Here is a 56,547-nt window from a genome sequence, read left to right as displayed (position 1 = left end):
TGGCACCGCGCGCCGTGAGGATGACGCCGGGCAGCATCTGGGCGCTGAGCAGCACCTTTCCGCGGGTCACCCGGTGGACGGCGCGGTCCAGGGCCGGGATGAGATGCGGGGCGACCTTGGCGAAGGTGCGCGTGGAGGACACCTTCTGCACGAACCGGACCCCCAGCGGCGCACGTGCGGCCATCACACCACCACCTCCCCGTCGAAGAGCCGCGTCGCGTCCGCCGCGTACGCCCGCAGCCGGTGCACGGGCCCGAAGAGCAACTCGTCGCCGGCGGCCCGCTTGAAGTACAGATGGGCCTCGTGCTCCCAGGTGAAGCCGATGCCGCCGTGCAGCTGGATCGCTTCGGAGGCGGCGGTGCGCAGCGCCTCCAGCGCCTGCGCGAGGGCGAGCGCACCCACGCGCTGTTCCCCGGCCCCAGCATCGGACCCGGCATCGGATCCGGACCCGGCCCTGGCCTCGGCCCCGGCATCGGATCCCGCTCCGGTCCGGGTCCCGGCGGCCCACGCCGCGTAGTACGCCGCCGACCGTGCCGCCTGCACCTGCACGTACACGTCCGCGAGCCGGTGCTTCACCGCCTGGAAGGACCCGATCGGCCGCCCGAACTGCTCCCGCTGCTTGACGTACTCGACGGTCCGCTCCAGCGCGCGGTCCGCCGCGCCGACGGCCTCGGTGGCGAGTACGGCGGCGGCGGTGTTCCCGACCGCGGCGAGCGCGCCGGACACGTCCGAGCCCTCCCTCTCCCCCAGCAACTCGGCCTCCACGTCCCGCATTTCGATGCGCGCCTGCGGTCGTGTCTCGTCGAGGGCGGTCTGCCGCACCCGGACAAGACCGCCGTCCGACCGCTCACGACGGTTTCGATGCTCACGGCCCTCCCGGCCCTCCCGGCTGTCCCGTACGAGGAACAGCAGCGTCCGCGAGCGAGCGAACCCTCCTGTGTGGGCGGCCACCACAAGTACGTCCGCGCTATGTCCGTCGAGCACCTGTGCCGCCTGCCCATAGAGGCGCCAGACACCTTCGACCTGCCGGGCCTGTACGCCGCCGGCCCGCCCGCCGCCCGCCCAGTCCCCGTGGTTGTCGCCGACCAGGCCGAGGGCGGTGGCGAGGCCCGCGCCCGGCACGGCGAGGGCGGCGGTCAGTTCGCCGGAGGCGAGGAGGGGGAGCAGTTCGGAGCGCTGGGACTCGGTGCCGAGGGCCAGGATCAGCGGGGCGGCGAGGACCGCGGTGGAGAGGAGCGGGGAGGGGGCGAGGGCGCGGCCCGACTCCTCGCAGGCGAGCGCGAGTTCGGTGACCGAGCAGCCGACTCCGCCGTACGCCGTCGGGAGAGCGAGGCCGGGCAGGCCGAGTTGACCGGCGAGCGACTCCCACAGCACCGGGTCGTATCCGGCGGGCGTGCGGACGGCGGCACGCACCTCCTCCGGGCCGGAGCGTTTGAGCAGCAACTCCCGTACGGTCCGGCGGATCTCGTCCTGTTCGGCGGTGAAGCGGGCGTCCATGGCGCACTCCTTCGGAACTGACGGCGCGTCATATTAGGACGGGGGTCGGCAGATGCACAGAGCCGCGACGCCACGACGCCCTCCCGGAGGCAACCGCATCTGATGTACCGTCAGATTTATGACTGCTGCTCCGGGGAACCGCAAGGTGGCTGTGGTGGGCGCCTCCCTCTCCGACTGCGGCCGCGTGGACGAGGCGACCCCGTACGCCCTGCACGCGCAGGCCGCCCGCCGGGCCCTGGCGGACTCGGGCCTCGACCGCTCGGTGGTCGACGGCTTCGCGTCGGCGGGCCTGGGCACGCTGGCCCCCATAGAAGTGGCCGAATACCTGGGTCTGAAGCCCATGTGGGTCGACTCCACCTCTGTCGGCGGCTCCACCTGGGAGGTCATGGCCGCCCACGCGGCGGACGCGATCGCCGCGGGCCACGCGAACGCCGTCCTGCTCGTCTACGGCTCCACCGCCCGCGCCGACATCAGAGCGGGCCGCCGCACCGGCAACCTGTCCTTCGGCGCCCGCGGCCCGCTCCAGTTCGAAGTGCCGTACGGCCACAGCCTGATCGCGAAGTACGCGATGGCCGCGCGCCGCCATATGCACGAGTACGGCACGACGCTTGAGCAGCTCGCCTCGGTGGCCGTCCAAGCGCGCGCGAACGCGGCGACGAACCCGGAGGCGATGTTCCGGGACCCGCTCACCGTCGACGACGTCCTGTCCGGCCCGATGATCGCGGACCCCTTCACCAAGCTGCACTGCTGCATCCGCTCCGACGGCGGCGCGGCGGTGCTGCTGGCGGCCGAGGAGTACGTACGGGACTGCCGCACGGCACCGGTGTGGGTCCTCGGCACCGGCGAGCACGTCTCGCACGCGAGCATGTCGGAGTGGGACGACTTCACCGTGTCCCCGGCGGCGGTCAGCGGGCGGCTGGCGTTCGCGCGGGCCGGGCTGCGGCCGCAGGAGATGGACTTCGCCGAGATCTACGACGCGTTCACGTACATGACGCTGGTGACGCTGGAGGACCTCGGCTTCTGCGCGAAGGGCGAGGGCGGCGCCTTCGTGGAGAAGGGCCGCCTCCTGGTCGACGGCGGTGAACTCCCGGTCAACACCGACGGAGGCGGCCTGTCGGCCCAACACCCCGGCATGCGGGGCCTGTTCCTGCTGGTGGAGGCCGTACGGCAACTGCGGGGCGAGGCGGGCGAGGGGCGGCAGGTGCGCAGGCCGGACGGGGAGGTGCCACGGCTCGCGGTCGCGTCCGGCACGGGGGGATGGTTCTGCTCGTCGGGGACGGTGGTGCTGGGGCGGGACGGTTGACCCCGGGGCCCCGGGAGTCCGGGAGTCCGGGACCCCGGGAGTCCGCGGCGCGGCTGCGCCGGACCCGGGAGCGATACTCATGGCATGGGAACCGATCTTCACGAGTTGCTCAGGTCGCTGCGGGTGTGGGACTCCGAGGTCACCGACCTGCCCGCGTTCGACCCGGAGACCGCGCCCGGGGAACCCCTGGCCCTCTTCGGGCGATGGTTGGCCGAGGCCGTGGCGGCGGGCCAGCCCGAGCCGCACACGATGTCGCTGGCGACGGCGGACGCGGACGGGTCGCCGGACGTCCGCACGGTGATGCTGCACGGCGCCGACGACGAGCACGGCTGGTCGTTCGCGAGCCACTCGACCAGCCGCAAGGGACGACAGCTGGCCACCCGCCCCCACGCGGCGCTCGGTTTCTACTGGCCCGCGCAGGGCCGCCAGATCCGCGTCCGGGGCCCGGTCACGACCGCGCCGCCCGAGCAGAGCCAGGCCGATCTGCACGCCCGCTCGACGGGAGCGCTGGCGGCGGCCCTGGTCGGCCACCAGAGCGAAGTCCTTGGCTCGGTCGAGGAGTTGGGCAGGGCCTCGCAGGCGGCCTGGGACCGCGCCCGGCACGAGCCGGACGCCCCGGTCCCGACATGGACCCTGTACCACCTGCGCCCGGTCGAGGTCGAGTTCTTCCAGGGAGACGCCGAACGACGCCACGTCCGCCTCACATACCGCCGCACGAAGACCGGCTGGGCCGGCGAACTGCTGTGGCCGTGACCGAGTACATGGCAGGGGTGTGACCGGGGCACTCAGCAGTCACCAGCAACCACAAGCACGGCGCCTTCGACCCCCTTGAAGTCCTCGGCCTTTCGCGTGACGAGCCGCGGACCCCTCACCGAGGCAATCACGGAGACGAAGGTCGGCCCCCGCCCCCGCGCTCCACCGCCGGCTCCGCATCCCCCGCGATCCGCGCATGGAGATGCGCGTCCCGGAACGCGTCACTCCGTCCTGCCTCGAACATCGCGCCCCGCCTCGTCCCTTCGTAGCGGAACCCGCAGCCCTCGGCGACGCGGCAGGACACGTGGTGGCCGACGGCGTGGTTCAGTTCCAGGCGGTTCAGGCCGAGGTCGGTGAGGGCGAAGCGGGCGGCCAGGGTCAGGGCGCGGGTGGCGACGCGGCGGCCTCGGGACTCGGGGAGCACCCAGTAGCCGATGTGGGCGAGGCGTACGGCGGGGTTGATGTCGTTGATGCCGACGTGCCCCAGGATCTCTCCGGTCGCCGCGTCCGTGATCCGGAAGGAGGCGCCGCTTCCGGTCATGTCTTCACGGAACCTTGCTCGCAACGCTTCCCGGACGCCGTCGAAGTCCCCCATCGGCTTCAGCGGTGTGTTCCAGCGCTGGAACTCCGGATCGAGACAACCACGCAGCCATGCCTCCACGTCGGCGTCGGACTCCGGGTCCCAGCGGCGCAGGCGCAGGCCGTGACCGTGCAGCTCGTGGGTGGGCAGGGTCAGGGGCTTGTCGTCCGTGTCCTCACCATCGGTCATCAGCCCATTGAACCGCGCGGCCGGAACACCGGCACCGTGATCTCCTGCGTCCCCTCCCCCGCCCCCCGGAACCTCACCTCCAGGCCCATCCCGATCCGCAGCGACCCCTCCTCGCACTCGACGACCTCGGTCATCATGCGGGGGCCTTCGTCGAGGTCGACGACGGCGGCGACGTACGGGACACGCTTGTCGAAGGGTGGGAGGTCGTTGCGGTGGACGACGGACCAGGTGTAGAGCGTGGCGCGGCCGCTCGCCCGCTCCCAGGTGACGTTCTCGCTCCAGCAGTGGGGGCAGAACTCGCGGGGGTAGTGGTGGGCGCGGCCGCAGGCGGCGCAGCGGCGCAGCAGGAGGTGACCCTCCGCCGCCGCCTGCCAGTAGGGGCGGGTGAAGGCGTCCGCCTCCGGTACGTCGAAGCGCGCGCTCATGTGAACAACCCCAGCGCGCTGTCCAGCGACCAGGTCTGCCAGGACATCCCGAACAGGGCGACGGCCGAGATCAGCGCCATCATCGAGTTCTGCCCCTGCTCGGCCCAGTCGTGGATCATGAGGACTAGGTAGAGGAGGTTGAGGAGGAGGCCGCCGATCAGGGCGACGGGGGTGAGGAGGCCGGCGATCAGGCCGAGGCCCAGGGCGAGTTCGGCGTAGAGGACGACGTACGCCATCGTCCGCGGGCGCGGCTTGACGACCACGTCGAAGCCGCTGCGCACCGCGTTCCACCGGTGCTTGGCGGCGACGTCCGCCGCCCACCCGATCCCGCTGCCCTCGAACCAGCTCTTCTTGTCCTTGTGCCGCCAGCTCTCCAGCCACCACAGCCCGAGCCCGATGCGGAGCACGGCCAGCCATTGCGCACCGGTGAGCCAGATCGTGTCCATGCGCGGAGCCTCCCGTGCCTCGGCCTTCGGTCGCCGCAGAGATCTGACGGTACGTCAGTTCAGCGTACGGAGGGACGCCCGCGCAAGAGGCGTACAGGAGCCGTATCCCCCGCGTCCCCCACACTCCCCGCACAACCAGGCCGCCTACGCCACCGGCCCCACCCACTCCTCCTACAGCCGTGATCAGTTCGCAACCGATTCCGGTCTTGACCGAGACCTATCAAGTCAGGACGTGATTACGCTCGCGCTCATGGCCGACTCGACTGCTTCCCCGACACACCGCGCGGTGCCGTCCCACGAAGACCGCCCCGTGTACGTCATCGGCGGCGGCCCCGGCGGACTCTCCGCGGCCCACGCCCTGCGCGCGCAGGGCATACGCGCGGTCGTCCTGGAGAAGTCGGACCGGGTCGGGGCGTCCTGGCGGCGTCACTACGACCGGCTCCATCTGCACACCACGCGCCGGCTGTCCGCACTGCCCGGCCTGCCGATGCCGCGCTCCTTCGGGCGGTGGGTGTCGCGCGACAACGTGGTGCGTTACCTGGAGAAGTACGCCGAGCACCATGAGCTGGACGTCGTCACCGGCGTCGAGGTCTCACGGATCGAGCCCGCCTCGGACGGCAGCGGCTGGCTGCTGCACGCCACCGGCGGCCGCGAGCTGACCGGCAGCGCGGTGGTCGTCGCCACCGGCTACAACCACACGCCGCACGTACCCGACTGGCCCGGCCGCGACGCCTACACCGGCGAGCTGCTGCACGCCGGCGAGTACCGCAACGCGAAGCCCTACGCCGGCCGCGACGTCCTTGTCGTCGGCATCGGCAACACCGGCGCCGAGATCGCCGTCGACCTCGTCGAGGGCGGCGCCTCGCGCGTGCGGCTCGCGGTGCGCACGGCGCCGCACATCGTGCGCCGCTCGACGGCCGGCTGGGCCGCCCAGTTCACCGGCATCCTCGTACGGCGCCTGCCCGTCCGGCTCGTCGACCGCCTCGCCGGGCCGATGGCGAAGCTCAGTGTCCCGGACCTGGCGGCCCAGGGGCTGCCCCGCCCCGAGACCGGCCTCTACTCGCGTGTCAACGAGGGCTCGATCCCGGTGCAGGACGTCGGCCTCATCGATGCCGTGCGCAAGGGCAGCGTCGAGATCGTGGCCGCCGTCGACGGCTTCGAGGACGGCAAGGTGGTCCTCGCCGACGGCAGCCGCATCGGCCCCGAAGCCGTCATCGCCGCCACCGGCTACGAGCGCGCACTGGAGGGCGTCGTCGGGCACCTCGGCGTGCTCGACGGGCGGGGCCGCCCCGTCGTGCACGGCGCCCGCTCCCCGAGGAACGCGCCCGGTCTCTACTTCACCGGCTTCACCAACCCCATCAGCGGAATGTTCCGCGAACTCGCCCTCGACGCCGAGAAGATCGCCAAGGCGGTGGCCCGGCACGCCAGGGCGGCCCGGAAGTCCTCGGCCTCGCACTGACGGCCACTGGCTGAATCCCGGGGTCTGGTTCGCGGACAGCCGTCCCCCGAGTTCCTCACGCGCCCACGGCGGGTACCAACCAGGTGCCCGCCGCACGTCTTTGCGTGCACAGCTGTTCCTGACACGGTGTCAGTTCCCTTAATCTGACACTGCGTCAGTTAATTGGCTGTCACACAGGAGCGGGCGGACCGATGCTTGGATCAACCCACGGCACCCTCACCACCGACTCCCGCCGGGCCCGGGTCATCGCCTGCGGCGAGCAGCCCTCACCGGTCGTGCACGGCCGACCGGCCGAGGTGGACGACCTCGACGTCAGCGGACGACCGCTGTACGCCACCGTCCCCGATCTGGACCGGTTCTTCCGTCCCGAGTCCGTGGCCGTCATCGGCGCCTCGGACGCCGAGGGGCGGCCGAACACCGGCATCACCAGGCAGTTGATCGCCTGGGCCGAGCGGGTCGGCGCCCGGCTGCACCCGGTGCACCCCACGCGACCGTCCGTCTTCGGCATACCGTGCCTCCCTTCCGTGGCCGACCTGCCTGAGCAGGTGGACTTGGCCGTACTCCTTGTCGCCGACCCGCTCCCCGTCATCGAGGAACTGGCCGAGGCCAAGGTGAAGTTCGCGGTCGCCTTCGCCTCCGGGTTCGCCGAGACCGGGACGGAGGGCGCCGCCGCGCAGGAGCGGCTCGCCGCCGCCGTCCGCCGCTCGGGCCTCAGACTGCTCGGGCCCAACACCAACCTCAACGCCTTCGAGAACTTCCGGGACGACCTCGACGGCCCGGCCATCGCGCTGATCACCCAGTCCGGGCATCAGGGGCGCCCGGTCTTCGCGATGCAGGAGCTGGGCGTGCGCCTCTCGCACTGGGCGCCCACGGGCAACGAAGCCGACCTGGAGACCTCCGACTTCATCTCCTACTTCGCCGAGCAGCCCGAGGTCGGCGCGATCGCCTGCTACGTCGAGGGTCTCAAGGACGGCCGCTCCTTTCTGCTCGCCGCCGACCGGGCCGCCCGCCGCGGCGTCCCCGTCGTCGCGGTCAAGGTCGGCCGCACCGACACCGGCGCCCGGACCGCCGCCTCACACACCGGCAAGCTGACCGGCGCCGACACGGTCGTCGACGCGGCGATGCGGCAGTACGGCGTGATCCGCGTCGACGGACTCGACGAACTCCAGGACACCGCGGCCCTGTTGGCGCGGGCCCGGCCGCCCCGCACCGACGGGGTCGTCGTCTATTCGATCTCGGGCGGCACCGGCGCGCACTTCTCGGACCTGGCGACGGAAGCGGGCCTGTCGCTGCCCGCCCTGTCCGCGGCCAAGCAGACGGAACTCCACCAGTGGATACCCGAATACCTGAACGTCGCCAACCCCGTCGACAACGGCGGGCACCCCGTGGGCGACTGGCGCGGCCGGAAGATCATCGACGCACTCCTCGACGATCCGGCCGTCGAGGTCCTGATCTGCCCGATCACCGGCCCCTTCCCGCCGATGAGCGACAAGCTCGCCCAGGATCTGGTGGACGCGGCGGAGCAGACGGACAAGCTGGTGTGCGTGGTGTGGGGGTCGCCGGTCGGCACCGAGGCCGCGTACCGCGAGACGCTGCTCGGCTCGTCCCGCGTCGCCACCTTCCGTACGTTCGCCAACTGCATCACGGCCGTACGCGCCCACCTGAACCACGCCCGGTTCACCGCCTCCTACCGCTCCCCCTTCGACGAGGCGCCCCGCACCACCTCGCCCTCCTTCCGCAAGGCGCAGGCGCTGATGCGTCCGGGGCAGCAGCTGAGCGAGCACGCGGCGAAGCAGCTGCTGCGCACCTATGGCATCCGGGTGCCGCGCGAGCAGCTCGTCACCAGCGCGGCCGCGGCGGTCCGCGCGGCGAGCCTCGTCGGCTACCCCGTCGTGATGAAGGCCTCCGGCGCGCAGATCGCCCACAAGACCGAACTCGGCCTGGTCAAGGTCCAGTTGACCTCCGCGAGCCAGGTCAGGGACGCCTATCGCGAACTGACCGACATCGCGCGCTACGAGGGGATCTCGCTCGACGGGGTGCTGGTGTGCCAGATGGTCGAGCGGGGCGTCGAGATGGTCGTGGGCGTCACGCACGACGCGCTGTTCGGGCCGACCGTGACCGTCGGGCTCGGTGGCGTCCTCGTCGAGGTGCTGCGGGATGCCGCCGTCCGCGTGCCGCCCTTCGGCGAGGACCAGGCCCGCTCCATGCTGGGCGAACTGCGCGGGCGTGCCCTGCTGGACGGGGTCCGCGGTGGCCCGCCCGTCGACATCGACGCGCTGGTCGAGGTCGTGCTGCGGGTCCAGCGCATGGCCCTCGAACTCGGTGACGACATCGCGGAGCTGGACATCAACCCGCTGATGGTGCTGCCCCGGGGGCAGGGCGCGGTGGCGCTGGACGCGATGGCGGTGTGCCGCTGAGGATCCCCGCGCGCGCCGCGGGACGCCCACCCGTCCCCGTAGATCCGTCCATCGCCCTGGAACCACCCGCCCTCGGAGGACCACCAGCCCCCGTAGACCCACCAGCCCCAACACACTCAGTACGCCCAGTGCACCCAGTACGCCCAGCACTCCCCGTAGGAAACGGAGCACCCCCATGCCCGACTCCCCTCGTGAATCCCCTGAATCCCCCGAATCACCGGAATCACCGGAATCACCGGAATCACCTGAACCAGCTGAATCCCCCGCTCCTCCCGAAAAGTCCCTCGACTCATTGATACGGCACGGCACTGACAACGCCGTCTCGTGGATCACGCTCAACCGCCCCGAGGCGATGAACGCCCTGACCTGGGACCAGCGGGAACGCGTGATCGCGCTGCTCGCGGCCGCGTCCGCCGACCCGGATGTGCGGGCCGTCGTGATCACGGCGACGGGCCGGGGTTTCTGCGCGGGCGCGGACCTGCGGGGGGCCCAGTCGAGCGGCGACCGTGTCGCCGGTGACGTCGCCCGGACCATCCGTCTCGGCGCCCAGCGCCTGATCGCCGCCGTCCTCGACTGCGAGAAGCCGGTGATCGCCGCCGTGAACGGCACGGCGGCCGGGATCGGCGCGCATCTCGCGTTCGCCTGCGACCTCGTCCTGGCGGCCGAACCGGCCAGGTTCATCGAGGTGTTCGCGCGCCGCGGCCTGGTCCCGGACGGCGGTGGCGCGTATCTCCTGCCCCGCCTCGTCGGACCGCAGCGCGCCAAGGAGCTGATGTTCTTCGGTGACGCGCTCACCGCCGTGGACGCCGAACGCCTCGGCCTCGTCAACCGCGTCGTCCCCGCCGAGGACCTGGAGAAGACGGCCCGCGAGTGGGCCGAGCGCCTCGCCACCGGCCCGACCCGCGCCCTCGCCCTCACCAAACAGCTGGTCAACGCCTCCCTCGACGCCGACCGCGGCACGGCCTTCGCCGCGGAGGCAGCCGCCCAGGAGATCAACATGACGACGGCGGACGCCAACGAGGGCGTCGCGAGCTTCGTGGAGAGGCGGAGCCCACGCTACGAGGGGCGCTGAACCAGCCGTCGACGCCGGCCTCGGCGAGGACCTGCGCGACGCAGAAGCCGGAGCCCGCGCGTCAGCCCCGCTTCAGAATGCGCACGTCACCCGAATCGGGATCGCCGATCAGGACGAACAGTTCGGGGTCGTTCTCCGTGCCGCCGATCGCCCAGGCCTCGTCTCCGCAGCGGTCGACGCTGAGCAGGACGCCGGCGCGCCCGTAGAACTCGTCGTGATCGCGCGTCCAACTGCCGCTCCCGCCGCAGCTCCTGGCGTCGGGCCCGTCCTCCCCGCCGGCGGTGTACGGCACGCCCGTGAGGTCGGCCCGCCCGTCGCGGTGCAGGTGCAGTACGGCTCCGTCCTCGCCCAGCCAGACCCCGCTGAGCTGCGCAGCCGACAGCTTCGGCGGCTCGTACTCCACGATGAGCCCGCTGACCGTGGCGACCACCCCGCCGCCGAGGACCAGCATCGCGAGGGCGAAGGAGGCGAGCACCGGCCACAGGAGCCAGGCCCACCCGCCGCGCGGCGCCCGCCCCATCGTCCGCTGCCATCGGCGGACGTGCCGGACGCCGAGCGCGGGCAGCACCCCGAAGGCCACGAACAGCCCGGCCGTGACAGGGAACGACCAGCCGCCGAGTACGGCCGTGATCGCGCCCCAGACCGCCCCGAGCACTCCCACCCCCGCCGGCTGCCAGAGCCACTCGGGCCCCCGCAGGCGTCGCGCCGCGAGACCCGCGAGCGTGGTCGCGGGCATGGTGCAGGCGACCGCGTGCAGCAGGCCCAGGACGGCGGCGACCGGCGGCCCGAGGACGAGCGTGCACAGCAGCCCGGCGGCGGCGAGGGCGCCAGTGGCCCCCACGGCGTAGTCGTCACCGCCCAGCGTGGTGAGCCACCAGAGCGCGACGGCCGCCGGAAGCTGCGCCGCACAGACGGCCACGGCCGTGTTCAGCTCGGCCTTCGGCCAGTTCAGCCAGGCCGGACGGATGCTCGCAGGCTCCCGTGCGACTTCTCCCCACCCCATGGCGCGGAGCGTACGCCGAGGCTGTGCGGGGCCTGTACAGGGGTTCCAATCTGACGACGCGTCAGCTTCAATGGGCGATGTGATGGGACACGCAGGGATGGCGGCCGCCGCCGTCCGCTACCTCAGGTCGGCCGGAACCCCCACCGCGGCGGGGCCCGTGGAGCCGTTGCCACGCCCCGACCTGCGGGCGGTCGGCGACGACGAGCGGGCACCGGTGGACCCGACCGAATTCCGGCGCGTCCTCGGGAACTTCGCGACCGGCGTGACGGTGATCACCGCGCCCGGCGCGGACGGTCCGGCGGGCTTCGCCTGCCAGTCCTTCGCCTCCCTCTCCCTCGAACCACCGCTGGTCTGCTTCATGGTCGGCCGTACGTCGACGACCTGGCCGCGGATAGCACGGGCGGGCGTCTTCTGCGTGAACGTGCTCGGCGCCCACCAGGGCGAGCTGTGCCGCGGCTTCGCGGTGAGCGGCTCGGACAAGTTCGCCGGGGTCGCGCACGACCCGGCTCCCGCCTCCGGTTCGCCGCGTCTCGCGGGCGCCGCCGCGTGGATCGACTGCACCATCCACGCGGTGCACACCGGCGGGGACCACCTGATCGTGGTGGGCCGGGTGGACGCGCTCGGCACGGGCGACGACGACGTGGCGCCCCTGCTGTTCCACAAGGGGAGCTTCGCCTGAGCCACCTCCGCGAGGCCGCCACGGCCGGACCGAGGATCGTCCGAGCCCCTGCCGAACCGAGGATCGCCCGAGCCCCTGCCGAACCGAGGATCGCCCGAGCCCTTGCCGGGCCGAGGATCGTGCCGGACCGACGGCCCTCTAAGCCGCCGCCGGGCTGAGAGCCGTCGGCCTCCGCCGGATCACCAGCGCCATCAGTGCCGCCGCCGCGCACAGCGCGCCCGCGCCGTACCAGACCACGTTGTACGAGCCGAAGGTGTCCCGCGCGACGCCGCCGAGGAAGGCGACGAGGGCGGCGCCGACCTGGTGCGAGGCGAGGACCCAGCCGAAGACGATGGCGCTGTCGTCGCCGTACTGCTCGCGGCACAGGGCCAGGGTGGGCGGGACCGTGGCGACCCAGTCGAGGCCGTAGAAGACGATGAAGAAGATCATCGGGGGGTGCACGCTCGCCCCGCTCGACTGCAGGAGAAGCGGCAGGAAGAGCAGCGAGATGCCGCGCAGCGAGTAGTACACGGCAAGCAGGCGGCGCGGTTCGAAGCGGTCGGTGAACCAGCCGGAGGCGACGGTTCCGACGACGTCGAAGACGCCGATGACCGCAAGGAGCGAGGCGGCCGCCGTGATGGGCATGCCGTGGTCGTGGGCGGCGGGCACGAAGTGCGTCTGGACCAGGCCGTTCGTGGAGGCGCCGCAGATCGCGAAGGTGCCGGTCAGCAGCCAGAAGGGCCCGGTGCGGACGGCCGAGAAGAGGACGGTCACCGCGCGGCGGGCGGCGCCCTGGACGGGTGCGGGCTTCGGTACGAACTCCGTCGCCCCGTACGGCTTGAGGCCCACGTCCGCCGGGTGGTCGCGCAGCAGCAGCCAGACGAAGGGGACGACCGCGAGGGCGGCGAGGGCGACCGTCACGGCGGCGGGCCGCCAGCCGTGGTCCGTGACCATCCAGGACAGCAGCGGCAGGAAGATCAGCTGACCGGAGGCCGAGCCCGCCGTGAGGATGCCCGTGACCAGGCCCTTTCGCTCGGTGAACCAGCGGTTGGTGACCGTCGCCGCGAAGGCGAGCGCCATCGAGCCCGAGCCCAGGCCGACCAGCAGCCCCCAGCAGAACAGCAGTTGCCAGGCCGCTGTCATCCACACCGTGAGGCCGGAGCCGAGCGCGATCACCATCAAGGCGATCGCCACCACGCGCCGGATGCCGAACCGGTCCATCAGCGCGGCCGCGAAGGGCGCCGTGAGCCCGTAGAGCGCGAGGTTGATGGAGACCGCCGCGCCGATCGTGCCGCGCGACCAGTGGAACTCCTCGTGCAGCGGGTCGATGAACAGCCCGGGCAGCGAACGGAAGGCGGCCGCGCCGATGATCGTCACAAAGGTGACGGCGGCCACGAACCACGCTCGATGGATACGGCGTCGGCCGCGTCCCGGGGCAGCGGCGCCGGCCTCCTGACCGGCCGCGGCGGCCACATCGGCACCGTTCCCTGCCGGGTCGGTGGCTTCTCCCGCGGCGTCGGCGGCTTCGGTTGTCTGGGTCACGACACAAAGCTTCCGGGCTGCGTCCGGCCCGATCGAGTGGCCCGAAGGTCATCATTCGTTAGAATCGGGCCATGACGCCTCCGCCTTCCGCGCCGTCCGCGACCTCCACGCGCGCGTACCGCCCGCACCGGGTCGTCGTCCTCGCCCTGGACGGACTGCTTCCGTTCGAGCTGGGCATCCCGCACCGCATCTTCGGGCGGGCCAAGGACACCGAGGGGCGGCTGTTGTACGAGGTGGTCACCTGCTCGATCCGGCCGCCGGGCCCCGTCGAGACGGACGGCGACTTCGCGATCCTGGTCGAGAACGGCCCGGAGGCGCTGGCCGGCGCCGACACGGTCGTCGTCCCGGCGTCGTACGAGCTCGGCCCGGTCTTCGAGGAGGGCGTCCTCACCGGCGAACTGGCCGCCGCCCTCGCCCACATCCGCCCCGGCAGCCGGCTGGTCGCCATCTGCACCGGCGGTTACGTCCTCGCGGCCGCCGGCTACCTCGACGGGCGTCCGGCCGCCACGCACTGGGCCGACGCCGAACACTTCCAGCAGACCTTCCCGAAGATCAAGGTCGACGCCGACGTGCTGTTCGTCGACGACGGGGACGTCCTCACCTCAGCCGGTGTCGCGGCCGGTCTCGACCTGTGCCTGCATCTCGTACGCCGGGACCACGGGGCCGCCGTCGCCAACGAGGTCGCGCGCCGCACGGTCGTACCCCCGCATCGCGACGGCGGGCAGGCGCAGTACATCCAACGTCCGGTGCCCGAGCCGCAGTTGGCGACCACGACCGTCGCCCGCGCATGGGCACTGGGCCGTCTGCACGAACCGATCCAGCTGCGAGACATGGCGGACCAGGAGTCCATGTCGGTACGCACCTTCACGCGCCGCTTCCGCGAGGAGGTGGGCGTCAGCCCCGGCCAGTGGCTCACCGGGCAGCGCGTCGAAAGGGCCCGGCACCTGCTGGAGTCCAGCGACCTGTCGATCGACCAGGTGGCCCGGGACTCCGGCTTCGGCACGGCCCAGTCGATGCGGCAGCACCTGCAGGCGGCGCTCGGGGTGACGCCGACGGCTTACCGCCGCACGTTCCGGGCCCTGACCCACCGCTCGTGAGTCCCCTCTTGATGACTCAGAAGGTCAGGACGGCCCGAGCCACCCGCCCTTCGTGGGCGTCCTGGGCCGCCTTGTCGAAGTCCTCGACCGGGTACGTCGCCGTGACCAGTTCGTCGAGCATGAGGCGCCCGGCGCGGTACAGGTCGGCGTAGAGGGCGATGTCGCGCTGCGGGCGGGAGGCGCCGTAGCGGCAGCCGAGGATCGACTTGTCCAGGAAGAGCGACGAGACGAGGAAGGACGCCTCGGCGGTCGACGGCGGCACACCCAGCAGCACGGCCTGACCGTGCCGGTCGAGGAGATCGATCGCCTCACGAATCAGCTCGACGCGCCCCACGCACTCGAAGGCGTGATCGGCGCCGTGCGGCAGGACCTCCCGCACGCCCTCCACCGAGGTGAGGAAGTCCGTCGCGCCGAACTGCCGCGCCACGGCCTCCTTGGCGGGGTTGGAGTCCACTGCGACGATCTTCAGGGCGCCTGCGATCCGTGCCCCCTGGAGGACGTTGAGCCCGATGCCGCCGGTCCCGATGACGAGCACGCTGTCTCCGCGGTCGACGCGCGCACGGTTCAGCACGGCCCCGACGCCCGTCAGCACACCGCAGCCGATCAGCGCGGCGGAGGGCAGCGGAATGTCCTTCGGAATGCGGACCGCCTGCACGGCCTTCACCAACGTCCGTTCGGCGAAAGCCGAGTTGGCGGCGAACTGGTACAGCGGCTGCCCGCCCCGGGAGAACGGCTGCTGCGGCCTGCCGATCGCCTGGCGGCACATCGTCGGCCGCCCCCGGTCGCACTCGGCGCACGCGCCGCAGTTGGCGAGCGTGGACAGCGCGACATGATCCCCCGGCCGGACATGGGTGACACCCACACCCACCGCTTCCACGACCCCCGCACCCTCATGGCCCAGCACCACAGGAACGGGGAAAGGTATGGTCCCGTCCACCACGGACAGATCGCTGTGGCAGAGCCCGGCCGCGGAGATGGCGACCTGCACCTCGCCGGGACCGGGGTCCCGTATCTCCAGATCGTCCACGACCTGGGTCTGCTTCCCGTCGAAGATCACGCCTCGCATCGCGCCAGCTCCCTTTCCTTCCCCGGACTATGCCCGGGGTTCCTTAGGCAGGCCGAGCACGCGCTCGGCGATGATCGTGCGCTGGATCTCGTCCGAGCCGCCGTAGATCGTGTCGGCCCGGCTGAAGAGGAACAGGTGCTGGAACGCGTCGAGTTCGTACGGCGCCGCAGCCGACCAGTCGGCGGGCCCCACCGCCGCGTCGGCGCCCCGCACCTGCACGGCCAGCTCGCCCAGCCGCCGGTGCCAGCCGCCCCACAGCAGCTTCGCGACGCTCGGGGCGCCAGGCCTGTCGGCGCCCGAACTCCCCAGCGTGCGCAGGGAGTTCCACCGCATGGTGCGCAGCTCGGCCCACAGCCGCACCAGCCGCTCCCGTACGACGGGGTCATCGGCAGCCCCCGTTGCAACCGCTGCCTCAACGACTTCCCTCAACTCCTCGGCGAACCCGACCTGTTGGGCAAGGGTCGAGACCCCCCGCTCGAAGCCCAGCAGGCTCATGGCCACGCGCCACCCGTCGCCCTCACTCCCGACGACATGCTCGGCCCTCGCCTGCGCCCCGTCGAAGAACACCTCGTTGAAGTCGCTCGTGCCGGTCAGCTGACGGATGGGCCGCACCTCGATGCGGCCGGGCTGGTCCATCGGGACGAGCAGGAACGAAAGGCCCTGGTGGCGGGGGGCGTCCGGCCGGGTGCGGGCCAGGACGAAGCACCAGTCCGCTTCGTGGGCGAGGGAGGTCCAGATCTTCTGGCCGGTGATCCGGTACGACTCCCCGTCCTTCACCGCGGCGGTGCGTATGCCTGCCAGGTCGGAGCCTGCGCCGGGTTCGCTGTAGCCCTGGCACCACAGTTCCTCGCCGCGGGCGATCGGGGGCAGGAACCGGGCCTTCTGCTCCGCGGTTCCGTGCGCGAGGAGCGTGGGCGCCAGCAGCTTCTCGCCGATGTGCCCCGAGCGGGCGGGGGCCTTCGCCCGGGCGTACTCCTCGGCCCACACCACCTGCCGGGTCAGATCCAACCGGCGGTTGCCGTACCCCTCCTCCTCCCACCCGAGCCCTATCCACCCGGCCCGCCCCAGTTCCCGCTCCCACCCCCGCCGGTCCTGCCCCCCTCCGGCGTGCTCCTCCAACCACCTCCGCACCTCACCCCGAAACACCTCATCCTCAACCCCGAACCCAAACTCCACGCCAACCACCTCCACGACCCTCCACCCAACGTCTCGCCTCCGCCCCCGGGGTGGGTGGGCAAACCCCTCTCACCCCTTTGTTTGAACGCTCACCCCGGGTGGGTGGGCAAACCCCGGGCACCCCTTGCTCCCTTCGCACCCGGCGCGGGCACCGGCCGGGGCTGGGTCACGCAACTCGGCGCTTACGAGGCGCCGCTGCGCCCACCCGTACCGCCCCTAGCGGCACGATTGCCCGCAGAAACGCAGCTCCGCCGACCACCCGGCGCCACACGCACCACCGCAGCGTGGGTGGGCAGCCGCCCCTAGCTCCACGCCCGCCCGCAGTGACGCGGCTTCGCCGGCCACCTGGCGCCACACACCCGCCGCTGCTGGGTGGGCAGCCGCCTCTAATGGCACGACTGCCCGCAGTGACGCGGCTACGTCGGCCCCCGCCTCCCCCGCACCCGCAGTGAAGCGGCAGCCGCAAGCCCCCACGCACCCGCAGTCGCCGTACGCACGGACCCGACCCACCCACCGGCCCCCACGCGAACGGCGCCCACGCCAGCAGCCGGCACGGACCCGACCCACACCGCACCCCGCGACAGGCGCCCCGCCAGATCACGTTCCGCCACCCCCAGCCCGCCTCTCCGCCGCAGCCCGCCCCATAGCCTCCACCTGCTCAAGCAACGGCATCGGATCCACCCCCACCGTCCCCGGAAGGAAGTCCGCGATCCGCTCCGGTGTCCAACCGGACGACGGCGCGTACGCAGCCCGCACCTCCCGCGGCTGCGCCCACACCGCGATCTTCGGCCCGGCCACGGTGTACACCTGCCCGGTGATGCCCATCCCCTCCGAGCGCGCACGATCGGACAGCAGGTACACGACCAGCGCGGCAACGTCCTCCGGCTCGCCGATCTCCTTCAGCTCCATGGGAACGTTCGCCGACATCCGCGTACGCGCCACGGGGGCGACGGCGTTGGCGGTGACCCCGTACTTGTGCAGCCCCAGCGCGGCACTGCGCACGAGCGAGATGATCCCGCCCTTCGCCGCGCTGTAGTTGGCCTGCGACACGGACCCCTGATGGTTGCCGCTGGTGAACCCGATCAACGTGCCGGACCCCTGCTTCCGCATCACCGCCGACGCCGCCCGGAACACGGTGAACGTGCCCTTCAGGTGCGTGGCGATCACGGGGTCCCACTCCTCCTCGGACATGTTGAACAGCATCCGCTCGCGCAGGATCCCGGCGACGCACACGACTCCGTCGATCCGCCCGTACGTCTCGGTCGCCACGTCGACGACCCGCTGCCCGCCGGCCATGGTGGAGATGTCGTCGGCGACGGCGACGGCCTCGCCGCCGGACGCGAGGATCTCCTTCACCACCTCGTCGGCGACCGAACTGGTGGGCGCGGCGCCGTCGATGGACACGCCGTAGTCGTTGACGACGACGCGCGCGCCCTCGGCCGCCGCGGCCAGGGCGACCGCCCGGCCGATGCCACGCCCGGCCCCCGTCACGGCGACGACCTTGCCTGCCAAGAAGTTCCCCACGCCCGGCCCCTTCCCGCGGTTTCTGACGGACCGTTAGATTTTATGACCCGTCAGATACCTGGAGACAAGCCCCGGGGAGTACTCATGTCAGTGCCGACGCTGCGACCGGAGTTCCACGACATCGCCAAGCGCGTGAACAACTGGGGCCGTTGGGGCGCCGACGACGAGATCGGAACCCTGAACCTGATCACGGACGACGTCGTACGGGAGGCGGCCCGCACGGTGCGCACCGGGCGCCGCATCCCGCTGGCTCTCCCCCTCCAGCAGGACGGGGTGCAGACGGGGATGATCCCGGGCCGGGTGAACCCGCTGCACTCCATGGTGCAGATCAACCAGGAACTCTTCGGCCCGGGCACCGTGGCGTGCAGCGACGACCTGGTGACCATGGGGCTGCAGGCGGCCACCCACTGGGACGCGCTCACGCACGTCTCGCACTCGGGGAAGATCTACAACGGCCGCCCGGCCGCCACGATCACCCCGCACGGCGGCGCCGAGTTCAGTGGCATGGACAAGCCGCGCCACATCGTCTCGCGCGGCGTCCTGCTGGACGTGGCCCGCGCCCGCGGCGAGCACCGGCTCGACGGCGCTCATGCCGTGACGCCCGAAGACCTGGACGCGGCCCAGGAGTTGGCGGGCACGCGCGTGCGGTCCGGCGACATCGTCCTCGTACGGACCGGGCAGATCCAGGTGTATCTGGCGGGCGACAAGCAGGGGTACGGCTATCCCTCACCGGGCCTGTCGATCCGTACGCCTGAGTGGTTCCACGCCCGCGACGTCGCGGCGGTCGCGAACGACACGCTCACCTTCGAGATCTTCCCGCCGGAGATCGAGGACCTGTGGCTGCCGGTGCATGCGCTCGACCTGGTCGAGATGGGGATGCTGCAGGGCCAGAACTGGAATCTCGAAGAGTTGTCCACAGCCTGTGGACAAGAAGGCCGCTACACGTTTCTGCTGTCGGCGATGCCCGAGCCCTTCGTCGGCGCCACGGGGACCCCGGTGGCGCCGGTGGCCATCCTCTAGGCGGAGAAGGACGGGTGGCGGCGCGCCGATTGCTCGCCCCGAGCACGGCACCGCGCGCCGCCATCCGGCTCCGGCGTACCCGCCCTGCTCCTCACTGGCCCTCAGGAGCCGACGCCGAATCGCGACCCACACTCGCCGAGGGCCTCCGTCACCGAAACCCTCGCCGTCCCCTCGCGGCGAATCGCTGAACACAAGCGTGATCAAACGGACACGCCACGTCAACACCGCTTCGAAGATTTGCCACTTATGTACGTTTTGTGGAGGCGCGTATGGAAGCACACCCCGGCGCATTCAGCCGTACCGAAGGCCACGCATTCGGAGTTCTTGCATACATGCACAAAACGGCGCAACGGCACCCGAGCCCGCCTCGCGCCGAGCTCGCACCGACCCGCGACGCACGCGGCCGGAACTAGGGGGTGTTTTGAAAGTCCTGTGCGGTGCCCGCGGTGTTCGGTGCGTGCCCTCGGCGTGCCGGACGAAGGCCCTCGTACTGGACGTACTTGGGGCTTCGGCCGGTGCGGCGAGGGTGCGTGCCGGGCGCCGTGGGTGCTGTGCGGGACTTTTAAAACACCCCCTAGACCGCCTCGTACGCCAGATCCCCATAGGCGCCCGCCGTCATCCCGGCTCGGTATCCCGCACCCGTCGCACTCTCCGGCGGCGTACAGCGGTCCACCTCGCACCAGATGCTCTTGCCGGCACCCTCGATGTTCCAGCCCCAGCGGTCGGCGAGGCCGTCGACGAGTTCCAGGCCGCGCCCGTTGGTCTCGTCGCCGTCCGCGTGCCGGGGCGCCGGCGGACAGGCGCTGGAGTCGATGACCTCCAGGCGGACCATGCCGGGGACCGCACCGGAGGCATCGCCCGGGACGCCGGTCAGCAGCAGCCGCACCACGGCCGGACAGCCGGTGTGCACCACGGCGTTGGTGACCAGTTCGGAGACGAGCAGGATCAGCGTCTCGGCGAGCGGCTCATCGGCCCCTATCCCGGACCCGGCGAGCCGCGAACGGGCCCACCTCCGGGCTCGCCCCACCTCTGCGGGGTCGGGCCTGATCTCCAGCTGCACTTGAAGCACCTGCACCGCTCACACCATCCGAACCGGCGGACACATCGCCTCGCGCCTCACAAGGGCCACGATCGTAGCCATTTTCTGCATGGCCAGAACAAGGATCACGGAAAGTGATTCCCTTGCGAGACAGCATGGTTGACGTACAGTCACCCCAACAAGCGCTTCGGGCATATTCCAGCGCGAAGGAGTACGCGTGCGGCATACTGTGCGACGCTCGCCACGGGGAGTCGAACAGGCAGGCACGGGGGTCCGTCCTGCCTCGCGAGCGGCACGCATCGCCGGGCCCGGAGCCGCCTCAGGGGCAACACCGGGATGGCTCAGCCTCAGAACCACTCGCATCCCACACAAGGTACCGGAGCACGGCGCCGACTCCAGGCCGTGACAAGTCACGCCTAGGACACAACCCGATATCGACGCTCCGTCATTCCGGTACGCCACAATCCGCGACATCCGATACGGGCCCTTCCGCTCCGTCCCTGCCCAGAGCCCTGTCAGGCCGCTCCGGCAACGAGTTCGGCGGCGAGCGCTTCCTCACTCAACGTGACATCTCCCGTACGGCGCGTACGCACCCATGCCCGTTTCAGGTACAGGTGCACATCGGACTCCCAGGTGAAGCCCGTACCGCCGTGCACCTGGAGGCAGTCGCGGGCGCCGCGCACGGCGGCCTCGTCGGCGAGCAGCCGGGCCGCCGCGACATCGAGCGGGTCGGCGGTCACGGCGGCCGCATAGACGGCGGCGCGCGCCATCTCGACACGCACCAGCATCTGCGCGCACAGGTGCTTCACGGCCTGGAAGGCCCCGATCGGCTGCCCGAACTGCTCACGCGTCCGGGCGTGTTGCACGGCCAGCTCGCAGGTGCGGGCGGCTGTACCGAGCTGCTCGGCGGCGGTGAGCAGGACGACGAGTGGATCGGCGGAGCCGTCCGACCCGGCGGATCCCCGCACGCGATGGAGCGGCGTCAGCGGATCCACGGAATCCACCGCGGCCACGGGCTCCACCTCCACCTTCACCTCCACCCCAGAATCCCCCGTCGCCGCAGAGGCCCCGGACGCCCCGCCCCTCGCATCCCCCCGCAGGACATCCGCCTCCTCCAGCCACTCCACCAGCCCGCCGTACGCCGCCGTCACCACGGTCTCCCCGGTGGCCGCACCGGCCACCTCCCCCGCTGCCAGATGCGTGGCGACGAGCGGTCCGGGCAGGAGGACGCGGCCCGCCTCCTCGAAGGCCAACACCGCTTCGGGGAGGCCGAGTCCGACGCCGCCGGCCGCCTCGGGCAGCCGCAGCGCGAAGAACCCGGCGGCACCGAGCTCGCGCCACAGGGCACGGTCGAGCCGGGGGGCGTCGACGGCGGCCCGGAGTCGCTCCCGCCCGAAGCGGCCCTCCAGCAGCTCGCGCACGCCCGCCTTCAACGCGCGCTGATCATCCGTGAGTTGGAAGTGCACGGGGAGGGTCACCGTCCCTTCGGGAGGCCGAGGATGCGTTCGGCCACGATGTTGTGCTGGATCTGGGAGGTGCCGGCGGCGATGGTGTACGACAGGGACGACAGCCGGTCGAGGTTCCACTCCCGCCCCAGATCGAGCGCGTCCGGCCCCAGCACCTCGGCGGCGGCGTCGTACAGCTCCTGGCGCGCATGCGAGTACCGCAGCTTGAAGACGGACCCGCCGACCCCCGGCACTCCCCCGGTCCGCTCCGACTCGCTCACATTCCACTGCGTGAGCCGCCACAGCGTGCGGAACTCGGCGTTGAGGCCGCCCAGCCGCCGCCGTAGCGCCGGATCGTCCCAGCGGCCGTTCTTCCGTGCGACGCGGGCGAGTTCGCCGAGCACGCGCCGGCAGGCGACCACCTCGCCGACGAAGGCCGTGCCGCGTTCGTAGGAGAGGGTCACCATGGTCACGCGCCAGCCGTCGTTCTCGGCGCCGACCCGGTTGCCCACCGGAACCCGCACCTCGTCGAGGAAGACTTCGGCGAACTCGGCCGAGCCCGCGAGCGTCCGCAGCGGCCGGACCGTGATGCCCGGTGCGTCCATGGGCATCGCGAGCCACGAGATGCCCCGGTGCCTGGGCGCCGTGGGGTCGGTCCGCACGAGCAGTTCGCACCAGTCGGCGACCTCCGCGTGGGAGGTCCAGATCTTGGACCCGCTCACCACGTAGTCGTCGCCGTCCCGCCACGCGCGCGTGCGCAGCGCCGCGAGGTCCGAGCCCGCGTCCGGCTCGCTGAACCCCTGGCACCACACCTGCTCGCCGCGCAGCACGGGCGGCAGCCAGCGCGCCCGCTGCTCGGCCGTCCCCTCGGCCGCGATCGTCGGCCCGGCGTGCAGCAGCCCGACGAAATTGGCCCCTACGTAGGGGGCGCCCGCCTTCTCCGTCTCCTCCAGGAAGATCAGATGCTGCGTCGGGGTGGCGCCCCGGCCGCCCGCGTCGAGCGGCCAGTGCAGGCCCGCATACCCGGCGTCGTACAACATCCGCTGCCAACCGAGGTCGTACGCCCGCCTGCCCGGCCAGTCGCCGGGGGACGGTTTCGCGGGCAACGACGCAAGCACCTTGGCGAGCCACTCCCGCAACCGCGCCCGGAACTCGTCCTCCTCGGGCGTGTAGGTGAGGTCCATTGCCCGCCCTTCTCCCCGGCGTACGTCCTGACGCATGCCCTGGCGCATGCTTCTGATGGGCCGTCAGATGACCGTCGCCCAGCAGGCTAGCTCCGCACCCCTGGACCGACAAGGCGGTGCGCCCTACGCTCTGCCAGGATCTGACTATCCGTCAGTTACCGGCTGAAGGGGGCTGTCATGCGCCAGGAAAGCCAGCAGAGCCAGGAGGGCCAGGGCACCGCGCACGTTCTGGGTGCCTCGCGCACGCTCTGGGAGCTGGTGGCGCGCCGCGCCGACCTGACCCCCGACCGGCCGGTCCTCCTCCAGGGCGACCGCTCCCTGAGTTTCGGCGAGTTGCGCGCCCGTGCCGAGCGGGTGGCGGCGGGCCTGTACGACATGGGCGTGCGCCCCGGCACGGTGGTCGCCTGGCAGCTGCCCACCCGCATCGAGACGGCCGTGCTCTCCTTCGCGCTGGCCCGCCTCGGCGCCGTACAGACGCCGGTCATCCCCTTCTACCGCGACCGCGAAGTCGGCTTCGCACTACGGGAGTCGAAGGCCGAGTACTTCGCCGTGCCGGGCGAGTGGCGGGGTTTCGACCACACGGCGATGGCGCGGCGGCTCGGCGCGAAGGGCGTCTTCGAGGCGTACGACGCCCTCCCGGACGGCGACCCCGCCGTCCTCCCCGCTCCCCCGGCCGACGGCACCTCGGTCCGCTGGATCTACTGGACGTCGGGCACCACCTCCGACCCCAAGGGTGTGCTGCACACGGACCGTTCGCTGATCGCGGGCGGGTCCTGCCTCGCTCACGCACTGCATCTCTCGGCGGACGACGTGGGCTCGATGGCGTTCCCGTACGCGCACATCGCCGGGCCCGACTACACGGTGATGCTGCTGCTGTACGGCTTCCCGGCCGTGATGTTCGAGCACTTCGCGCTGCCCGCCGCCCTGGAGGACTACCGCAAGCACGGCGTGACCGTGGCGGGCGGCTCCACTGCGTTCTACTCGATGTTCCTCGCCGAGCAGCGCAAGCAGCCGGGCGAGCCGGTCATCCCGACCCTGCGGCTGCTCGCGGGCGGCGGGGCGCCGAAGCCGCCCGAGGTGTACCACAGCGTCGTACGGGAGATGAGCGTGCAGCTCACCCACGGCTACGGCATGACCGAGGTCCCGATGATCACCATGGGCGCCCCGGACGACACGGTGGAGAACCTCGCGACGACGGAGGGGCGGCCGCCCGAGGGCATGGAGATACGGATCGTGGACGGGGAGGTACGGCTGCGGGGCGAGGCCGTGTGCCAGGGCTACCTGGATCCGGCGCAGACGGCGGAGGCCTTCGACGGGGAGGGGTTCCTGCGCACCGGGGACCTGGGGCATCTCACCGGCAGCGGGCATCTGGTCCTCACCGGCCGGCTCAAGGACGTCATCATCCGCAAGGGCGAGAACATCTCGGCGAAGGAGATCGAGGACCTGCTGCACGGCCACCCGGCCGTCGGCGACGTCGCCGTGATCGGCCTGCCCGACGCCGAGCGCGGCGAACGCGTCTGCGCGGTGGTCGAACAGCCGCCGGGGGCCGAGGAGTTGACGCTGAGCGCGATGACCTCGTATCTCCGCACGGAAGGGCTGTCGGTGCACAAGCTGCCGGAGCAGCTGGAGCTGGTGGACGCCCTTCCGCGCAACGAGACCCTGCGCAAGGTGCTCAAGTACAAGCTGCGCGAGCGCTTTTCGCGGTGAGCACCCGGGGTGCCGCGGGAGCCGTGCTACTCGGGCACGGTGAAGTACCGGGCGAACGCGCTCACGACCTCCGTCTCGCCGATCCGGCCGTCGGCGTCCGTGTCGAGGGTCGCGGCGGCCGCGGCGGCGACGTCCTCGGCGGCGCCCAGGGCCTTGAGCACGCGTCCGGTCTCCTGGACCGTGGCCGCGCCGTCCCCGTCGGTGTCCGCGACGGCGAGGGCCGCGTGCAGGAAGGGGCGGGCGATCTCCGCGAACCGGTCGGGGTTGTCGCGCAGCCGCTTCACGGCGCCGTTCACGAACTCCTCGCGGGTGATGCGCTGGTCGCCGTCCCGGTCCGCGATGCCGGCCATGCCCTGCCAGAAGGCCTCGGCACCGATGTACAGGGCCTGGCCCTTGTCGGAGCGGGCCGTCGTACCGAACTCGGCGAGGACCGCCTTGGCCGCGGCGCTGAAGTCCTCCCGGTCGATGTAGCCGTTGCCGTCCTGGTCGAAGCCGGCGAACCGGGCGGCGATCCTGCGCTCGTACTCGGTGCTGACCATGTGTGTTCGGACCGCCTCACATCTCAGCCGGACTCCGGTCCGGACTGGGTTCATCTGGCACGGAGCGTACGACGCCGGAGCCGCCTGGGGAGCGGGAAAACGACGCTTGTGCCAAGACCGCAGGAATTCCGGGACAACAGTGTGGCGCGGGACCCGCGGTGGAGTGAGCGGTCTCACGCGGACAGAGGGCTCGATTCCTCGCCGGTCTCGTCCTCGACGGCGGCGGCGAGGTCCGGATAGACGTCGAAGAGACGGCGTACGCCGAGGGCTCCGAGGACACGGTTGACGTGCGAACCGTCGACGGCGCCCCGGGCGGGCAGGATCAGCCGCAGAGTGCCCTGGCAGGAGCGGATGAGGCGACGGGTCGCTATGAGGACGCCCACACCGCTGGAGTCGCAGAAGAAGACGTCGGCGAGGTCGAGGACGATGTGGTGGCGACCCTCGGCCACCGCGTCGTGCACCCGCTGGCGCAGTGCCGGTGAGGTCACGAGATCCAGCTCTCCCGACACCCGGAGCACGGCCCACTCACCCTCTTCGCCGTCGGTCACCTTGAGCGTCACCGCAACGCCTCTCGCTCGCCCCGCCCAGCAGAAACGGAAGCAGTCCTTACGCTTCCTTGCAGCGCGGCTGCCCCACCGTCGTTCCATGAAACACCGATGTACGACCGAAGAGGCATGCCCATGCGGTCGAAAACGAACGAACACCGAACTACTTACGGCGAATACAGGCGAATACGTACGGGAACGATCCGACCCGATCGAGTCTGATCCGCCCCGCGATGGGTAGCCGCCCCCCGGAGGTCCATACCACCCACCCTCCACCAGGGGGCGCACATTGACTCAAAGGGGCGTGCACCGCCGGACGTGCCGACTACATTCAGGACAGCAGAACACCCACCCTGGACAGGCACGGGGACCTGGACAGGCACGGGGACAGCGGCAACAACGACAGAGACAGGCGCCGGGCACGACAGGGGTGAGGGGGCCGCATGGCGACGAAGGACGCACCGCCTCGCTGGGACCGCAAGATGCAGCAGCGGCTCGCACGCGGGGAGGCGGCCGCACTCGGCGAGCTCTACGACCGGTTCGCTTCACTCGTGCACGGCCTCGCCCACCGCGTGCTCGGGGACGAACAGGCGGCCGACGGCATCACGCGCGAGGTGTTCGCACACGTCTGGGAGAACCCCGAGGCCTACGACCCCAAGCACGGCCCGCTGCGCTCCTGGGTCGCCACACTGACCCACCGGCTCGCCGTCCAGCGGCTGCGCGCGAACGAGACCGCCGCGCTCGCCCAGGGCGGCCCCGGCACCACCGAGGACCTGGAGCGCAAGGTGCGCAGCGCCTCCGTCGCCGCCCGCGCCGACTACATCGTGACGTCGATGCCCACCCCGCTGCGCGCCGCTCTGGAGCTCGCCTACTTCCAGCGCCGGGACTACCGCCAGGCGGCCACCGACCTCGGCGTCACCGAGGACGAGGCCCGCCGCCGGCTCCGCCTCGGCCTGCAACTGCTGTCCACCGCCCACGACGCGGGCCCCTCCGGGACGCCGCCCGAACACGGGGGTGCGCGGTGAACGGCGGAACGGACGGTTCCGAGGCGTTCGACGACCGGGAGGGCAACGAGGACGAGCAGCCCTTCGGCGAGGTCGGCGGCCCGCAGGACCCCGGCGACGGCAACGGCGACGGCCGTGACGGCGAGTCTCCCGAAGGCCCCGGCCGGCCTCCGCGCATACCCATGCCACGTGCCTCGGTCGAGGACACGGGCCACCCGCTGCCGGACCCGGACCCGGAGCGGGAACCGACCCCGACCCCGACCCCGGCGCTGTCGCCCCTCCTCCTCGACCACCGGGTACTGAAGTCACTGCTCGGCGCATGGGCGCTGGCGGCCTGCTCGCCGGAGGAGACCCTGGCCGTGGAGGACCACCTCGGGGACTGCGGCTCCTGTGCGGACGAGGCGCTGCGGCTGCGCGAGGCGGTGGGCCTGCTGCACCCCGCCGAGAGCCTCGACCTGGACCCCACCCTCCGCACCCGCGTCCTCGCGGGCTGCCTCGGCCGGCGCCCGCCGCGCATCCCGGTGCCCGAGTGGGCGGCGCCGTACGACGCGGAGGCCGCGCGGCTCGACGCGCTGCTCCAGGACATAGGTGACGCGGAGTGGCACGCGCCGGTGCGGCTGCGGTGGTTCGAGGGCGACGGCCCCACGAGCCGCCGTACGACGGTCGCCGGAGTCATCGCCCATCTCCTCACCGTGGACGGCCTCGTCGCGAGCGCGCTGGGCCTGGACGACCCGCTCGGCGACACATCGCCGAAGGCGGCGGGGCCGGCGGGCCGCACCGAGGCGTACTGGCGGGCCTCGCACTACCCGCCCACCCGTTCCGTACGGGGCCCGTGGCGCGAGCAGAGCCACAACCTGGTCCGTACGGTGGCGTTCGCGGGCGGTGGCTCCGGGCGCCTGGCCGTCTCCTACGGTGACTTCGAGCTGCCGTTGCGGGACTCGATGCTGGACCGGGCCTTCGAGTGCTGGGTGCACGCGGGGGACATCGCGAACGCGGTGGACTATCCCTACGAGCCGCCGGCTCCCCGGCACCTGCACAAGATGATCGACCTTGCCGCGCGCATGCTGCCGGGCTCGTTGGCCGAGCGGCGGCGGGCGGGGCTGTCCGCGCCGCCGGTCCGGCATCTTGTGCCTGCCGGGGCGCCGGGGCGCAGCCTTCGGCTGGAGATCGAGGGGTCCGGGGGCGGTGAGTGGCTCATCCCGCTCGACTCGCCCGGTGCGTCCGCGTCCGCCGACCACGAGGTCGCCCATGTCGCCCTCGACGGCGTCGAGTTCTGCCGCCTCGCCGCGGGTCACGTCTCTCCGGAGGAGGCCGCCACCGGCCAGCACGGCGACCGCAACGCCATCCACGACGTCCTCCTGGCCACAGCCTCCCTGAGCCGCATGTAACCCCGGGTGAGCGGGGGTGGGCGGGCAAACCCCGGGTGCCCCCTGGCTTTGCCCGGCTACCCGGGGGTGGTGCCGGCCGGGGGTGGGTCACGCAACCCGGCGCTTACGGGGCGCCGCTGCGCCCACCCGTGCCGCCCCTAGCGGCACGATTGCCCGCAGAAACGAGGCCTCGCCGGCCCCCAGCGCCACACGCACCGCCACTGCCGGGTGGGCAGCACCCCCAGCTCCACACACGCCCACAGAAACGAGGCTTCGCCAGACCTACGCGAACACCACAGTCCGCCGCCCGTTCAGCAAGATGCGCCGCTCCGCATGCCACTTCACGGCGCGCGCCAGCGCCTGGCACTCGACGTCGCGCCCGATCGCGACCAGCTGGTCGGGAGTCACGTCATGCCCCACCCGCTCGACCTCCTGCTCGATGATCGGCCCCTCGTCGAGGTCGGCGGTCACATAGTGCGCGGTGGCGCCGATGAGCTTCACACCCCGCGCATGCGCCTGGTGATACGGCTTGGCACCCTTGAAGCTGGGCAGGAAGGAGTGGTGGATGTTGATGATCCGCCCGCTCAACGCCTTGCACAGGTCGTCCGACAGCACCTGCATGTAGCGGGCCAGCACGACCAGCTCCACGTTCTCCGCCCGGACCAGCTCCAGCAGCTCGGCCTCCGCCGCAGCCTTCGTATCCCGAGTGACCGGAATGTGCCGGAAAGGAACGTCGTACGAACCCACGAGTTCGGCGAAATCCGTGTGGTTGGAGACGACCGCCGCGATCTCCACCGGCAGCGCCCCGATCCGCGCCCGGAACAGCAGGTCGTTGAGGCAGTGCCCGAACTTGCTGACCATGAGGACGATCCGCATCTTCTGTTCGGCCCGATGGATCGTCCAGTCCATCTGGAAGGCGTCCCCGATCGCGGCGAAGCTCGCCCGCAGCTTGTCCACCGTCACCGGCGCCTCCGCCGAGAAGTGGACGCGCATGAAGAACAGACCCGTGTCGTGGTCGCCGAACTGCTGGCTGTCCTCGATGTTGCAGCCGGTCATGAAGAGGTAGCTCGACACGGCGTGCACGATGCCCTGCTTGTCGGGGCAGGACAGGGTGAGGACGTACTGTTCAGCGGGCGCTGCGGCGCGGACGGGCTGCTCGTTCATGCAGGACAGGTTCCCATATCCGCCACCCCCGCCGACTTCCCGTCCCGCTAGGCGGACCGCGTGAGAATCCGCAGCACCTCGAGCGTCCGCGGCGGCACGTCCGGCTCCTCCCCGTCCCCCACCGCCATGCGGACATGCGCGTCACGCGCGGCCCGTACGGCCTCCGGCCAGGCCTGGTGGTCGAGGTAGGCGGAGACGGGCGCGTCGGGCCCGACCTGGTGCATGATCCGCAGCACGCGGAGCACCGCGGTGTCGACGAGGGCCGCTTCCTGCGAGTCGCGGAAGATCGTGCCGACGTACTTCTCGGCGGACCAGCTGTCGAGCCAGGTGTCCTCGACCAGGCGGTACACGGCGTCGGTGACGTCCCCGTACCCGTCGACGCCGGCGAGCCAGACGTCGCGCTGGAACGCGGGATCGGAGAGCATGTGCAGCGCGGAGCGCACATTGCTGCGCCAGCGCCACCACGGCATGTCGTTCAGTGGCATGCCGCCCATGGTGGATGAGCGACGGCCGCGACGGGAAGAGTTCTCCGAACCTTGCACGGTCATCGATCGTACGTTCCCCCGCCCGAACGCGTTACCGCCCCCCGTAATTCACCTCCGCGTCACCGCACGTTGACCACGGGTCACTCCCGGGTTATTGGTGTGACGGAATCGTGCGTGTCCATGACCGGCAGGCGACGCAACCGCATCTTCCGTTCCGCGCACCACCGACCCGCCCGGACGATCGCCCTGTCCGCGGGAGCGCTGGCGGCGTGTGCGTCGCTCGCCGTCGGATGCGGGGTCGGCCCTGGCACCACGGGGGGAGCCAGGGACGAGCCCATCACCGTCATGACCTGGGCGCCGGAGAAGACCGAGGCGACCAACAAGCCCGGCATGCCCGCGCTCGCGCAGGCCTACGCGCGCTGGATCAACGCCCACGGCGGCATCAACGGCCGCGAGCTCAAGGTCCTGACCTGCAACGATCACAACGACACCGTGGGCGCCGCGAAGTGCGCCCGCCGCGCCGCGGACGAGAACGTGATCGCCGTGGTCGGCTCGTACAGCCAGCACGGCACGTACTTCCTCTCGCCGCTGGAGTCCGCGGGCATCCCCTACATAGGCGGCTACGGCGTCACGGACGACGAGTTCGAGAGCCCGGTGTCCTACCCGGTCAACGGCGGCGAACCGGCGCTGCTCGCGGGGCTCGGGGAGCAGCTCGGCAAGATCTGCGGCCCGGTCGCGCTCGTACGGCCGGACACCTTCGCCGGCGACCAGCTGCCGGTACTGCTCAACGCGGGCCTGAAGTCGGAGGGTCACCGCACCGTCGACGACCAGCGGGCCGCGGACGACGCGACCGAGTACGCGGGGCAGACCTCGCAGGCACTGCGGCGCGCGACCTCGGACCCGGCGAAGCGCGGGTGCGTGGTGCCGGCGCTCGGCGACCGCACGGACACGTTCATGGACTCCTTCCGCCGCGACCGCCAGGAGTACCCGAAGGTGCGCACGGCCACCGTGCTGGGCAGCGTCGACCAGTCGCTGATCGACTCCACCGGGGGTCCTTCGAGCCCGTACGAGGAGTCGTACGCCACCGGCTGGTACCCGGCGGCGAGCGATCACCGCTGGGACACGATGCGGAAGGTGATCAAGGAGCAGGCCTTCGACGACAACCGGATCGATCCCGCGGACCCCGGGGTGCAGACCACGTGGATCGCGTACACCGTGCTGAAGGCGGCGATCGAGTCGCTGGGCGACGGCGAGGTGTCCTCCCGCACGGTGCAGCGGTCGCTCGACAAGGGGCTCAAGGTGTCGACGGGAGGGCTCACGCCGACGCTCAGCTGGCGCTCCCAGGACATGCTCGCGACCGTCGAGTTCCCGCGCCTGGTCAACGCCGACGTCACGTTCCAGGTCGTACGCAGGGGTCAACTGGTGTCGGCCCGGCGCGGGTTCGTCAATGTGAAGAGGACGCTGGAGAACGCGGACTGACGACCCGCGCGCCCCTGCGGCCGCCCGAACGTCAGAGCTGAGTCGGCTGCCGCTGCGTCAGCCCGTACGTGCTCGCGATGGAGTTCCACAGCTTCGCGGCCTTGGACTTCTGAGCGCTGGCCGTGCCGCTGGCCCGGTTGCCCGCCTGTGTCTGCGGGGTGGAGCGGGCCTTGCCCTTGTGGCAGCCCTTCCTGCCGTCGACCTGGTCGGCCCAGGCGGCGTAGTGGTTGTCGGCCGACGCGGAGGCCTTCCAGGCGCTGGTGAGCGCGCTCTTCAGGTCGGCGTTGGCCGGGAGCTTGTCGACGGCGAGGGCGTCGAGCCGGGTGACGAGCTCGCCGCGCTGCTTGGCGGCGTCGCGCAGATCGCTCGCCGCCTGGTCGAGGTTGTCGCAGACCCGCACGTCCGCCACGGCACTGATCACCGAGGCCCGGCTGCCACCGCTGTCGGCGAGGAGCTTGTCCAGCGCGACGGCCTGCGCCTTGGCCGGATCGGTGGACGGCGACGCCGACTCGCTCGTCGGCTCGGTCGCGGACACGTTCTTGCTGTTGTCGTCCTTGCTGTCGTCACCTCCACCACCGCTGAGCATGGCACCGGCGCCGATGCCGAGGACGGCGATACCGATGCCGACCGCGGCGATCAGGGGGACGCGCGAGCGGCTGCGGCCACCGCGCCCGCCGCCTCCGTCACCGCTGCCGTCGTCACCGGACACACCGCGCCGTGCGGCGGCCCGCCCGCCCGGGGCTCCGGGCCCACCCGGCGCCTGCGCGCCGTACCCGCCGTGCGGTGCGCCGTGCGGCGCCGCCGGGTCGAAGCGCGGGAGCTGCTGTGTGGACGCGGGCCCCTCGGGCTCGCTGCGGAACAGGTTGTCGAACTCGGCCGGCGGCTGCCGGTCCTCCGGGCCGCCCGGACGGACCCCGTACGGGGCCACGCCGGACTGGGCGGGCACGGGGGCTATGTACTGCGTGGCCTCGGCGTCGGGGTGCGCGGCGGGCGGCAGCGGCCCGGCACCACCCTGTGACCCGGCTGCGCCCTGAGACCCGGGTCCGCCCTGCGGCGCGCGCCCGAGGAACTGCGTCGCGTCGGCCGGCACCTCGGGCGGCAGCGCGCCCGGTCCCACCGGCGGGAGGAACTGGGTGGCACCCTCGTCGGGACCACCGGCGGCGGGTATGGGCGGTATGTACTGTGTGGCGCCTTCGTGGACCGGAGCCGCGGCCGCCACGGGCGGGATGTACTGCGTCGCTCCCTCGTCCACGGCGGGCGGCAACGGCCCGGCACCCAACGGCGCCTGCGGAGCCCCGTACGCCCCCGAGGAGGCCCACTCCTGACCACCCTGGCCGCCCTGCGACCCACCCTGGGCGCCCCAGTCCGGGGCGGGCGGGGCGGACTGCGGCGGCGCGGACGCCCCCCAGGTCTGTGCCGCAGGAGCCCCGTACGCCGGCCCCGAAGGACCGTCGTAGCTCTGCGCGGGCGGGCCGTCGTAGGCCTGCGCGGGCGGGCCGTCGTAGGCCTGCGCGGGCGGAGCGCCGTACGTCTGCGCGTCGGGCGCCCCGTAGGTCTCGGGGCCGGTCGGAGCCGGAGCGCCGTACGACTGAGCGCCGTACGTACCCCAGCCCTGCTCCTGCTGTGCGTGCTGCGGCGGCTGCCCCTGCTCGGGCTGCTGGGCAGGCGCCGGCGGCTGCTCGGGCCCCCAGGGTCTGCCCCAGGCCTGCCCGCCCGCGGGAGCCGTGCGGTCGCCCGTCGTGCCCGGCAGCAAGGGCTCACTGCCGTCGGAGGGCAGCACGATGCCTTCGCGCGCGGGCCGCGCCGAGGGCTCCTCGCCCTGTCCACTCTGCGTCACCGGGACTCCTACGAATGGGGGACCTTCGGAATCGTCGGCTCACGCTACCGGGTCCGCGCGACCCGGTGCCACGCAGCACAGAAGGTGACCTGCCCCTCCTGTGACCGAGGTAACGAATCCACCCCTCGGCGCGCTGGATATGCCTCCCTTCGCCGCCGACGTCCCTGTTTCCCGTCCGTTCACCCCGGCGCACGCCATCCGTTCACGCGGCCGCCTGAAGATCCATGCGCGCCCCGAACTCCCTTACCACCGGCTCGTCCCGGTACGGCTCCAGGCGCTGCTGGAAGTCGTCCAGGTACTCGGCGCCGCGGTTGGAGCGCAGGGTGCCGAGGAGTTCGACCGCATTGAGTCCGGTGTGGCAGGCCTGTTCCACCTCGCGCTGCTGCACCTGGGCCGTCGCGAGGAGCACGAAACCGATGGCCCGCCTGCGGGCGCGCGACTCCGGGTGCCCGTCGAGGGACTCCTGCGCGCACCGCGCCGCCGCCTCCGCCTGCCCCAGGTCCCGGTGGCAGTGCGCCAACTCGTCGGCCAGGTAGGCCTCGTCGAAGTGCGCGATCCACGCCGGGTCGTCCCCGGACGCGGGGTCGGCCGCCTCCAATGCCGCGACCGCACGCCCCGACGCGACCTGCGCCGCCCGCGCATCGCCCATCAGGGCGTGCCCCCGCGCCTCCGCGGCGAGGAACATCGACTCCGCACGCGGGGTCACCCGCCCGCGCGCCCCCTCCTGCGCCGCGCGCGCCAACTGGGCGATCTCACGCGGGTTTCCCAGCTGGGCGGCGAGATGGCTCATGGACGCGGCGAGCACATAGCCGCCGTAGCCGCGGTCGCCGGCGGCCTGAGCCAGACGCAGAGCCTGGATGTAGTACCGCTGGGCGAGCCCCGGTTGGCCCGTGTCGATGGCCATGTAGCCGGCCAGCTCCGTCAACCGGGAGACGGCGGCGAACAGTTCGCGCCCGACGGCTTCCCGGTACGAGCCCGCGAGCAGCCCGGAGACCACGCTGTTGAGGTAGTGCACGACGACCGGGCGCACATGCCCGCTGCCGTACTGGTGGTCGAGGTCGGTGAGGGCCTGCGTCATGGCGCGCACCGCCGCCACGTCGGACTGCCCGACCCGTGGCCCCGCCTGCCGGGACACCTGGGAGTCCGGTGCGGAGATCAGCCAGTCGCGGCTCGGCTCGACGAGCGCGGAGGCGGCGACGGACGAGCCGGACAGGAAGTCGCGGCGGCCCACGTCGCTGCGCCACAGTTCGCAGACCTGTTCGATGGCGCCGAGGACGGTCGGCGAGAACTGGAGGCCGACGCCGGAGGCGAGGTTCTTGCCGTTGGCCATGCCGATCTCGTCGATCGTGACGGTGCGGCCCAGCTTGCGGCCGAGCGCCTCGGCGATGATCGCGGGCGCCCGCCCCCGCGGCTGCTGTCCACGCAGCCAGCGGGCCACGGACGTCTTGTCGTAGCGCAGATCGAGGCCGTGCTCCGCGCCGCACATGTTGACCCGGCGGGCGAGCCCTGCGTTCGAGCAGCCCGCTTCCTGGATGAGCGCCTGCAACCGTTCGTTCGGCTGCCGCGCGACGAGAGGCCTTGCGGCCATGGCGTACCCCCTGTGGCTGCGGTGCCTGCCCACGCACCGAGTTGACGTGTCTTCCGCGACCGGCCCGCCGAACCCCCACGGCTGGGGGAACGAAAGAAGTCGGCCATGAAGATCAATGCCCCGCGGACATACCGAAGATGCGAGACATGTGAGGATTGCCGGGGTAAAGCCCGTGGCCCTACCCCTCTGGTGGCTACCCAGCCCCGCTGCCGTTCCTCCTGCGCGCCCCCACCCGTGCATCCATGCGCCCCACATGCGGAATCGATGCTCCTCCCCCGCGCGCGCGTAGCCCGTAACCCGGGGTGGACACGGGAGTTGAGTGGAGCGTGGAAGAGACGATCGCAGGCACCGAGACCGCCCAGATCCCCCAGCAGCGCGGCGAATCGCTGCAGGACACCGCCGTGCGCTATGCCGAGGAGCGCCACTGGGACGTGTTCCCCGGCACCTGGCTGGAAGCCGTCGACGGGGTGCAGCGCTGCTCCTGCGGCGACTCCGCGTGCGCCGTGCCCGGCGCGCATCCCGCACGCGAGGACTGGGCGACCCAGGCGACGGGCAGTGCGACGGTCGCGCGCCGCCTGTGGGCGAAGCAGCCGGCTGCTTCGATCCTGCTGCCCACCGGGCGTACGTTCGACGCGATCGATGTCTCCGAGACCGCCGGGTTCCTCGCGCTGGCCCGCATGGAGCGCATGGAGCTGACTCTCGGCCCCGTCACCTGCACCCCGGACCGGCGCATGCACTTCTTCGTCCTTCCGGGCGCCTCCGCGAAGGTCCCGGACCTCGTACGGAAGCTGGGCTGGCCGCCTGCCTCGCTGGACCTGGTCGCCCTCGGCGAGGGCGCGTACGTGGCCGCCCCGCCCACCCGGTACGGGTCGCGGGGGGCCGTGCAGTGGGCCTGCCGGCCCACGCCCGCGAACCGGTGGCTGCCGGACGCGGAGGAGTTGATCTCCCCCCTCGCGTACGCGTGCGGGCGGGACCGGTAGCCGTTCGCGGCGCCTCTGCCGGGGCGAGTGCCCTCCCGCCGTAGGGTGCTCCGTGACGGAGGGAGTCGTGGTGGGCGCAGCCGCCGTACGTGTGCAAGGGCTCTGGAAGCGGTTCGGGGAGCAGATCGCCGTCGCGGGGATCGACCTGGAGCTGCCCGCGGGGCAGTTCATCGGGCTCGTCGGACCGAACGGCGCGGGGAAGACCACCACGCTGTCGATGGTGACCGGGCTGCTGCGACCCGACGCGGGCACCGTCGAGGTCGTCGGCCACGACGTGTGGCGCGATCCGGTGCAGGTGAAGGCGCGCATCGGGGTCCTGCCGGAGGGGCTCAGGCTCTTCGAGCGGCTCTCCGGGCGTGAACTTCTGGCCTACACCGGCAGGTTGCGCGGGCTGCCGGGCGCCGAGGTGGACAAGCGGGCCGCGCAGCTCCTCGACGTCCTCGACCTCGCGGGCGCCCAGCACAAGCTGGTCGTCGACTACTCGACCGGTATGCGCAAGAAGATCGGGCTCGCCGCCGCTCTCCTCCACAACCCCGAAGTCCTCTTCCTCGACGAGCCCTTCGAGGGCGTCGACCCGGTCTCCGCGCAGATCATCCGCGGCGTCCTGGAGCGCTACACCGCCTCCGGTGCCACCGTCGTCTTCTCCTCGCACGTCATGGAGCTGGTCGAGTCGCTGTGCGACTGGGTGGCCGTGATGGCCGCGGGGCGCATCCGTGCGCACGGCCCGCTCGCCGAGGTGCGGGGGAGCGCGCCCTCGCTCCAGCACGCCTTCCTGGAGCTGGTCGGCGCGGGCGACCGAGCCACCGGCTCCGACCTCGACTGGCTGGGCGGCGGCGGAGCACGATGAGCATCGCTCCCGGTACCGCGCCCAACACCTCCACGGGGGCCTCCCCCGGCGTCTCCGCCGTGTCGATCACCCCCGTCGTCGTACGGCTCAAGCTGTCGCTGCTGCGCAACGGGCTGCGGCAGTCGGCGGGGCGGCGGGCCGCGTACGTCACGTCCATGGTTCTCGCGCTCCTCTTCGCCGCCCTCCAACTGCTCGGTCTGATCGCGATGCGGGGCAACGCGCACGCCACGGCCGTCGCCGTGCTGCTCGTGGCCGTTCTCGGGATCGGCTGGGCGGTGATGCCGCTGTTCTTCCCCAGTGGCGACGAGACGCTCGACCCGACCCGCCTGGTGATGCTGCCGCTGCGCCCGCGCCCCCTGGTGCGCGCCCTGCTCGCGGCGTCGCTGGTCGGGGTCGGCCCGCTCTTCTCGCTCTGCCTGCTGGCCGGTTCGGTGATCTCCGTGGCGCACGGCGCGGCGGCGTACGTCACCGCGGTCGTCGGCGCGGCGCTGGCCCTGCTCGTCTGCGTGGCCCTGGCACGGGCCGTCGCGGCCGCCAACATCCGGCTGCTGACCAGCCGCAAGGGCCGCGACCTGGCCGTCCTGAGCGGTCTGGTGATCGCGATCGGCGCGCAGCTCGTCAACTTCGGTGCGCAGCGGCTCGGTTCGGCGGGCGGTCTGTCGCAGTTGGACCCGGTCGCGGACGTACTGCGCTGGGTGCCGCCGGCGTCGGCGATCGGCGCGGTCGACTCGGTGAGCGAGGGGTCCTACGGGGCCGGGGTCGCGCAGCTCCTGCTCAGTGCGGGGGCGTTGGTGGGCCTGGTGGCGCTCTGGACGCGGCATCTGACGCAGCTGATGACCTCGCCGGACGGGTCGACGCTCCAGGCCGCCGAGCCCGGTGCCCGCGACAGGGCGAGCGCGACGGGTCTGAGCCGGCTGCTGCCCGCCGGGCGCACCGGGACGGTCATGGAGCGCAGCCTGCGCTATGTGTGGCGCGATCCGAAGACGAAGGCCGCCTGGGTGACGTCGCTGGCCATCGGGCTGATCGTGCCGGTGTTCAACGCGCTGCAGGGGACCGGCTCGATCTACTTCGCGTGCTTCGCCGCCGGGATGCTCGGCATCCAGATGTACAACCAGTTCGGGCAGGACACGTCCGCGTTCTGGATGGTCGCGATGACGATCTCGTCCACGCGGGACGCATACGTCGAGCTGCGCGGGCGCGCGCTGGCGCTGCTGGTGATCACTCTGCCGTACGCCACCCTCGTGGTGGTGGTGACGACCGCGATGCTCGGCGACTGGCCCAGGCTGCCCGAGGTGCTCGGGATGTCCCTCGCGCTGCTCGGCGCGATGCTGGCCACCGGCGCCTGGTCGTCGGCGCGTTTCCCGTACTCGATCCCGCAGGAGGGCTACAAGAACGTGGCCCCCGGGCAGGCCGGGCTCGCCTGGATCGCGATCTTCGGCGGCATGGTCTCGGCGGCCCTGCTCTCCGCCCCCGTCATCGCCCTCACGATCTGGCTGAACGTGTCGGCGGACGGGGACGAGTGGTCGTGGCTGCTGCTGCCGCTGGGCGCCGCGTACGGCACTCTGATCGCCTGGGCCGGGCTGCGGCTCGCCGCGCCGCGCACGGCACGGCGGCTGCCGGAGATCCTGGCGGCGGTCAGCAAGGGCTGAGCGCCTGTGTCACCTCCCCGCCGGGGAGGCGACACAGGCTGTGGCATTCAGCCATTCAGCCATTCAGCCATCGGACCGATCAGCCATCGGGCCGGTCAGCCATCGGGCCGGTCAGCGGCCGTCGGGGGCCAGTACCCGGTCCAGGAAGGGTTCGATCGCCGCGCGCCAGGCGTCCGGCTGGTCGTAGTGCACGAGATGGCCGGCGTCGGCCACCTCCGCGTACTGGCCGTGCGGCAGGACGCGGACCATCTCCTGGGACTCGGCGCGGCCGAGCTCACCGTCGAGGCCTCGGACGACCAGGGCCGGGCATTGGACCTGCGCCAGCTCCTCCCAGTGCGCGTCGTACACCCAGGTCTGGCGGGACTTGAGCATCTGCTCGGGCTCGAAGACCGGGCGCCAGCCGTCCTCCGACTCGGCCATGACCTCGGCGTAGAACTCGCCGCGGGCCGGGTTGGGGCGCTCCACCCACGGGTCGTCCTCGCCGAACCACTTGCGGACGTCGGCGATGGTCGCGAAGGGTACGGGCCAGGCCTTGAACCAGTCCTCCCACTCACGCTGGGAGGCGGCGCCCAGTGCGGAGGCCCGCATGTCGCAGATGATCAGGCCGCAGACCAGGTCGGGGCGCTTGGCGGCGAGCTGCCAGCCGGTGAGCGCGCCCATCGCGTGGCCGATGACGACGGTGGGGGCGAGGCCGAGCTGTTCGAGGGCGGCCTCGGCGTCCTCGACGTACGCCTCACGTGTGTACGACGCCTCAGGGGGCTTGTCGCTCTGGCCGTGCCCCCGCTGGTCGAGCGCCACGGCGCGGTGCCGCTCGGACAGCCAGCGGGCGGTGGACGCCCAGTGCGAGGCGCGGCCCATGAGGCCGTGCAGTAACAGCATGCCGGGAGCCCTGTCGACCTCTCCCGTCTTGGGAGGGTCGGCGAACTCCCAGGCGGCGAGGCGTACGCCACCCGCACCCGTCACGTCGATGCGCCGCACCATAGGTTCTGGCACCCCCCAAAGCTCGCTCGGACCGCTCGCTCCCGCTCGAACGGGCCGGTCCACCCGTACCGCTTCCTACCCCTGCGCTGCCTTCACTCCTACAGCTTGTGACCGATCGCTGTTGCGGTGTCGCTCCACGTGTACACCTTTTGCGCCCCCACGCTATCGAATGAGCATTCGAGAATGCCCTTTCTGGCCATAACACCGCTCATTCGAGTGACCGTGCTCAAGGATTGACCGGCGCCGCCGAGGGGAGATCTTCAGCGGGAGGCGGACCGCTCGGGGAAAACGGTCCGAAGGGGGTGACCCTGGGAGCTCGGGGCTCCGGGTCAGCTCGGGGGAGGACAGGCCCCGGCGCCATGCGGCGCCGGGGCCCTCCACACGTCTGCGGCACATCCTCCCGCCCCTCTCCCCGGCCGTCTGACATCGCTGTCCGACACGGTCGAGAACCCTCAGGTCATATGCCTCAAGCGACAGCCTCGCACGCAAACGGGCGGCGCGCTGCGATTCCGCACACTGAATCTTGGTTTTCAGTGAGGTCGCGGAAACATCACAACTACCCCTGGCGTCACGGGAATTGACAACCGGACGCGCCCCTTCCAGAGGCCACGGACACGCCCCCTCCCGAGGTCACCGGCGCGGCCTGTCCAGCCGGCCCCCGGCCCCTCTCAGCGCTTGGCGACGAACACGTGGGAGGCGACGTCCGCCTCCAGCTCGGCGGCCTCGCCGCCGCTGCCCACGAGCACCCCGCCCGGCGACGCCGTCACGCTGACCACCGAACCGGGCTGCACGCCCGCCCGGCGCAGCGTGTACATCAGCTGCGCGTCCGTCTGGATCGGCTCCCCGATGCGCCGTACGACGACGGTCTTGCCGTCCGCGCCCGGGTCCAGCTCCGCCAGCGACAGCATGCCCTCGTCGAGGAACGGATCGGCGCCGTCCTTCTCGCCCAGCTCCTCCAGGCCCGGGATCGGGTTTCCGTACGGCGACTCGGTCGGGTGGCGCAGCAACTCCAGGACGCGCCGCTCGACGGCCTCGCTCATCACGTGCTCCCAGCGACACGCCTCGGCGTGCACCTGCTCCCACTCCAGCCCGATCACGTCGACGAGCAGACACTCCGCGAGGCGGTGCTTGCGCATCACGCGGGTGGCGAGGCGGCGGCCCTCCTCGGTGAGCTCCAGGTGGCGGTCGCTGGCGACCGCCACCAGGCCGTCGCGCTCCATCCGCGCCACCGTCTGGCTGACCGTCGGTCCGCTCTGGTCGAGCCGCTCGGCGATCCGGGCGCGCATGGGGACCACGCCTTCCTCCTCCAGCTCGAGGATGGTGCGGAGATACATCTCCGTGGTGTCGATCAGTCCGGACATACGTGCCCCTTGATTAGCTCTGCCGGAGACTCGATGGCTCACGGCGTGTGCGCTGGCCCTGGACTCAATTCTGACGCATAGCACTGACAACCGTGCCTCGCCGTTGGAACCACGCGGCGAGGAGTGCCTCCGCGGGAGTCCCGCGGCACCCTTGCCGACCGTATTGACAGGGCACTGGTCCAGACCGCACGGTGATCCGCGACACAGCGACTCGCACAGGGAGAGGGGCTTCGCCGATGAGCGACAGAAAGCCGGCCGGGCAGTTCTTCGACGCCGCGATCGGCCTGCTCCAGCGGGTCCGCGACGAGGAGGCCGACTCCATCGTGGCCGCCGGCACGCTCATCGCGGACACCGTCGCCGACGGGGGCCGGCTGTTCGCCTTCGGCGCCGGACACTCCTCGCTCGCCGCGCAGGACGTCGTCTACCGGGCCGGTGGCCTCGCCCTGATGAACCTGCTCAGCGTCCCCGGCGTCGTGGGCGTCGACGTCATGCCGGCCACGCTCGGCTCCGCCCTGGAGCGTGTCGACGGGCTCGCGAGCGCGGTCCTGGACTGCAGCCCGGTCCGCTCCGGCGACCTCCTCGTGATCATCTCCCTCTCCGGCCGCAACGCGCTGCCCGTGGAGATGGCCATGAACGCCCGTGCCCTCGGCGTCAAGGTCATCGGCGTGACCTCGGTCGCGTACACGGCGGAGACGAAGTCCCGGCACGTCTCCGGCACGTTCCTCAAGGACCACTGCGACCTCGTCCTCGACTCGAAGATCGCGGTCGGCGACGCGGAGATCACCCTGGAGTCCGTCCCGGCCCCCTTCGCCCCGGCCTCCACCGTCGTCACCACGGCCCTCCTCCAGGCCGTCATGGCCACCGCCGCCGGCGCCCTCGCCGACCGCGGCATCGAGCCCCCGCTGCTGCGCTCGGGCAACGTGGACGGCGGCCACGAATGGAACGGCCGCGTGATGACGGAGTACGGCGACCGGATCTTCTACCGCCGCTGAGACGTGCGACGCGCGCGGGCCGTCACGACCGCCCGAGGAGCCCCTCCAGGTCCAGGGCCATCGCGATCCGTACCGCCACGTCCTCCGCGTACACCGCGTCCGTACGGTCGAACTGGCTGCGCCCCGACCCGCGCAGGAACGTCACCACGCCCAGCGTCCGCCCCCGGCTGCGCAGCACCGCGCACAGGGCGTGCACGGCGTCCGCGGGCCACTGGCGGCTCACCGCCCACTCACGGGCGGACTCCGGGTCGGACGCCGTGGCACTGGCCCGCACGGACCCGGCGCGCTCGACGCACTGGAGGGCGGGGTGCCCCGCGCCGTAGCGCACGGGCAGTCCGGCCTTCCCGGCGAGGAGGGTGGGCCCCGGCGCGCCCGAGGGCGTGGTCGCGATCCGGACGAGCCGGACCGGTCCCTCGCCGTCGGCCACGGAGCCGCCGGCGACCCGGTCGATCACGGCGTGGTCGGCGTACCCGGCGAGCGAGAAGTCCAGGTGGACGGTGGCCGCCTCGCCGGGGTTCTCGCACTCGGCGGCGGCGCGGGCGGCCCGGTGCAGCTGGTTGGCGCGGAAGCGCAGCAGCGCCGCCTCCTGCTCGGTCTGCTTGGCCTCGGTGACGTCCTGGAAGAGCCAGCCGACGCCCAGCGGCACGGGCTCCTCCGTGAGGGGCGAGGCGAGCCGCAGGAAGCCGCTGCGCCAGCACCGGCGCTCCTCGCCCTCGGCGGTCCGCACGCTCACCCACATCTCGGCCGGGGCGGGCGGCGCCCCTTCCGCGAGGACGTGCGTCAGCGCGCTCTCCAGCTCCTCGACACCCTGCGAGAGCAGCTCGCCCAGCGGGCGCCCGAGCACGGCCGTACGCCCGATGCCGAGGGCGCGGGCCGCGTGGGCGTTGACGACGGCGGGCCGCAGATCGGCGTCGACGAGTACGACGCCCCAGCTGGCGTCCTCGAAGAGGGCCTCGCTCAGCGCGATGGACCGCTCCAGGTCGATCTGGGCGTGCACCTCGCTGAAGGCGCAGTACACCCCGGCGGGCTTTCCGTCGGGCCCGCGCACGGCGGCCGACTGGGTCCGTACGAGCACCCGCCCGCCGTCCTTGGTCAGCAGGGCGAACTCGTGCACCTGCCGTCCCGGGGCCTGCATCGCCGACAGCAGCCGCTTCTCGACCTCCTCGGCGTCCGCGGTCCGCACGGCCCAGCCGGCGAACCCGTGGCGCCCCACGGCCTCGGTGGCCGTCCACCCGAGGATCCGCTCCGCCTCCCGGTTCCAGTGGGTCACGACCCCGTCGGCGTCGAACGCGCACAGCGCGGCGTCCATCCCGTCCAGCAGCGCGGCAAGCAGGTCGGACCCGTCCCGCTCGGGCTCATGCTCGGGCCCGGGCTCGGGCTCGTCCGGCCCCAGCTCGTCCGTGGTCCCACTACGCCGGGAAGCACTCACCTGGACCCCCTGCAGGCTGCGTCCGTACGTACGGCGCGACAGTTCACTCTCTACATTTCATTCAACTCGAACGTGACCCAGCACACACCTGGTTCCCGGAAGTTTCGACGAAATCGTTGTACGCCGGAAGTGCGTCGAAAAACCGGTTGAGCCGTCATCGACAGCTTCCTAAAGTGTGGGGCACACGAGAAGGGAGGTGGTTTGGCAGATGTATGCAAACCGGACGCGTGAGGTGGCTGCGGGCTAGCGGCCCGTCACCACATCCAGTGCGGTGCCGGACCAGCGCGTGAATCATGCGTGCAGCCGGCCCAATCTCCAGCAGTCACCCGACCCGCGGGCTCGCCGGTAAGTCCGGCCGGCTCCTCACCGTTCCTCGGTGGGGAACCAGAGTCCGCGGGTCGTCTGCGTTCGCGGCCACGGGATCGGGCTCCCGGCTCCGGCTCGGTGAGGATTTTCCAGGCGTGTGAGGCCCGGCACATCCGAATCCCTGGTCCCGCAGTACTCTTGGCGCATGGTTCCGATGCTTGTTCGACGCCGACACGTGGACTACGTGCGCGTCACGAGCATGGGCTGTCGACGGTCCGTCTGACCTCCGGCCCCCTCTTTTCGCCTTCTTCTTTTCGCCTTCTTCCACCTGGCACCCGTGGTCCCGCCCCACCCCCGGCGGCTGCCCGGGCACCCGTACACCCTGCGGACGCACACCATGGCTCAGCACCAGCAGCTCCAGTACGCCCAGCTTCCGATCATCGATCTCTCCGCCGCCGACCGCGGACCGCAGGCGCGCGCCCTGCTGCACGCGCAGTTGCACAGCGCCGCTCACGACGTGGGGTTCTTCCAGCTGGTCGGGCACGGGGTCACCCAGGCCGAGACCGATGACCTGGTCGCTGCCATGCGCGCCTTCTTCGCGCTGCCGGAGGCCGACCGGCTCGCCCTCGACAACGTCAACTCACCGCATTTCCGCGGCTACACGCGCACCGGCGACGAACAGACCGGCGGCAGCCGGGACTGGCGCGACCAGCTGGACATCGGCGCCGAGCGCCCCGCGCGGATCCCCGGGCCGGGCGAGCCCGCGTACTGGTGGCTGGAGGGGCCGAACCAGTGGCCCGCCGCGCTGCCCGGGCTGCGGCGCGCCGCCCTCGCGTGGGTCGACCGGCTGAGCGGCGTCGCACAGCGGCTGCTGCACGAGCTGCTGACGGCGATCGGCGCGCCCGCCGGGTTCTACGACCCCGTCTTCGGGGACCGCGGCCACCCGCACCTGAAGCTGGTGCGCTACCCGGGCAGCGCGGGCGACGGCGCCGGCCAGGGCGTCGGCGCGCACAAGGACTACGGCTTCCTGACGCTGCTCCTCCAGGACCAGGTGGGCGGGCTCCAGGTGCAGCGCGGGGACGGGCTGTTCCACGACGTGCCGCCGATTCCCGGGGCCTTCGTCGTCAACCTCGGCGAACTGCTGGAGGTGGCCACCAACGGCTATCTGCTCGCGACCAACCACCGCGTGGTCAGCCCGCCCGGAGCCACCGAGCGGTTCTCCGTGCCCTTCTTCTACAACCCGCGGCTGGACGCGCGCATCGAACCGCTGCCCTTCCCGCACGCGACCGGTGCGCCCGGCGTCACCGACGACCCGGCCAACCCGCTGTTCGCCGAGTACGGCTTCAACGAGTTGAAGGGCAAGCTCCGCGCCCATCCGCTCGTCGCCGCCCGCCACCACGCGGAGCTGCTCACGCCCGCGTGATGACCGGCGTACGGCCTGGGTGGCGCCGGGGTCAGGGCGCGATGTTGCCGTAGCCCTCGATGTCCTGGGGGTTGCGGGAGCTGGGGCCCACATAGCGCGCGGAGGGACGTACGAGCCTGCCCGTGCGCTTCTGCTCCAGGATGTGCGCCGACCAGCCTGCCGTGCGGGCGCAGGTGAACATCGAGGTGAACATGTGCGCCGGGACCTCCGCGAAGTCCAGGACGATGGCCGCCCAGAACTCGACGTTGGTCGCCAGGACGCGGTCGGGGCGGCGTGCGTGCAGCTCGGCGAGCGCGGCCTTCTCCAGGGCCTCGGCGACCTCGAAGCGAGGGGCGCCCAGCTCACGAGCCGTGCGCCGGAGCACGCGGGCACGCGGGTCCTCGGCGCGGTACACCCGGTGGCCGAAGCCCATCAGGCGCTCGCCCTTGTCGAGGGCCTGCTTCACATACGCATCGGCGTCGCCCGTGCGTTCGATCTCCTCGATCATGTGCAGGACCCGGGACGGGGCGCCTCCGTGCAGCGGCCCGGACATGGCGCCGACGGCTCCGGAGAGGGCCGCGGCCACGTCGGCGCCGGTCGAGGCGATGACGCGGGCGGTGAACGTGGAGGCGTTCATGCCGTGCTCGGCGGCCGAGGTCCAGTAGGCGTCCACCGCGGCGACGTGCTTGGGGTCGGGTTCGCCGCGCCAGCGGATCATGAACCGTTCGGTGATCGAGGTGGCCTTGTCGATCTCGCGCTGCGGGACCATCGCCAGGCCCTGGCCGCGGGCGGACTGGGCGACGTAGGAGAGCGCCATGACGGCGGCGCGGGCGAGGTCGTCGCGGGCGCGCTGCGCATCGATGTCGAGCAGCGGCCGCAGGCCCCAGACGGGCGCGAGCATGGCGAGCGCGGACTGCACGTCGACGCGGATGTCGCCGGAGTGGACGGGGATCGGGAACGGCTCGGCGGGCGGCAGGCCGGGGTTGAAGGCGCCGTCGACGAGCAGCCCCCAGACGTTGCCGAAGGAGACGTGGCCGACCAGATCTTCGATGTCGACGCCTCGGTACCGGAGTGCGCCGCCCTCCTTGTCCGGTTCGGCGATCTCCGTCTCGAACGCGACGACTCCCTCGAGTCCGGGTACGAAGTCGGACATCAGGCGGCTCCTCGTGATGTGTGCGACAGCTGGTCTGGGGGGATCGAGCGGTCACCGTCACCCCGGTGATGCCCCGATCGGCCGGCGGTCACCCAAAGGGACGGCCGAACGGAGCGGCATCAGCACGATAACCCCGAGTGCCACCCTTGGGGAGGGTGTACGGCACTCAGTGCCACGCGACGGGACCGCTCTCGTACGGCAGGACGGCTGCGTACGGCGCCCTACGGCTCGACCGCTCCGCACGGCCCGACTGCTCCGTACGGCAGGATGACCACGTGACCGACCACGACCCCATCCTCGACCTCGCCGCGATGCGCGAGCACTACCGGCACGAGGGCCTCGACGAGACCGAGCTGGCCGCGCACCCCATGGACCAGTTCACCCGCTGGTTCGAACAGGCCGCGCTGGCCGCGGCCAAGGGCCTGGTGTACGAGCCGAACGCCATGGTCGTCTCCACCGCCGGCGCCGAGGGCCGGCCCACCTCGCGCACGGTGCTGCTGAAGCAGTACGACGAGCAGGGCTTCGTCTTCTACACCAACTACGACTCCCGCAAGGCCGGCGACCTGGCCGAGAACCCGTACGTCTCGCTTCTGTTCCCCTGGCACGCGATCGCCCGCCAGATCGTCGTCACGGGCATCGCGCGGCGCACCGGGCGCGACGAGACGGCGGCGTACTTCCGCTCCCGCCCGCACGGCTCGCAGCTCGGGGCCTGGGCCAGCGCCCAGTCCTCGGTCATCTACAGCCGCGCCGAACTGGACGCCTCGTACGAGGAGTTGAAGGCCCGCTACCCCGAGGGCGAGCAGGTGCCGGTGCCGCCGAACTGGGGCGGCTTCCGTATCGCCCCGCAGTCGGTCGAGTTCTGGCAGGGCCGCGAGAACCGGCTGCACGACCGGCTGCGGTACATGGCGGAGCCGGACGGGTCCTGGCGGGTGGAGCGGCTGAGCCCCTGACGGTCTCGCCCTCTCGCGGTCAGACGGCCAGACGGTCAGACGGTCAGGGTTTCGTCGAGCAGTGCGGCCCACTGCGCGACCACCCGTTCGCGGCGCCCGGCGTCGTCCGTGAGCAGGTTCGCCAGGCCGAGGCCGCGGGCCATGTCGAGGAAGCCCTGCACGGTCTCGCGTACGCCGGGGCGGGACTCGTCGGCGGCCAGGAGGTCCACGGCGATGCGGTGGGTCTCGCGGCCGACGTGGGCTTCGAGTTCGGTGACGCGGGGGCGGAGCTGTTCCTCGTTGGACGCGGCGACCCAGAGGTGGAGGGCGGCGCGGAAGAGGGGGCCGGTGTAGAGGTCGACGAGGGCGGCGACCACGGCGTGGCGGTCGGCGGCGCCCTCGGGGAAGAGGGCGCGGATCGCGGTGGAGCGTTCCTCGGCGACGTACTCGACGGCCGCGGTGAACAGGTCCTCGCGGGTCGGGAAGTGGTGCTGGGCGGCGCCGCGCGAGACGCCGGCGCGTTCGGCGACGACGGAGACGGTGGAGCCCGCCCAGCCGTGCTCGGCGAGACAGGACACGGCGGCTTCCAGGAGGCGCCGCCGGGTGGCCCGGCTGCGGTCCTGCTTGGGTACGTTCGGGGTGCGCCCGGAGCGGTCGGCCGTGCTCCCCGTACCCGCCGTACTCAGCGTGCTCTGCGTGTTCACACCACCCATGCGGGATCCCGTCGTTCGAGGAAGGCCGTCATCCCCTCGCGGGCTCCCGCGGAGGAGAACAGCCGCGCCGAGAGGGCGGTCAGGTCGGCCGCGTCCCGGTCGAAGGTCTCCAGCACCCTAGCCGTGAGCAGCCGTTTCGTCTCGGCCAGGCCCTGCGGGGAGGCTTTGCGCAGTCCGTCGAGGACGGGGGCGAGTACGGCGTCGACGTCGTCGCCCGCCGCCGTGAGGAGCCCGCTGCGGACCGCCTCCGCCGTGTCGAAGCGCTCGCCGGTGAGGTAGTAGCGGGCGAGCGCACGCGGGTCGGTGCGCGGCAGCAGGGGCAGTGAGATGACGGCGGGGGCGACGCCGATGCGTACCTCCGTGAAGGCGAAGGTGGCGTCCAGGGAGGCGGCCGCGATGTCGCAGGCGCCGAGGAGGCCGAGCCCGCCGGCCCGGACGTGGCCGGTGACGCGGGCCACGACCGGCTTGGGCAGTTCGACGATCTGCCGCAGCAGTCCGACGAGTGCGTCGGGGTGCGGCGGGTCGCGCAGGTCGGCGCCCGCGCTGAAGGTGTTCCCGGTGTGGGTGAGGACGACGGCGCGTACGTCACTGTCCTTGCCGCACTCCGTGAGGGCGTTCGTCAGCCCGTCCACGAGGGCGGCCGACAGGGCGTTGCGGTTGCCCGGCGAGTCGAGGGTCACGGTGGTGATGCCGCGCTCGGGGGCGGCGTGCACGACGGTCACGGGCGCTCCTGTGCTTCCCGGAGGTCCCGCTCCCGCAGGTCGCGCAGTTCGCGGCGCAGGATCTTGCCGGAGGCCGCGCGGGGCACGGCGTCGATGAAGGTGGCACCGCGGACCCGTTTGTAGGGGGCGACGCGCTCGGCGACGTGCATCATGACCTCTCCTTCGGAGAGGTCCTTCGCGGAGGGCTGACGTACTACGTAGGCGTGCGGTACTTCGTTGTTGTCCTCGTTGTAGACGCCGATGACGGCGGCGTCGGCTATGCCGGGGTGGGTGAGCAGGAGCGCCTCGAGTTCGGCGGGGGCGACCTGGAAGCCCTTGTACTTGATGAGTTCCTTGACGCGGTCGACGACGAACAGCCAGCCGTCGGCGTCGACGTAGCCGACGTCTCCGGTGCGCAGCCAGCCCTCGGGGTCGATCATGGCGGCGGTGTCGTCGGGGCGGCCGAGGTAGCCCTTCATGACCTGGGGGCCGCGGATGGCGATCTCGCCGGGTTCCCCGACGCCGAGGTGCTTGTCGGGGTCGTCGAGGGAGACGATGCGCATCTCGGTGCCCGCGACGAGTTTGCCGACCGTGCCCGGGGGCGGGTTCTCGGCGTCCAGGGGGACCACGTGCGTGCCGGGTGACAGCTCGGTCATCCCGTACGCCTGGCCGACGGGAGGCAGCCCCAGCCGCCGTGAGCAGGCCGCCGCGAGGGCCGCGTCCAGGGGCGCCGCCGAGCAGATGATGTTCTGCAGGGACGACAGGTCGTACTGGGCGACGGCCGGGTGCTTGGCGAGGGCGAGGACGATCGGCGGGGCCACGAAGAGGAGGTTGATGCGGTGCTTCTCGATGGCCGCGAGGAACGTGTCGAGGTCGAAGCGGGGCAGCACGACGACGGTGGCGCCCTGGCGCAGCGGCGCGTTCATGAGGGCGGTCAGCCCGTAGATGTGGAAGAAGGGCAGGACGGCGAGGACGCGGTCGCCGGGGCCCATCGGCAGGGTGGGCGCGAGCTGCGCGAGGTTGGTGGCGATGGACCGGTGGGTGAGCATCACGCCCTTGGGGATGCCGGTCGTTCCGGAGGAGTACGGGAGGGCGGCCACGTCCGTCACGGGGTCGATGTCGATCCGTGGCTCGGGCGCGGTGGTGGCGAGCAGGTCGATCAGGGAGCGGTGCCCGGGGGCGCTGTCGCAGACGAATATCTCCCGTACGCCGCCGGCGAGTTCGGCGGCCTGGCGTGCCGTCTCCAGGAGGGGGGAGACGGTCACGATCCAGGAGGCGGCGCTGTCGCGCAGCTGCTTGGCGAACTCCTCGGGCGTGGCGAGGGGGTGCACGGTGGTGACGGACGCGCCCGCGCGCGTGGCGGCGAAGAACGCCGTCGGGAAGGCGATGGTGTTCGGGCTGTGCAGCGCCAGGACGTCGCCCTTGCGCACGCCCGTCTCGGCAAAAGCGGCTGCCACCCGGCGGTGGAAGTCGTCGAGTTGGGCGTAGCCGAGCGTGGTGCCGTCGACGCCGTCGATCAGCGCCGGCGTGTCGCCGCGCTCGGCGGCGCGGCCGAGGACGGCGTCGTGAATGGGCTCCTCGACGGCCGGGACATCTGCGTACTCACTGCGGAACACGATTCCTCCTGGCACGACTGCGGGCAGGCTCCGTACGCCTGGCTCAGTACGACTTGGGCAGACCGAGCGTCTGGTGGGAGATGTAGTTGAGAATCATCTCCCGGCTCACCGGAGCAATACGAGCCACGCGGGCGGCTGTTATCAACGAGGCGAGCCCGAACTCGCGGGTGAGGCCGTTGCCGCCGAGGGTGTGCACTGCCTGGTCGACGGCCTTCACGCAGGCCTCGGCGGCCGCGTACTTGGCCATGTTGGCGGCCTCTCCCGCGGCGACGTCGTCCCCGGCGTCGTAGAGGTGGGCCGCCTTCTGCATCATCAGGCGGGCCAGTTCGAGTTCGATGTGGGACTGGGCCAGGGGGTGCGCGACGGCCTGGTGGGCGCCGATGGGCTCCTTCCAGACGGTGCGCTCGCGGGCGTAGGCGATGGCCCGGGACAGCGCGTAGCGGCCCATGCCGATCGCGAACGCGGCTGTCATCACGCGCTCGGGGTTGAGCCCGGCGAAGAGTTGGAGGAGGCCCGCGTCCTCGTCGCCGACGAGCGCGTCGGCGGGCAGCCGTACGTCGTCGAGGGTGAGCTCGAACTGCTTCTCGGCGCCCTGGAGTTCCATGTCGATCTGTCGCCGGTGAAAGCCCTCGGCGTCGCGCGGGACGATGAACAGGCAGGGCTTGAGGCTGCCGGTGCGGCCGCCTTTGGATGACACGGTCTCGGTGCGGCCGACGATCAACGTCGCATCCGCGATGTCGACGCCGGAGATGAACACCTTGCGGCCGGTGAGCAGCCAGTCGCCGGTGTCCGGGTCGCGGCGGGCGGTGGTGGTGATCCGGTGGGAGTTGGAGCCCGCGTCGGGTTCGGTGATGCCGAAGGCCATGGTGCGGGTGCCGTCGGCGAGCCCGGGCAGCCACCGCTGTTTCTGCGCGTCGGTGCCGAAGCGGGCGATGACGGTGCCGCAGATCGCGGGCGAGACGACGAGCATGAGCAGCGGACAGCCGGCCGCGCCCAACTCCTCCAGCACGATGGAGAGTTCGGCGATTCCACCGCCTCCGCCGCCGTAGGCCTCCGGCAGGTTGACGCCGAGGTAGCCGAGCTTGCCCGCCTCGGACCAGAGTGCGTCGGGGTGGCCGCCTTCGGCGATGGTCCGGGTGAGGTATTCGCGGCCGTAGCGCTTGCCGAGGGCGGCGACCGCGGCACGCAGGTCCTTGTGCTCTTGGGATTCCGGGGTGACGCTCATGCGGGCTGTTCCTCCTGTGCGACGACGACGGCGAGCAGGGCGCCGACCTCGACCTGGTGGCCGGGGGCGGCGTGCAGGGCGCTGAGCGTGCCGGAGACGGGCGCGGAGATCTTGTGCTCCATCTTCATCGCCTCCAGCCACAGCAGGGGCTGTCCGGCCTTCACGGCGGCGCCCACGGCCAGTCCCTCGGCGACGCGGACGACGGTGCCGGGCATGGGTGCGAGCAGCGAGCCGGGTTCGCGCTGGTCTGCGGGGTCGGGGAAGCGGGGCGGGGCGGTGAGGGCGGTCGCGTTCACGTGCACGCGGTCGCCGTACCTCGCGACCTCGAACTTCCGCTGCACACCGTCGATTTCGAGGATGACGAGGCCGGGCGTGGCACGCACCACCCGAACTCCTTCGGCGGTGAGGCCGTCGCGGGTGTGGTGGTAGCGGACCTCGTGTTCCTCGTCGGCCATGACGTACCGCTTGACCTGCGGCTGGGAGGAGACGTTGCGCCAGCCGCCGAAGCGGGAGCGGCCCTGGGCGTCCGCGAGTGCGGCGGCCAGCGGCGCGTACGGGTCGGGGGCGGCGCCGGTCAGCTCCGCCAGGTGCCGGTCGTAGAACCCGGTGTCCATGCGGGCCCCGGTGAACTCCGGGTGCCTGAGCGACCGTACGAGCAGGTCCCGGTTGGTGACCGGGCCGTGGATCGCGGCGCTCTCCAGGGCTCCCGCGAGCCTGCGCACCGCCTCCGCGCGCGTGGGGGCGTACGCGACGGCCTTGGCGAGCATCGGGTCGTAGTGGACGCCGATGGGGTCGCCGTCGGTGTAGCCCGTGTCGAGGCGGACGCCCGGCACGGCGAGGCGGTGCAGGGTGCCGGTCTGGGGGGCCCAGGAGCGTGCCGGGTCCTCCGCGTACAGGCGGGCCTCCACGGCGTGTCCACGCGCGCGTGGCGGGTCGTTTTCGAGGGCCGCCCCTTCGGCGACACGGATCTGGAGGGCCACCAGGTCCACTCCGAACAGGGCTTCCGTCACGGGGTGTTCGACCTGGAGGCGGGTGTTCATCTCCAGGAAGTGGGCCCGGCCGTCCGCGACGAGGAACTCGACGGTGCCCGCGCCCACGTAGTCGACGGCGCGGGCGGCGCGTACGGCCAGCTCGTGGAGTTCCTCGGTGAGTCCGGTTTCCAGACCCGGTGCCGGGGCCTCCTCGATCACTTTCTGGTGGCGGCGCTGGAGGGAGCAGTCGCGGGTGCCGAGCGCCCACACCGTGCCGTGTGTGTCGGCGAGGATCTGCACCTCGACATGGCGGCCGCCCTCCACGTAGGGCTCGACGAAGACCTCGCCGTCGCCGAAGGCGCTGAGGGCCTCGGCGCGGGCGGCGGCCAGTTCGCCGTCCAGGTCGGCGAGTTCGCGTACGACGCGCATCCCGCGGCCGCCACCGCCCGCCGCCGCCTTCACCAGCACGGGCAGGTCCTCGGCGGTGACTGCGGCAAGCGGCTCCAGGCCCATCAGCTTCTTGGCGCGCGTCTTGGACGCCATCGCCTCGATCGCCTCCGGCGACGGCCCGATCCAGACGAGACCCGCGTCGGTGACGGCCCGCGCGAAGTCGGCGTTCTCGGACAGGAACCCGTATCCCGGGTGCACGGCGTCGGCGCCGGCCGCGAGCGCCGCCGTCACGATCAGGTCGCCGCGCAGATACGTCTCCGAGGGCGCCGCCCCCGGCAGCCGTACCGCCGCGTCGGCCACGCGCGCGTGAAGCGCGTTCTCGTCGGCGTCCGAGTACACGGCGACGGTCCGGATTCCCAACTCACCACAGGTGCGGAAGACCCGGCAGGCGATCTCGCCCCGGTTGGCGACAAGGACGGAAGCAATCACTGGAAAACCCTCACATCCGGAAGACGCCGAAGCCGCCGCGCGCGCCCTCGTAGGGCGCCGTGTGGATCGCGGACAGGCACAGGCCGAGGACGGTGCGGGTGTCGCGCGGGTCGATGACCCCGTCGTCGTACAGCCGCCCGGACAGGAACATCGGAAGGGACTCGGACTCGATCTGCTGCTCCACCATCGCGCGCAGCGCCGCGTCCGCCTCGTCGTCGTACGGCTGCCCCTTCGCGACCGCCGACTGCCGGGCGACGATGGAGAGCACCCCGGCGAGCTGCTGCGGGCCCATGACGGCCGACTTGGCGCTGGGCCAGGCGAAGAGGAAGCGCGGGTCGTACGCGCGCCCGCACATGCCGTAGTGCCCTGCTCCGTACGACGCGCCCATGAGCACCGACAGGTGCGGGACCCGTGAGTTGCTGACCGCGTTGATCATCATCGCGCCGTGCTTGATGATGCCGCCCTGCTCGTACTCCTTGCCGACCATGTAGCCGGTGGTGTTGTGCAGGAAGAGCAGCGGGATGTCGCGCTGGTTGGCGAGCTGGATGAACTGGGCGGCCTTCTGGGACTCCTCGCTGAACAGGACCCCTTGGGCGTTCGCCAGGATGCCGACGGGATAGCCGTGCAGGGTGGCCCATCCGGTCGTCAGGCTCGTCCCGTAGAGGGGCTTGAACTCGTCGAAGTCGGAGCCGTCGACCACGCGTGCGATGACCTCGCGCGGGTCGAAGGGCACCTTCAGGTCGCCGGGGACGATTCCCAGCAGCTCGTCCTCGTCGTACTTGGGGGGCTCGGCCGGGCCCGGGTCGCCGTACGCCTTGCGGTGGTTGAGGCGGGCGACGACCCGGCGGGCCTGCCTCAGGGCGTCGTGCTCGTCGACGGCGTAGTGGTCGGCGAGACCCGACACGCGCGCGTGCATCTCGGCGCCGCCCAGGGACTCGTCGTCGCTCTCCTCGCCGGTGGCCATCTTCACCAGCGGCGGCCCGCCCAGGAAGACCTTGGCCCGCTCCTTGACCATGATCGTGTGGTCGGACATGCCGGGGATGTACGCGCCGCCGGCGGTCGAGTTGCCGAAGACGACGGCGATGGTCGGGATTCCGGCGGCGGACAGGCGCGTGATGTCCCGGAAGATCGCGCCTCCGGGGATGAAGATCTCCTTCTGGGAGGGCAGATCGGCGCCGCCCGACTCGACGAGGCTGATGCACGGCAGCCGGTTGGCGAGCGCGATGTCGTTCGCGCGCAGGGCCTTCTTCAGGCTCCACGGGTTGCTCGCGCCGCCGCGCACGGTGGGGTCGTTCGCGGTGATCAGGCACTCCACGCCCTCGACGACACCGATGCCGGTGACGAGGGAGGCCCCGACCGCGTAGTCGCTGCCCCAGGCCGCGAGCGGCGACAGCTCCAGGAACGGGGTGTCCGGGTCGACGAGCAGTTCGATGCGCTCGCGGGCGAGCAGCTTGCCGCGCTTGCGGTGCCGTTCGACGTACTTCTCCCCGCCGCCCGCGAGGGCTTTCGCGTGCTCGGCGTCGAGTGCGGCGAGCCTTGCGAGCATGGCCTCGCGGTTCGCCGTGTGGTCGGGGGACGCGGGGTCCAGGGCGGACGCCAGGACGGTCACAGGAGCACCTCCGGGATGTCCAGGTGGCGGGAGCGGAGCCATTCACCGAGGCCCTTGGCCTGCGGGTCGAAGCGGGCCTGGGAGGCGACCCCCTCGCCGAGGATCCCCTCGACGACGAAGTTGAGGGCGCGCAGGTTCGGCAGTACGTGCCGTACGACGGTCAAGTCGGCGCACTCCGGGAGGAGTTCGCGCAGCCGTTCGACGGTGAGGGTGTGGGCGAGCCACCGCCAGGCGTCGTCCGTGCGGACCCAGACGCCGATGTTCGCGTTGCCGCCCTTGTCGCCGCTGCGGGCACCGGCGACGAAGCCGAGGGGCGCGCGGCGGACGGGCTCCGCAGCCGGCAGCGGTTCCGGCAGAGGCGGCTCCTCCGGCGGCTGAAGCACGAGCGTGTCGTCGGGCGGGGACACAGGGATCCGCCGCCCGTCATGGAGCACCGCCACATGGTCGACGGCCCCATGGTCGACGTACACATCCTCGAAGACCCCATAGGGCGCGCCCTTTCCGGGGGGTGCGACCACATGGAATCCGGGGTAGCTGGCGAGAGCCAGCTCGATCGCGGCGCCGCTGAGGGCTCGCCCGACCGCGTCCTGGTCGGCGTCCCGGACGACGAGTCGGAGCAGGGCGCTCGCGGTCTCCTCGGTGGGGGCGTCGGGATGGTCGGTGCGGGCGAGCTGCCAACCGACGTGCGCCGGACGGGACTTGGCGGCGTCGAGCACGGCCTCCAGCTGTTCCCGCACGAGGGCGGCCTTGCGTTCGATGTCCAAGCCCGTGAGGACGAAGACGACCTCGTTGCGGAAGCCGCCGAGCCGGTTGAGCCCCACCTTGAGGGTCGGCGGCGGCGCCTCCCCGCGCACGCCCTCGATCCGTACGCGGTCCGGCCCGTCCTGTGTCAGCCGTACGGTGTCGAGCCGGGCCGTGACATCGGGGCCCGCGTACCGGGCGCCGGACGTCTCGTAGAGGAGCTGCGCGGTGACCGTGCCGACGTCCACGAGGCCGCCGGTGCCGTCGTGTTTGGTGATGACGCTGCTGCCGTCCTCGTGGAGTTCGGCGACCGGGAAGCCCGGGTGGCGCAGCCGTTCGAGGGGGTGTTCGGCGAAGAAGGCGTAGTTGCCGCCGGTGGCCTGGGTTCCGCACTCCAGTACGTGCCCCGCGGCGACGGCGCCCGCGAGCCGGTCGTACTCCTCGGGCCCCCAGCCGAAGTGCGCCACGGCGGGCCCGGTGACCAGCGCGGCGTCGGTGACGCGGCCGGTGACGACGATGTCCGCGCCCGCCCGCAGACACGCGGCGATCCCGGCGCCGCCGAGGTAGGCATGCGCGGCGAGACTTCCCGGACGGTGCCGTGTCAGGTCGTCGCCCTCGACGTGGGCGACGACGGCCGGGATGCCGAGCCGCTCGGCCAACTTCCGTACGGCGTCGGCCAGTCCGGCGGGATTGAGCCCACCGGCGTTCGTCACGATGCGCACGCCGCGCTCGTGGGCGAGCCCGAGGCACTCCTCCAACTGGCGCAGGAACGTGCGGGCGTAGCCGGCCGACGGGTCCTTCAGGCGGTCGCGGCCCAGGATGAGCATGGTCAGTTCGGCGAGGTAGTCGCCGGTGAGCACGTCCAGCGGGCCGCCGGTGAGCATCTCGCGCAGGGCGTCGAAGCGGTCGCCGTAGAAGCCTGAGGCGTTGCCTATGCGCAGGGCCCGCGTCACCGACGGCCGCCCTTCGGCTCACGCCCCGCCCCCGGCGGCCCCGCGAAGGCCTGCGCGATGTCCAGCCACCGGTCGGCGTCGGGGCCCTGCGCCCGTACGGCGAGGTCGGCGCGGTGCGTCCGCCGGGTGACCAGCAGGCAGAAGTCGAGCGCGGGGCCGGTGACCCGCTGCGGCGCGGCCTCGGGGCCGTACGTCCACAACTCGCCCGCCGGACTGACGAGTTCCACCCGGAACTCCTCGCCGGGTGCCGGGAGCCCGTGCACCGCGAAGGCGTAGTCACGCGCCCGCACACCGATGCGGGCCACATGCCGGAGCCGGTCCGTAGGTGCTCGCACCACACCCAGCGTCTCGGCGACGTCGTTCCCGTGGGCCCAGGTCTCCATAAGTCGTGCGGTCGCCATGGAGGCGCCGGACATGGGTGGCCCGTACCAGGGGAAGCGCGTCCCGGCGGGCACCGCACGCAGGGCCTCCTCCAGCGCCCTGCGACCGGCTCGCCACTC

The 56,547-nt window shown here is 72.0% G+C and carries 49 protein-coding genes (2 of these 49 cut by a window edge); 18 read left to right on the top strand and 31 right to left on the bottom strand.

Going from position 1 to position 56,547, the window contains the following annotated elements; all coding sequences use genetic code 11:
* Both ACN6LB_RS01370 and ACN6LB_RS01365 read right to left on the bottom strand, forming a co-directional pair.
* Positions 1-184, bottom strand: the 5' portion of a protein-coding gene (locus ACN6LB_RS01370) for a nitroreductase family deazaflavin-dependent oxidoreductase (RefSeq protein ID WP_356144420.1). 299 nt of this gene lie to the left of the window's left edge; only the first 184 of its 483 coding nucleotides appear in the window; it begins with the start codon at positions 182-184; its stop codon lies off the left edge, out of view.
* Positions 184-1,497 carry an acyl-CoA dehydrogenase family protein gene (locus ACN6LB_RS01365; protein WP_445024178.1) on the bottom strand — a complete coding sequence of 438 codons (1,314 nt, stop codon included), beginning with the start codon at positions 1,495-1,497 and terminating at the stop codon, positions 184-186. The genes ACN6LB_RS01370 and ACN6LB_RS01365 overlap by 1 nt, the downstream gene beginning before the upstream one ends.
* 118 nt (positions 1,498-1,615) lie before the next feature.
* Here ACN6LB_RS01365 and ACN6LB_RS01360 point away from each other — a divergent pair, with 118 nt between their 5' ends.
* Entirely contained in the window at positions 1,616-2,800 is a 1,185-nt protein-coding gene (locus tag ACN6LB_RS01360) for a thiolase C-terminal domain-containing protein (protein ID WP_445024177.1), read from the top strand.
* 84 nt (positions 2,801-2,884) lie between these two features.
* On the top strand, positions 2,885-3,553 hold the full coding sequence (locus tag ACN6LB_RS01355; protein WP_445024176.1) for a pyridoxine/pyridoxamine 5'-phosphate oxidase: 669 nt from the start codon (positions 2,885-2,887) through the stop codon (positions 3,551-3,553).
* 127 nt (positions 3,554-3,680) lie between these two features.
* Here the strand turns inward: ACN6LB_RS01355 and ACN6LB_RS01350 are convergent, their stop codons facing one another.
* The 3 genes from ACN6LB_RS01350 to ACN6LB_RS01340 are packed head-to-tail and all read right to left on the bottom strand — an operon-like array spanning position 3,681 to position 5,193.
* The gene (locus ACN6LB_RS01350; RefSeq protein WP_445024175.1) at positions 3,681-4,322 is read right to left on the bottom strand and encodes a GNAT family N-acetyltransferase; all 642 of its coding nucleotides are present in this window, start codon (positions 4,320-4,322) and stop codon (positions 3,681-3,683) included.
* Entirely contained in the window at positions 4,322-4,747 is a 426-nt protein-coding gene (locus tag ACN6LB_RS01345; RefSeq protein WP_445024174.1) for a Zn-ribbon domain-containing OB-fold protein, read from the bottom strand. Before ACN6LB_RS01345 ends, ACN6LB_RS01350 begins: the two co-directional genes overlap by 1 nt.
* Positions 4,744-5,193 carry a DoxX family protein gene (locus ACN6LB_RS01340; protein WP_356144432.1) on the bottom strand — a complete coding sequence of 150 codons (450 nt, stop codon included), beginning with the start codon at positions 5,191-5,193 and terminating at the stop codon, positions 4,744-4,746. The genes ACN6LB_RS01345 and ACN6LB_RS01340 overlap by 4 nt, the downstream gene beginning before the upstream one ends.
* 250 nt (positions 5,194-5,443) lie before the next feature.
* Between ACN6LB_RS01340 and ACN6LB_RS01335 the strand changes: the two genes are divergently transcribed.
* The 3 genes from ACN6LB_RS01335 to ACN6LB_RS01325 all read left to right on the top strand — a co-directional run bounded on the left by ACN6LB_RS01335 (position 5,444) and on the right by ACN6LB_RS01325 (position 10,141).
* Positions 5,444-6,652: a flavin-containing monooxygenase gene (locus tag ACN6LB_RS01335; RefSeq protein WP_356144434.1), complete on the top strand. Its 1,209-nt coding sequence runs from the start codon at positions 5,444-5,446 to the stop codon at positions 6,650-6,652.
* A 191-nt stretch (positions 6,653-6,843) separates the two neighbouring features.
* The gene (locus ACN6LB_RS01330; RefSeq protein ID WP_445024173.1) at positions 6,844-9,069 is read left to right on the top strand and encodes an acetate--CoA ligase family protein; all 2,226 of its coding nucleotides are present in this window, start codon (positions 6,844-6,846) and stop codon (positions 9,067-9,069) included.
* A gap of 352 nt (positions 9,070-9,421) precedes the next feature.
* Complete coding sequence (locus tag ACN6LB_RS01325; protein WP_445024199.1) at positions 9,422-10,141, top strand: enoyl-CoA hydratase/isomerase family protein; 720 nt, start codon at positions 9,422-9,424, stop codon at positions 10,139-10,141.
* A 61-nt stretch (positions 10,142-10,202) separates the two neighbouring features.
* On the opposite strand, the gene ACN6LB_RS01320 is transcribed toward ACN6LB_RS01325, so the two are convergent.
* Positions 10,203-11,144: a hypothetical protein gene (locus ACN6LB_RS01320; RefSeq protein ID WP_445024172.1), complete on the bottom strand. Its 942-nt coding sequence runs from the start codon at positions 11,142-11,144 to the stop codon at positions 10,203-10,205.
* Between the two features lie 82 nt (positions 11,145-11,226).
* Here ACN6LB_RS01320 and ACN6LB_RS01315 point away from each other — a divergent pair, with 82 nt between their 5' ends.
* Complete coding sequence (locus tag ACN6LB_RS01315; protein WP_445024171.1) at positions 11,227-11,823, top strand: flavin reductase family protein; 597 nt, start codon at positions 11,227-11,229, stop codon at positions 11,821-11,823.
* Between the two features lie 138 nt (positions 11,824-11,961).
* Here the strand turns inward: ACN6LB_RS01315 and ACN6LB_RS01310 are convergent, their stop codons facing one another.
* On the bottom strand, positions 11,962-13,344 hold the full coding sequence (locus ACN6LB_RS01310; protein ID WP_445024170.1) for an MFS transporter: 1,383 nt from the start codon (positions 13,342-13,344) through the stop codon (positions 11,962-11,964).
* Between the two features lie 71 nt (positions 13,345-13,415).
* On the opposite strand from ACN6LB_RS01310, the gene ACN6LB_RS01305 reads away from it, so the two are divergent.
* On the top strand, positions 13,416-14,441 hold the full coding sequence (locus ACN6LB_RS01305; protein ID WP_445024169.1) for a GlxA family transcriptional regulator: 1,026 nt from the start codon (positions 13,416-13,418) through the stop codon (positions 14,439-14,441).
* Positions 14,442-14,457: 16 nt separating this feature from the next.
* Here ACN6LB_RS01305 and ACN6LB_RS01300 read toward each other — a convergent pair whose 3' ends face one another.
* From ACN6LB_RS01300 to ACN6LB_RS01290, 3 genes are all read right to left on the bottom strand, one after another.
* Entirely contained in the window at positions 14,458-15,507 is a 1,050-nt protein-coding gene (locus ACN6LB_RS01300) for a Zn-dependent alcohol dehydrogenase (RefSeq protein ID WP_356144446.1), read from the bottom strand.
* A gap of 27 nt (positions 15,508-15,534) precedes the next feature.
* Positions 15,535-16,683 carry an acyl-CoA dehydrogenase family protein gene (locus ACN6LB_RS01295; RefSeq protein WP_445024168.1) on the bottom strand — a complete coding sequence of 383 codons (1,149 nt, stop codon included), beginning with the start codon at positions 16,681-16,683 and terminating at the stop codon, positions 15,535-15,537.
* A gap of 597 nt (positions 16,684-17,280) precedes the next feature.
* Entirely contained in the window at positions 17,281-18,207 is a 927-nt protein-coding gene (locus ACN6LB_RS01290; RefSeq protein ID WP_445024167.1) for an SDR family oxidoreductase, read from the bottom strand.
* 84 nt (positions 18,208-18,291) lie between these two features.
* On the opposite strand from ACN6LB_RS01290, the gene ACN6LB_RS01285 reads away from it, so the two are divergent.
* Entirely contained in the window at positions 18,292-19,227 is a 936-nt protein-coding gene (locus tag ACN6LB_RS01285; protein ID WP_445024166.1) for a cyclase family protein, read from the top strand.
* Between the two features lie 574 nt (positions 19,228-19,801).
* Here ACN6LB_RS01285 and ACN6LB_RS01280 read toward each other — a convergent pair.
* The 3 genes from ACN6LB_RS01280 to ACN6LB_RS01270 all read right to left on the bottom strand — a co-directional run bounded on the left by ACN6LB_RS01280 (position 19,802) and on the right by ACN6LB_RS01270 (position 22,895).
* Complete coding sequence (locus tag ACN6LB_RS01280) at positions 19,802-20,302, bottom strand: ATP-binding protein (RefSeq protein WP_356148520.1); 501 nt, start codon at positions 20,300-20,302, stop codon at positions 19,802-19,804.
* Positions 20,303-20,781: 479 nt separating this feature from the next.
* Complete coding sequence (locus tag ACN6LB_RS01275) at positions 20,782-21,732, bottom strand: acyl-CoA dehydrogenase family protein (RefSeq protein ID WP_445024198.1); 951 nt, start codon at positions 21,730-21,732, stop codon at positions 20,782-20,784.
* 8 nt (positions 21,733-21,740) lie between these two features.
* Complete coding sequence (locus ACN6LB_RS01270; RefSeq protein WP_445024165.1) at positions 21,741-22,895, bottom strand: acyl-CoA dehydrogenase; 1,155 nt, start codon at positions 22,893-22,895, stop codon at positions 21,741-21,743.
* Between the two features lie 177 nt (positions 22,896-23,072).
* On the opposite strand from ACN6LB_RS01270, the gene ACN6LB_RS01265 reads away from it, so the two are divergent.
* Positions 23,073-24,602 carry a class I adenylate-forming enzyme family protein gene (locus ACN6LB_RS01265; RefSeq protein ID WP_445024164.1) on the top strand — a complete coding sequence of 510 codons (1,530 nt, stop codon included), beginning with the start codon at positions 23,073-23,075 and terminating at the stop codon, positions 24,600-24,602.
* A 26-nt stretch (positions 24,603-24,628) separates the two neighbouring features.
* On the opposite strand, the gene ACN6LB_RS01260 is transcribed toward ACN6LB_RS01265, so the two are convergent.
* Positions 24,629-25,141 carry an EF-hand domain-containing protein gene (locus ACN6LB_RS01260; protein ID WP_445024163.1) on the bottom strand — a complete coding sequence of 171 codons (513 nt, stop codon included), beginning with the start codon at positions 25,139-25,141 and terminating at the stop codon, positions 24,629-24,631.
* A gap of 173 nt (positions 25,142-25,314) precedes the next feature.
* Positions 25,315-25,701: an STAS domain-containing protein gene (locus ACN6LB_RS01255; RefSeq protein ID WP_445024162.1), complete on the bottom strand. Its 387-nt coding sequence runs from the start codon at positions 25,699-25,701 to the stop codon at positions 25,315-25,317.
* Between the two features lie 428 nt (positions 25,702-26,129).
* Between ACN6LB_RS01255 and ACN6LB_RS01250 the strand changes: the two genes are divergently transcribed.
* Positions 26,130-26,711 carry a sigma-70 family RNA polymerase sigma factor gene (locus ACN6LB_RS01250; RefSeq protein WP_356148496.1) on the top strand — a complete coding sequence of 194 codons (582 nt, stop codon included), beginning with the start codon at positions 26,130-26,132 and terminating at the stop codon, positions 26,709-26,711.
* Between the two features lie 161 nt (positions 26,712-26,872).
* Entirely contained in the window at positions 26,873-28,078 is a 1,206-nt protein-coding gene (locus tag ACN6LB_RS01245) for a maleylpyruvate isomerase N-terminal domain-containing protein (protein WP_445024197.1), read from the top strand.
* A 261-nt stretch (positions 28,079-28,339) separates the two neighbouring features.
* Here ACN6LB_RS01245 and purU read toward each other — a convergent pair whose 3' ends face one another.
* A complete protein-coding gene (purU, locus tag ACN6LB_RS01240) occupies positions 28,340-29,221 on the bottom strand; it encodes a formyltetrahydrofolate deformylase (protein ID WP_356135950.1) in 882 nt (293 codons plus the stop codon).
* A gap of 47 nt (positions 29,222-29,268) precedes the next feature.
* A complete protein-coding gene (locus ACN6LB_RS01235; RefSeq protein WP_356135948.1) occupies positions 29,269-29,769 on the bottom strand; it encodes an SCO4402 family protein in 501 nt (166 codons plus the stop codon).
* 117 nt (positions 29,770-29,886) lie between these two features.
* On the opposite strand from ACN6LB_RS01235, the gene ACN6LB_RS01230 reads away from it, so the two are divergent.
* Positions 29,887-31,185, top strand: coding sequence for an ABC transporter substrate-binding protein (locus tag ACN6LB_RS01230; protein WP_445024161.1), 1,299 nt, complete (start codon positions 29,887-29,889; stop codon positions 31,183-31,185).
* Positions 31,186-31,216: 31 nt separating this feature from the next.
* Here the strand turns inward: ACN6LB_RS01230 and ACN6LB_RS01225 are convergent, their stop codons facing one another.
* Together ACN6LB_RS01225 and ACN6LB_RS01220 are read right to left on the bottom strand one after the other, a co-directional pair.
* Positions 31,217-33,022, bottom strand: coding sequence for a hypothetical protein (locus tag ACN6LB_RS01225; RefSeq protein ID WP_445024160.1), 1,806 nt, complete (start codon positions 33,020-33,022; stop codon positions 31,217-31,219).
* 202 nt (positions 33,023-33,224) lie between these two features.
* Positions 33,225-34,610 carry a transcriptional regulator gene (locus ACN6LB_RS01220; protein ID WP_445024159.1) on the bottom strand — a complete coding sequence of 462 codons (1,386 nt, stop codon included), beginning with the start codon at positions 34,608-34,610 and terminating at the stop codon, positions 33,225-33,227.
* A gap of 326 nt (positions 34,611-34,936) precedes the next feature.
* On the opposite strand from ACN6LB_RS01220, the gene ACN6LB_RS01215 reads away from it, so the two are divergent.
* The 3 genes from ACN6LB_RS01215 to ACN6LB_RS01205 are packed head-to-tail and all read left to right on the top strand — an operon-like array spanning position 34,937 to position 38,086.
* Positions 34,937-35,590, top strand: a complete 654-nt coding sequence (locus tag ACN6LB_RS01215) for a bifunctional DNA primase/polymerase (protein WP_356135940.1) — start codon at positions 34,937-34,939, stop codon at positions 35,588-35,590.
* 52 nt (positions 35,591-35,642) lie between these two features.
* Entirely contained in the window at positions 35,643-36,437 is a 795-nt protein-coding gene (locus ACN6LB_RS01210) for an ABC transporter ATP-binding protein (RefSeq protein WP_356135938.1), read from the top strand.
* A complete protein-coding gene (locus ACN6LB_RS01205; protein ID WP_445024158.1) occupies positions 36,434-38,086 on the top strand; it encodes a transporter in 1,653 nt (550 codons plus the stop codon). The genes ACN6LB_RS01210 and ACN6LB_RS01205 overlap by 4 nt, the downstream gene beginning before the upstream one ends.
* Before the next feature lie 111 nt (positions 38,087-38,197).
* On the opposite strand, the gene ACN6LB_RS01200 is transcribed toward ACN6LB_RS01205, so the two are convergent.
* Both ACN6LB_RS01200 and ACN6LB_RS01195 read right to left on the bottom strand, forming a co-directional pair.
* Positions 38,198-39,067, bottom strand: coding sequence for an alpha/beta fold hydrolase (locus ACN6LB_RS01200; RefSeq protein ID WP_356135934.1), 870 nt, complete (start codon positions 39,065-39,067; stop codon positions 38,198-38,200).
* A 668-nt stretch (positions 39,068-39,735) separates the two neighbouring features.
* Positions 39,736-40,428, bottom strand: coding sequence for a metal-dependent transcriptional regulator (locus ACN6LB_RS01195; RefSeq protein ID WP_356135932.1), 693 nt, complete (start codon positions 40,426-40,428; stop codon positions 39,736-39,738).
* Positions 40,429-40,664: 236 nt separating this feature from the next.
* Between ACN6LB_RS01195 and ACN6LB_RS01190 the strand changes: the two genes are divergently transcribed.
* Positions 40,665-41,420 carry an SIS domain-containing protein gene (locus ACN6LB_RS01190; protein WP_445024157.1) on the top strand — a complete coding sequence of 252 codons (756 nt, stop codon included), beginning with the start codon at positions 40,665-40,667 and terminating at the stop codon, positions 41,418-41,420.
* A gap of 22 nt (positions 41,421-41,442) precedes the next feature.
* Here ACN6LB_RS01190 and ACN6LB_RS01185 read toward each other — a convergent pair whose 3' ends face one another.
* The gene (locus tag ACN6LB_RS01185; protein WP_356135927.1) at positions 41,443-42,849 is read right to left on the bottom strand and encodes a PAS domain-containing protein; all 1,407 of its coding nucleotides are present in this window, start codon (positions 42,847-42,849) and stop codon (positions 41,443-41,445) included.
* A 703-nt stretch (positions 42,850-43,552) separates the two neighbouring features.
* Between ACN6LB_RS01185 and ACN6LB_RS01180 the strand changes: the two genes are divergently transcribed.
* A complete protein-coding gene (locus ACN6LB_RS01180; RefSeq protein ID WP_445024156.1) occupies positions 43,553-44,578 on the top strand; it encodes an isopenicillin N synthase family dioxygenase in 1,026 nt (341 codons plus the stop codon).
* 31 nt (positions 44,579-44,609) lie between these two features.
* Here ACN6LB_RS01180 and ACN6LB_RS01175 read toward each other — a convergent pair whose 3' ends face one another.
* Entirely contained in the window at positions 44,610-45,710 is a 1,101-nt protein-coding gene (locus ACN6LB_RS01175) for a citrate synthase 2 (RefSeq protein WP_356135921.1), read from the bottom strand.
* 311 nt (positions 45,711-46,021) lie between these two features.
* Between ACN6LB_RS01175 and pdxH the strand changes: the two genes are divergently transcribed.
* Entirely contained in the window at positions 46,022-46,660 is a 639-nt protein-coding gene (pdxH, locus tag ACN6LB_RS01170; RefSeq protein ID WP_445024196.1) for a pyridoxamine 5'-phosphate oxidase, read from the top strand.
* 35 nt (positions 46,661-46,695) lie between these two features.
* Here the strand turns inward: pdxH and ACN6LB_RS01165 are convergent, their stop codons facing one another.
* The 8 genes in view from ACN6LB_RS01165 to ACN6LB_RS01130 are tightly spaced (at most 43 nt apart) and all read right to left on the bottom strand, a layout consistent with a single transcriptional unit that may run on beyond the window.
* Positions 46,696-47,352, bottom strand: coding sequence for a TetR/AcrR family transcriptional regulator (locus ACN6LB_RS01165; RefSeq protein WP_445024155.1), 657 nt, complete (start codon positions 47,350-47,352; stop codon positions 46,696-46,698).
* Positions 47,340-48,074: an enoyl-CoA hydratase family protein gene (locus tag ACN6LB_RS01160; protein WP_445024154.1), complete on the bottom strand. Its 735-nt coding sequence runs from the start codon at positions 48,072-48,074 to the stop codon at positions 47,340-47,342. The genes ACN6LB_RS01165 and ACN6LB_RS01160 overlap by 13 nt, the downstream gene beginning before the upstream one ends.
* The gene (locus ACN6LB_RS01155; protein ID WP_445024153.1) at positions 48,071-49,669 is read right to left on the bottom strand and encodes a 4-coumarate--CoA ligase family protein; all 1,599 of its coding nucleotides are present in this window, start codon (positions 49,667-49,669) and stop codon (positions 48,071-48,073) included. The genes ACN6LB_RS01160 and ACN6LB_RS01155 overlap by 4 nt, the downstream gene beginning before the upstream one ends.
* A gap of 43 nt (positions 49,670-49,712) precedes the next feature.
* Entirely contained in the window at positions 49,713-50,894 is a 1,182-nt protein-coding gene (locus ACN6LB_RS01150; protein ID WP_445024152.1) for an acyl-CoA dehydrogenase family protein, read from the bottom strand.
* Positions 50,891-52,744: an acetyl/propionyl/methylcrotonyl-CoA carboxylase subunit alpha gene (locus ACN6LB_RS01145; RefSeq protein ID WP_445024151.1), complete on the bottom strand. Its 1,854-nt coding sequence runs from the start codon at positions 52,742-52,744 to the stop codon at positions 50,891-50,893. Before ACN6LB_RS01145 ends, ACN6LB_RS01150 begins: the two co-directional genes overlap by 4 nt.
* Before the next feature lie 10 nt (positions 52,745-52,754).
* Positions 52,755-54,353, bottom strand: a complete 1,599-nt coding sequence (locus ACN6LB_RS01140) for an acyl-CoA carboxylase subunit beta (protein ID WP_356135909.1) — start codon at positions 54,351-54,353, stop codon at positions 52,755-52,757.
* Positions 54,350-56,047: an acyclic terpene utilization AtuA family protein gene (locus ACN6LB_RS01135; protein WP_445024150.1), complete on the bottom strand. Its 1,698-nt coding sequence runs from the start codon at positions 56,045-56,047 to the stop codon at positions 54,350-54,352. The genes ACN6LB_RS01140 and ACN6LB_RS01135 overlap by 4 nt, the downstream gene beginning before the upstream one ends.
* Positions 56,044-56,547: the 3' portion of a TIGR03084 family metal-binding protein gene (locus ACN6LB_RS01130; protein WP_445024149.1), read on the bottom strand. The gene runs 294 nt beyond the window's last position; only the last 504 of its 798 coding nucleotides appear in the window; its start codon lies beyond the right edge, outside the window; it ends in the stop codon at positions 56,044-56,046. The genes ACN6LB_RS01135 and ACN6LB_RS01130 overlap by 4 nt, the downstream gene beginning before the upstream one ends.

It is taken from the genome of Streptomyces sp. SAS_270, assembly GCF_052543295.1.
This window is presented reverse-complemented; position numbering and strand designations above follow the sequence as displayed.

Bases quoted from the DNA above. Each gene is read 5' to 3' on its own strand.
- ACN6LB_RS01365 (WP_445024178.1), bottom strand. From the start codon at position 1,497: ATGGACGCCCGCTTCACCGCCGAACAGGACGAGATCCGCCGGACCGTA.
- ACN6LB_RS01360 (WP_445024177.1), top strand. From the start codon at position 1,616: ATGACTGCTGCTCCGGGGAACCGCAAGGTGGCTGTGGTGGGCGCCTCC.
- ACN6LB_RS01355 (WP_445024176.1), top strand. From the start codon at position 2,885: ATGGGAACCGATCTTCACGAGTTGCTCAGGTCGCTGCGGGTGTGGGAC.
- ACN6LB_RS01350 (WP_445024175.1), bottom strand. From the start codon at position 4,322: ATGACCGATGGTGAGGACACGGACGACAAGCCCCTGACCCTGCCCACC.
- ACN6LB_RS01345 (WP_445024174.1), bottom strand. From the start codon at position 4,747: ATGAGCGCGCGCTTCGACGTACCGGAGGCGGACGCCTTCACCCGCCCC.
- ACN6LB_RS01340 (WP_356144432.1), bottom strand. From the start codon at position 5,193: ATGGACACGATCTGGCTCACCGGTGCGCAATGGCTGGCCGTGCTCCGC.
- ACN6LB_RS01335 (WP_356144434.1), top strand. From the start codon at position 5,444: ATGGCCGACTCGACTGCTTCCCCGACACACCGCGCGGTGCCGTCCCAC.
- ACN6LB_RS01330 (WP_445024173.1), top strand. From the start codon at position 6,844: ATGCTTGGATCAACCCACGGCACCCTCACCACCGACTCCCGCCGGGCC.
- ACN6LB_RS01325 (WP_445024199.1), top strand. From the start codon at position 9,422: ATGAACGCCCTGACCTGGGACCAGCGGGAACGCGTGATCGCGCTGCTC.
- ACN6LB_RS01320 (WP_445024172.1), bottom strand. From the start codon at position 11,144: ATGGGGTGGGGAGAAGTCGCACGGGAGCCTGCGAGCATCCGTCCGGCC.
- ACN6LB_RS01315 (WP_445024171.1), top strand. From the start codon at position 11,227: ATGGGACACGCAGGGATGGCGGCCGCCGCCGTCCGCTACCTCAGGTCG.
- ACN6LB_RS01305 (WP_445024169.1), top strand. From the start codon at position 13,416: ATGACGCCTCCGCCTTCCGCGCCGTCCGCGACCTCCACGCGCGCGTAC.
- ACN6LB_RS01300 (WP_356144446.1), bottom strand. From the start codon at position 15,507: ATGCGAGGCGTGATCTTCGACGGGAAGCAGACCCAGGTCGTGGACGAT.
- ACN6LB_RS01285 (WP_445024166.1), top strand. From the start codon at position 18,292: ATGTCAGTGCCGACGCTGCGACCGGAGTTCCACGACATCGCCAAGCGC.
- ACN6LB_RS01270 (WP_445024165.1), bottom strand. From the start codon at position 22,895: ATGGACCTCACCTACACGCCCGAGGAGGACGAGTTCCGGGCGCGGTTG.
- ACN6LB_RS01265 (WP_445024164.1), top strand. From the start codon at position 23,073: ATGCGCCAGGAAAGCCAGCAGAGCCAGGAGGGCCAGGGCACCGCGCAC.
- ACN6LB_RS01260 (WP_445024163.1), bottom strand. From the start codon at position 25,141: ATGGTCAGCACCGAGTACGAGCGCAGGATCGCCGCCCGGTTCGCCGGC.
- ACN6LB_RS01250 (WP_356148496.1), top strand. From the start codon at position 26,130: ATGGCGACGAAGGACGCACCGCCTCGCTGGGACCGCAAGATGCAGCAG.
- ACN6LB_RS01245 (WP_445024197.1), top strand. From the start codon at position 26,873: ATGCCACGTGCCTCGGTCGAGGACACGGGCCACCCGCTGCCGGACCCG.
- purU (WP_356135950.1), bottom strand. From the start codon at position 29,221: ATGAACGAGCAGCCCGTCCGCGCCGCAGCGCCCGCTGAACAGTACGTC.
- ACN6LB_RS01235 (WP_356135948.1), bottom strand. From the start codon at position 29,769: ATGACCGTGCAAGGTTCGGAGAACTCTTCCCGTCGCGGCCGTCGCTCA.
- ACN6LB_RS01230 (WP_445024161.1), top strand. From the start codon at position 29,887: ATGACCGGCAGGCGACGCAACCGCATCTTCCGTTCCGCGCACCACCGA.
- ACN6LB_RS01220 (WP_445024159.1), bottom strand. From the start codon at position 34,610: ATGGCCGCAAGGCCTCTCGTCGCGCGGCAGCCGAACGAACGGTTGCAG.
- ACN6LB_RS01205 (WP_445024158.1), top strand. From the start codon at position 36,434: ATGAGCATCGCTCCCGGTACCGCGCCCAACACCTCCACGGGGGCCTCC.
- ACN6LB_RS01200 (WP_356135934.1), bottom strand. From the start codon at position 39,067: ATGGTGCGGCGCATCGACGTGACGGGTGCGGGTGGCGTACGCCTCGCC.
- ACN6LB_RS01195 (WP_356135932.1), bottom strand. From the start codon at position 40,428: ATGTCCGGACTGATCGACACCACGGAGATGTATCTCCGCACCATCCTC.
- ACN6LB_RS01190 (WP_445024157.1), top strand. From the start codon at position 40,665: ATGAGCGACAGAAAGCCGGCCGGGCAGTTCTTCGACGCCGCGATCGGC.
- ACN6LB_RS01180 (WP_445024156.1), top strand. From the start codon at position 43,553: ATGGCTCAGCACCAGCAGCTCCAGTACGCCCAGCTTCCGATCATCGAT.
- ACN6LB_RS01175 (WP_356135921.1), bottom strand. From the start codon at position 45,710: ATGTCCGACTTCGTACCCGGACTCGAGGGAGTCGTCGCGTTCGAGACG.
- pdxH (WP_445024196.1), top strand. From the start codon at position 46,022: ATGCGCGAGCACTACCGGCACGAGGGCCTCGACGAGACCGAGCTGGCC.
- ACN6LB_RS01165 (WP_445024155.1), bottom strand. From the start codon at position 47,352: ATGGGTGGTGTGAACACGCAGAGCACGCTGAGTACGGCGGGTACGGGG.
- ACN6LB_RS01150 (WP_445024152.1), bottom strand. From the start codon at position 50,894: ATGAGCGTCACCCCGGAATCCCAAGAGCACAAGGACCTGCGTGCCGCG.